The sequence below is a fragment of the Phenylobacterium sp. genome (assembly GCF_030697305.1).
GTDB lineage: Bacteria > Pseudomonadota > Alphaproteobacteria > Caulobacterales > Caulobacteraceae > Phenylobacterium.
Window position 1 is genome coordinate 1 of the sequence record NZ_JAUYQL010000043.1, and the last position, 45,490, is coordinate 45,490.

Annotated in this window: 40 protein-coding genes; 18 read left to right on the forward strand and 22 right to left on the reverse strand. The window is 68.2% G+C overall.

Features of this window, described 5'->3' with window-relative positions; genetic code table 11:
- A partial coding sequence (locus tag Q8R27_RS05045; protein ID WP_305697977.1) for a CHAT domain-containing protein occupies positions 1-3,087 on the forward strand: 3,087 nt, incomplete at its 5' end.
- A 6-nt stretch (positions 3,088-3,093) separates the two neighbouring features.
- On the opposite strand, the gene Q8R27_RS05050 is transcribed toward Q8R27_RS05045, so the two are convergent.
- Both Q8R27_RS05050 and Q8R27_RS05055 read right to left on the reverse strand, forming a co-directional pair.
- Positions 3,094-4,374, reverse strand: a complete 1,281-nt coding sequence (locus tag Q8R27_RS05050) for a DUF445 domain-containing protein (protein WP_305697978.1) — start codon at positions 4,372-4,374, stop codon at positions 3,094-3,096.
- A complete protein-coding gene (locus tag Q8R27_RS05055; protein ID WP_305697979.1) occupies positions 4,371-5,066 on the reverse strand; it encodes an arylesterase in 696 nt (231 codons plus the stop codon). The genes Q8R27_RS05050 and Q8R27_RS05055 overlap by 4 nt, the downstream gene beginning before the upstream one ends.
- Positions 5,067-5,133: 67 nt before the next feature.
- On the opposite strand from Q8R27_RS05055, the gene Q8R27_RS05060 reads away from it, so the two are divergent.
- Positions 5,134-5,826: an ABC transporter ATP-binding protein gene (locus tag Q8R27_RS05060; RefSeq protein ID WP_305697980.1), complete on the forward strand. Its 693-nt coding sequence runs from the start codon at positions 5,134-5,136 to the stop codon at positions 5,824-5,826.
- On the forward strand, positions 5,823-8,330 hold the full coding sequence (locus Q8R27_RS05065; protein ID WP_305697981.1) for an ABC transporter permease: 2,508 nt from the start codon (positions 5,823-5,825) through the stop codon (positions 8,328-8,330). Before Q8R27_RS05060 ends, Q8R27_RS05065 begins: the two co-directional genes overlap by 4 nt.
- 66 nt (positions 8,331-8,396) lie before the next feature.
- On the opposite strand, the gene Q8R27_RS05070 is transcribed toward Q8R27_RS05065, so the two are convergent.
- On the reverse strand, positions 8,397-9,500 hold the full coding sequence (locus tag Q8R27_RS05070) for an alpha/beta fold hydrolase (RefSeq protein ID WP_305697982.1): 1,104 nt from the start codon (positions 9,498-9,500) through the stop codon (positions 8,397-8,399).
- Between the two features lie 174 nt (positions 9,501-9,674).
- Here Q8R27_RS05070 and Q8R27_RS05075 point away from each other — a divergent pair, with 174 nt between their 5' ends.
- The 4 genes from Q8R27_RS05075 (at position 9,675) to Q8R27_RS05090 (ending at position 13,472) form a co-directional block, all read left to right on the forward strand.
- Positions 9,675-10,280 (forward strand): DedA family protein, encoded by a 606-nt coding sequence (locus Q8R27_RS05075; RefSeq protein ID WP_305697983.1) that lies wholly within the window; start codon positions 9,675-9,677, stop codon positions 10,278-10,280.
- A 31-nt stretch (positions 10,281-10,311) separates the two neighbouring features.
- Complete coding sequence (locus Q8R27_RS05080; RefSeq protein WP_305697984.1) at positions 10,312-11,256, forward strand: DUF5996 family protein; 945 nt, start codon at positions 10,312-10,314, stop codon at positions 11,254-11,256.
- Positions 11,257-11,419: 163 nt separating this feature from the next.
- Positions 11,420-12,367: a hypothetical protein gene (locus Q8R27_RS05085; protein ID WP_305697985.1), complete on the forward strand. Its 948-nt coding sequence runs from the start codon at positions 11,420-11,422 to the stop codon at positions 12,365-12,367.
- Positions 12,357-13,472: a GNAT family N-acetyltransferase gene (locus Q8R27_RS05090; protein WP_305697986.1), complete on the forward strand. Its 1,116-nt coding sequence runs from the start codon at positions 12,357-12,359 to the stop codon at positions 13,470-13,472. The genes Q8R27_RS05085 and Q8R27_RS05090 overlap by 11 nt, the downstream gene beginning before the upstream one ends.
- Here the strand turns inward: Q8R27_RS05090 and Q8R27_RS05095 are convergent.
- The gene (locus tag Q8R27_RS05095; protein ID WP_305697987.1) at positions 13,469-14,419 is read right to left on the reverse strand and encodes a glycosyltransferase family 2 protein; all 951 of its coding nucleotides are present in this window, start codon (positions 14,417-14,419) and stop codon (positions 13,469-13,471) included. The genes Q8R27_RS05090 and Q8R27_RS05095 overlap by 4 nt on opposite strands.
- A 79-nt stretch (positions 14,420-14,498) precedes the next feature.
- Here Q8R27_RS05095 and Q8R27_RS05100 point away from each other — a divergent pair, with 79 nt between their 5' ends.
- Positions 14,499-14,732: a hypothetical protein gene (locus Q8R27_RS05100; RefSeq protein ID WP_305697988.1), complete on the forward strand. Its 234-nt coding sequence runs from the start codon at positions 14,499-14,501 to the stop codon at positions 14,730-14,732.
- Here the strand turns inward: Q8R27_RS05100 and Q8R27_RS05105 are convergent.
- Positions 14,729-15,646 (reverse strand): hypothetical protein, encoded by a 918-nt coding sequence (locus Q8R27_RS05105; RefSeq protein ID WP_305697989.1) that lies wholly within the window; start codon positions 15,644-15,646, stop codon positions 14,729-14,731. The genes Q8R27_RS05100 and Q8R27_RS05105 overlap by 4 nt on opposite strands.
- A 248-nt stretch (positions 15,647-15,894) precedes the next feature.
- Here Q8R27_RS05105 and Q8R27_RS05110 point away from each other — a divergent pair, with 248 nt between their 5' ends.
- Positions 15,895-16,119, forward strand: coding sequence for a dodecin family protein (locus Q8R27_RS05110; RefSeq protein WP_305697990.1), 225 nt, complete (start codon positions 15,895-15,897; stop codon positions 16,117-16,119).
- 155 nt (positions 16,120-16,274) lie between these two features.
- Positions 16,275-17,441, forward strand: a complete 1,167-nt coding sequence (locus Q8R27_RS05115) for a patatin-like phospholipase family protein (RefSeq protein ID WP_305697991.1) — start codon at positions 16,275-16,277, stop codon at positions 17,439-17,441.
- Positions 17,442-17,447: 6 nt separating this feature from the next.
- Here the strand turns inward: Q8R27_RS05115 and Q8R27_RS05120 are convergent, their stop codons facing one another.
- The 10 genes from Q8R27_RS05120 to Q8R27_RS05165 form a co-directional block, all read right to left on the reverse strand.
- The gene (locus Q8R27_RS05120) at positions 17,448-18,026 is read right to left on the reverse strand and encodes a hypothetical protein (protein ID WP_305697992.1); all 579 of its coding nucleotides are present in this window, start codon (positions 18,024-18,026) and stop codon (positions 17,448-17,450) included.
- A 38-nt stretch (positions 18,027-18,064) separates the two neighbouring features.
- Positions 18,065-19,291 carry a CoA transferase gene (locus tag Q8R27_RS05125; RefSeq protein WP_305697993.1) on the reverse strand — a complete coding sequence of 409 codons (1,227 nt, stop codon included), beginning with the start codon at positions 19,289-19,291 and terminating at the stop codon, positions 18,065-18,067.
- 55 nt (positions 19,292-19,346) lie between these two features.
- Entirely contained in the window at positions 19,347-21,038 is a 1,692-nt protein-coding gene (locus Q8R27_RS05130; RefSeq protein ID WP_305697994.1) for an FAD-dependent oxidoreductase, read from the reverse strand.
- 446 nt (positions 21,039-21,484) lie between these two features.
- On the reverse strand, positions 21,485-24,469 hold the full coding sequence (locus Q8R27_RS05135) for a TonB-dependent siderophore receptor (protein ID WP_305697995.1): 2,985 nt from the start codon (positions 24,467-24,469) through the stop codon (positions 21,485-21,487).
- 139 nt (positions 24,470-24,608) lie between these two features.
- Positions 24,609-24,908 (reverse strand): hypothetical protein, encoded by a 300-nt coding sequence (locus Q8R27_RS05140; RefSeq protein WP_305697996.1) that lies wholly within the window; start codon positions 24,906-24,908, stop codon positions 24,609-24,611.
- A 53-nt stretch (positions 24,909-24,961) separates the two neighbouring features.
- Positions 24,962-26,638 (reverse strand): pilus assembly protein TadG-related protein, encoded by a 1,677-nt coding sequence (locus tag Q8R27_RS05145; RefSeq protein ID WP_305697997.1) that lies wholly within the window; start codon positions 26,636-26,638, stop codon positions 24,962-24,964.
- On the reverse strand, positions 26,638-26,928 hold the full coding sequence (locus tag Q8R27_RS05150) for a pilus assembly protein (protein ID WP_305697998.1): 291 nt from the start codon (positions 26,926-26,928) through the stop codon (positions 26,638-26,640). Before Q8R27_RS05150 ends, Q8R27_RS05145 begins: the two co-directional genes overlap by 1 nt.
- A gap of 180 nt (positions 26,929-27,108) precedes the next feature.
- A complete protein-coding gene (locus Q8R27_RS05155; RefSeq protein ID WP_305697999.1) occupies positions 27,109-27,489 on the reverse strand; it encodes a PRC-barrel domain-containing protein in 381 nt (126 codons plus the stop codon).
- Positions 27,490-27,571: 82 nt separating this feature from the next.
- Positions 27,572-29,719, reverse strand: a complete 2,148-nt coding sequence (locus Q8R27_RS05160; RefSeq protein ID WP_305698000.1) for an amylo-alpha-1,6-glucosidase — start codon at positions 29,717-29,719, stop codon at positions 27,572-27,574.
- Between the two features lie 9 nt (positions 29,720-29,728).
- Positions 29,729-30,793 (reverse strand): glycosyltransferase family 4 protein, encoded by a 1,065-nt coding sequence (locus tag Q8R27_RS05165; protein ID WP_305698001.1) that lies wholly within the window; start codon positions 30,791-30,793, stop codon positions 29,729-29,731.
- Positions 30,794-31,038: 245 nt separating this feature from the next.
- Here Q8R27_RS05165 and Q8R27_RS05170 point away from each other — a divergent pair, with 245 nt between their 5' ends.
- Complete coding sequence (locus Q8R27_RS05170) at positions 31,039-31,353, forward strand: hypothetical protein (RefSeq protein ID WP_305698002.1); 315 nt, start codon at positions 31,039-31,041, stop codon at positions 31,351-31,353.
- Positions 31,354-31,362: 9 nt separating this feature from the next.
- Here the strand turns inward: Q8R27_RS05170 and Q8R27_RS05175 are convergent, their stop codons facing one another.
- Positions 31,363-32,022 carry a DUF1345 domain-containing protein gene (locus Q8R27_RS05175; RefSeq protein WP_305698003.1) on the reverse strand — a complete coding sequence of 220 codons (660 nt, stop codon included), beginning with the start codon at positions 32,020-32,022 and terminating at the stop codon, positions 31,363-31,365.
- Between the two features lie 120 nt (positions 32,023-32,142).
- Here Q8R27_RS05175 and Q8R27_RS05180 point away from each other — a divergent pair, with 120 nt between their 5' ends.
- Together Q8R27_RS05180 and Q8R27_RS05185 are read left to right on the forward strand one after the other, a co-directional pair.
- Positions 32,143-32,799, forward strand: a complete 657-nt coding sequence (locus tag Q8R27_RS05180) for a GntR family transcriptional regulator (protein ID WP_305698004.1) — start codon at positions 32,143-32,145, stop codon at positions 32,797-32,799.
- A 144-nt stretch (positions 32,800-32,943) separates the two neighbouring features.
- The gene (locus tag Q8R27_RS05185) at positions 32,944-34,218 is read left to right on the forward strand and encodes an acyl-CoA dehydrogenase family protein (RefSeq protein ID WP_305698005.1); all 1,275 of its coding nucleotides are present in this window, start codon (positions 32,944-32,946) and stop codon (positions 34,216-34,218) included.
- Between the two features lie 48 nt (positions 34,219-34,266).
- On the opposite strand, the gene Q8R27_RS05190 is transcribed toward Q8R27_RS05185, so the two are convergent.
- Positions 34,267-35,097 carry a phytanoyl-CoA dioxygenase family protein gene (locus tag Q8R27_RS05190; protein WP_305698006.1) on the reverse strand — a complete coding sequence of 277 codons (831 nt, stop codon included), beginning with the start codon at positions 35,095-35,097 and terminating at the stop codon, positions 34,267-34,269.
- A gap of 94 nt (positions 35,098-35,191) precedes the next feature.
- Between Q8R27_RS05190 and Q8R27_RS05195 the strand changes: the two genes are divergently transcribed.
- The gene (locus Q8R27_RS05195) at positions 35,192-35,956 is read left to right on the forward strand and encodes a phytanoyl-CoA dioxygenase family protein (protein ID WP_305698007.1); all 765 of its coding nucleotides are present in this window, start codon (positions 35,192-35,194) and stop codon (positions 35,954-35,956) included.
- 27 nt (positions 35,957-35,983) lie between these two features.
- The gene (locus Q8R27_RS05200) at positions 35,984-36,358 is read left to right on the forward strand and encodes a nuclear transport factor 2 family protein (RefSeq protein ID WP_305698008.1); all 375 of its coding nucleotides are present in this window, start codon (positions 35,984-35,986) and stop codon (positions 36,356-36,358) included.
- Here the strand turns inward: Q8R27_RS05200 and Q8R27_RS05205 are convergent.
- Positions 36,355-36,984 (reverse strand): TetR/AcrR family transcriptional regulator, encoded by a 630-nt coding sequence (locus tag Q8R27_RS05205; RefSeq protein WP_305698009.1) that lies wholly within the window; start codon positions 36,982-36,984, stop codon positions 36,355-36,357. The two genes, Q8R27_RS05200 and Q8R27_RS05205, sit on opposite strands and share 4 nt — an antisense overlap.
- Before the next feature lie 40 nt (positions 36,985-37,024).
- Positions 37,025-37,774 (reverse strand): IclR family transcriptional regulator, encoded by a 750-nt coding sequence (locus tag Q8R27_RS05210; protein WP_305698010.1) that lies wholly within the window; start codon positions 37,772-37,774, stop codon positions 37,025-37,027.
- A gap of 266 nt (positions 37,775-38,040) precedes the next feature.
- On the opposite strand from Q8R27_RS05210, the gene Q8R27_RS05215 reads away from it, so the two are divergent.
- Both Q8R27_RS05215 and Q8R27_RS05220 read left to right on the forward strand, forming a co-directional pair.
- Entirely contained in the window at positions 38,041-39,129 is a 1,089-nt protein-coding gene (locus Q8R27_RS05215; protein WP_305698011.1) for a hypothetical protein, read from the forward strand.
- A gap of 250 nt (positions 39,130-39,379) precedes the next feature.
- A complete protein-coding gene (locus Q8R27_RS05220) occupies positions 39,380-40,726 on the forward strand; it encodes a CAP domain-containing protein (RefSeq protein ID WP_305698012.1) in 1,347 nt (448 codons plus the stop codon).
- Between the two features lie 12 nt (positions 40,727-40,738).
- Here the strand turns inward: Q8R27_RS05220 and Q8R27_RS05225 are convergent, their stop codons facing one another.
- Complete coding sequence (locus Q8R27_RS05225; protein WP_305698013.1) at positions 40,739-42,322, reverse strand: GNAT family N-acetyltransferase; 1,584 nt, start codon at positions 42,320-42,322, stop codon at positions 40,739-40,741.
- A gap of 403 nt (positions 42,323-42,725) precedes the next feature.
- Between Q8R27_RS05225 and Q8R27_RS05230 the strand changes: the two genes are divergently transcribed.
- Positions 42,726-43,493: an SDR family NAD(P)-dependent oxidoreductase gene (locus tag Q8R27_RS05230; RefSeq protein WP_305698014.1), complete on the forward strand. Its 768-nt coding sequence runs from the start codon at positions 42,726-42,728 to the stop codon at positions 43,491-43,493.
- Between the two features lie 15 nt (positions 43,494-43,508).
- On the opposite strand, the gene Q8R27_RS05235 is transcribed toward Q8R27_RS05230, so the two are convergent.
- Entirely contained in the window at positions 43,509-44,318 is an 810-nt protein-coding gene (locus tag Q8R27_RS05235) for an enoyl-CoA hydratase-related protein (protein WP_305698015.1), read from the reverse strand.
- Between the two features lie 88 nt (positions 44,319-44,406).
- Entirely contained in the window at positions 44,407-45,393 is a 987-nt protein-coding gene (locus tag Q8R27_RS05240) for a zinc-dependent alcohol dehydrogenase family protein (protein ID WP_305698016.1), read from the reverse strand.
- Between the last annotated feature and the right edge of the window lie 97 nt (positions 45,394-45,490).

Here is a 45,490-nt window from a genome sequence, read left to right on the forward strand (position 1 = left end):
GCCCACCCTTCCTCCGCGCTCTACGCGCAATCCGGACGCGTGCCCGCGAGCCCCCAGGAAGTGCTCTATCTCGCCGCCCGGGCTCTGGCCGCGGCGGTCGAAGGCCAGGACGATCCGGTCGCCGCCCAGGCGCTGAACGCGCCCATAGCCTTTGCCGCGGACCTCGACACCCGCCGCCGGATCGAGGTCTATCGCGTCGCCGGCGCCGCCCTCGCCTCGCCCGCCGGACGCGCGCGGCAGGATGGGATGGTTGAGGCCGGACGGCTGATGGTCGAGGTCGCCAGGCAGGCGCCGCCTGCGCCCTTCGGCGCCTGGCGTCATCTCAACGCCATCGACGACCTGTTGATCGGAATGTCCCTGGCCCAGGTCGATCGCCTGGACCCTGAGGTGGCCTTCGCCCTGCTGCAACTGCAGGGACGACGCGGCGCGTCCATCGACGCCGACGCGCTCACCGTCCTGGGCCAGGCGAAGAACGAGCTGCAGAGGCGGTCGATCCACCAGGCGCTGCGCCTGCGCGCTCGGCGCGATCGGCTGGAGCGGGCGGAGTTGCAGCGCGTCGCGAGCCTGGTCGCGCCCGCCGCAGCCACCGGCGCGTGGCTGACCCGCGACATTCCCAAGCGCGCCCTCTTCCGTGACTTCAGCGACCGCATCGACCAGGCGGCCGCCGAGCTGTCCAAGCAGGGGGTCGCCACATCCGGGACCAACCTGGCGCCGCTGAAGCGCTTTCAGGCGACGCTCAGGCCGGATGAGGCGGCGCTGGCGCTGGCGCCGACGCTCGGCGGCGCGGCCTACATGTGCATCCGCCGCGACACGGTCATGCGCCGCACCATGGCGACCGACGCGCAGAAGATCGCCCTCGACGCCCGCCTCGTGCAGGCCGCGTTGACCGCGGACCACGCGCCGTCCGAGGCGTTGGACGTACAATTCCCAGTCGAGGCGTCACGCCGTCTGTACGACGCGCTGATCCGACCCCTCGACGGCTGCCTGCGCGCCGGCGACCGCATCCTGTGGCTGCCGCACGCCTCGCTGACCTCGCTGCCGCTTTCGGTGCTGCTGGAGCACGCGCCGCCGAAGATCGCCGGCGGCTACGACCTCGCCGCCGCGCCGTGGCTGATGCGCGTCTACGCGGTGACCTTCGCCGGTTCAGCCAGCGCGGTCATCGCGGCGCGCAGCCAGACGCTCCGTTCCGGCGCCGGGATGGAGTTCCTCGGCGTCGGCGACCCGCTGCTTACGGGCGTCACGGCCAGCGGCGAGAACCGCGCCGGCGTGGTCGCCCGCGGTGTGCGCAGCGGCGCAGGCCTTGCCGCGCTCGCGCCATTGCCGGAGACCCGCGACGAGCTCGAGCGCTCGGCGAAGGGCTTTCGCGACCCCAGGCTGCTGCTGGGCGACGCCGCGACCGAGGGCGGCGTGCGCGGGCAGCTGATTGGATCCTACCGATACCTATCGTTCGCCACCCACGGCCTGTTGCGCGACAAGCTGCCCGGCCTGCCCGAGCCCGCGCTGGCGCTGACGCCGGTCTCGGCCAGCGACGCGCAGGACGACGGCCTGCTGACCGCCTCGGAAATCGCCGACCTGAACCTGGCCGCGCGCTTCGTGGCGCTGTCAGCCTGCAACACCGCCAACTTCGACCTGTCGCTGATGGCCGCCGAGCTGCCGGCGCTGGCCACGGCCTTCGCCATCGCCGGCGTCCCGTCCACCCTGGCGACCCTGTGGCCGGTCGACTCCGAGACCAGCAAGCAGGTGGTCGCCGCAGTGTTCGCGCGCTTGCAGGCGACGCCCGGCGAGGACCCGGCCGTGGCGCTGGTCATGGCCCAACGCGCGTTCCTCGCCAATCCGCCGGGCAAGGCTTGGCTGCATCCGCGATTCTGGGCGCCGTTCATCGTGCTTGGCGATTCCGGCGCGGAACGTGCGGCCCCGGCCGGCCGCACCTCGGTCGAGGTGCTGTCCCGAGGCGGCGGGGAAGTGACGGCGCTGGCCCGCGCCGGCGACCGGCTGGCCGTGCGCTTCATGACCGCACCGACGGCGAAAGCGCGGGGCTCGGCGACCCGGGTGATCGAGGCTTCGGGAGCCGAGGTCTGGCGGCAGGACGTCGCCGACGTGCAGGCCGCGCGGTTCCTGACGCAGCTCGGATCGACTGTACTGGCGGGCGGCCAGACGCTTGGCGCCGAGGGACGCTACGTCCCCATCGTCGAGCGACTCGACGCGGGTTCGGGCCGGGTGAGGGAACGCTGGAGCGGAGACGCGCCGGCAGGGATGGACACGCACTTGGCGGTGGGAACCCGGCTGAGCCAGGATCGCGCCCTGTTCGCCGTGGTGGACCTGAACCTCCGTGGCGACCCGGCGGCGACGGGCCCGAAACTGCGGGTGTTCGCCATCGCGGGCGAAGGCGCCCCACGCCCCCTGTTCGCTGTCGCACCGCAGGCGGCGAGCCTCGATCAAGCCACCTTGACGCCGGTGAAGGCCGGTTTGCTGGTCACCTACACGGAGCGCTTCCCGCGCGGCGAACCACCACCATCCGCAGGCGAGGACGACTTCGATTCACCAATCTGCCTGACCCCGCCGATCACCTGGGTGGAGTTGCGGGACCTGGCCGACGGCGCCTTGCTGGCCTCGAAGGTCATGCCCGGCTGGGTGGTGGCCGCCGTTACGCCGCGGGCGAGCGGCGCGCTGCTGGGCGGATCGTTCACGGCGTCCTGCACGACCGAGGCCCAGGCCGCCATCGCGACGCTCGACGCGGCCATGACCGTCGGGACAATATTCCAGGACATCTCGATGGGGTCGTCGGAAGTCCGCGCCATGGGAACGATGCCGGGCGGAGCGGTCGTGGTCGCGGCCAACAAGCACAGCGTCGTCGACTTCCAACGCCGCGACGTCAGCAACGGTTGGGACCTGATGAAGGATGCGCAGATGAGCGTCAGCGGCATGGTCTTCACCCTGTCGCCACAGGGTCATGCGTCCGCGCCGGTCATGCTGGATGCGGGATCGCACGTGTTCGTCGAGGCGACGGATACGGCGCGGCCGGGCGAGGCGACCATCGGGGGCGTGCTGGCGGGCGAGGCGGCGATCTTCCGCCTGACGCTGCCCTGATCGGCGTCAGTCGAGACCGAAGGCGCGCGCTGTCGCGTAGATCGCCAGGCCGACAAGGCCGCCGACCAGGGTGCCGTTGACACGGATGTACTGCAGGTCCTTGCCGACCTGCAGTTCCAGCTTGTCGACGATGCTGCGGGCGTCCCAGCTCGCCACCACCTGGGCCACGAACATGCCGATCTCGCGGCGACGGGGCGCGATGCCACGACGCACCAGCAGCCGCGCCCACTCGTTCAGCCGCGCCTGGGCCGCCAGGTCGCCGGCCAGCCAGGCGCCCAGCGCCAGAAGGCCGCGCTCCAGCCGTTCGGCGACGCCGTGCGCATCGGCGGCGAGCTCTTCGGCGAGCTTCCCCTCCAGCCCTGTCCACAGCTCGTCGGCCTGGGCGCGCAGCCCTGGATCGGCGAGCATCCGCATCTTGAACGCCTCGGCGCGGGACTGCAGTTCCGGGTCGGAGGCCAGACGCGCGATGTAGCGCTCGATGATGTCGCGCAGCTCCAGGCGCCAGGGGTGCTCGGGGTCGCGCATCTCCTGCAGCATCTGCAGCAGGCCGTCAGTGACCTTGTCGGCGATCATCCGGTCCACCCACTTGGGCAGCCACCGATACGAGTGCTCGGATACCTTGGCGCGGATCGTCTCCTGATGTTCGGCCAGGTAACCGCCTAGGCGCTCGATGCCGAGGTCCAGCATCACCTGGGCGCGACCATCGTTCCATATCGCCGCCAGCGCCCGCGACGCCAGCGGTCCGGCAGGCGTCGTGCGGGCCGCAGCAAACGCGGCGGAGCTCGCGACCTCTCGCAAAGCCCCCGGCGGCAAGGCCGCGATCACCTGCGGCAGGATTGCCGCCAGCCGGCGGGCCAGGCGTCGGGCGTTGGCGGGTCGAGCCAGCCAGTCGCCGCCCCAGCGGGCGACCTCGAGCTGGCGCAGCTTCTCCTCCAGCACCCGCTCGGTGAGGAAGTTGTCGGCGATGAACCCGCCCAGCGCCTCGCCGATGCGGGCCTTGTTGCGCGGGATGATGCCGGTGTGCGGGATCGGCAGGCCGAAGGGGCGGCGGAACAGGGCGGTGACCGCGAACCAGTCGGCGCAGGCGCCGACCATGCCGGCTTCGGCGAAGGCGCGCACATAGCCCAGCGCCGGGGCCAGGTGCGGCCAGCGCGCGCGCGCCAGGCTGGCGGCGACGAACACCACGGCCATCAAGCCCAGCAGGCCCGTGGCGACGGCGCGCATGCGGGCGAAGTCCCGCGCCCGCTTGGCGTCCGCTTCGGAAACCACGTCGGGCCCGAGGGTCAAGGTCGGGCCTTGCGCAGGGCCTCGGCGACCACGGGAGCGAGCCGCTCGGCGATCAACCGCACGCCCTGCGGGTTTGGATGGATGCCGTCGTCCTGGTTGAAGCGATGGTCCAGCGCCACGCCGTCCAGCAGGAAGGGATACAGGGCGACCTTGCGGGTCTTCGCCACCTGCACGAACACCTTATCGAAGTCGGCCGCATAGCCACCGTACTGCGGGGGCGCCCGCATGCCGGCCAGCACCACCCCGACGCCGCGGGCCTGCAGCTTGCCGACGATGGCGTCGAGATTGGCGCGCACCTGCGACGGCGCGACGCCCTGCAGCATGTCGTTGCCGCCCAGCGCGACGACGCAGACCGCGCTGTCATCCTGGACGCTGAAGTCGACCCGCGCCAAGCCGCCCGCCGTGGTGTCGCCCGAGACGCCGGCTCCACGCACCTGAACGTTGACGCCTTCGCCGGCCAGCGCCGCCTCGAGCTGAGCCGGCAGGGCGTCGGCCGCGGCCAGGCCATAGCCCGCGGTGATAGAATCTCCCAACACGGTCACCACCGGCGCGGCGGACGCGACAGGCGGGGACGGCGCGGCCGCCGCGGCCACTGGATCGCTCTTTCCCGATGGTCCGCAGGCGGCGAGCAAGGCCGCCGCGGCTCCGATCAGGACGGCGCGGCGGGCGAAATGAGGTTCGGATGCGTTCATGGGGTCGGCGACCTATATAGGGCGCACCCCCGCCGTCTCAATCATACGCCGCGACCGGAGCCGTCGAATGGCCGTCGACCCCCTGGTTCTCCAGGACGTGACCCTGACCCTGCCGTCCAGCGCCGGACCGGTGGCGATCCTTCGCGGCGTCGACCTCAACGTGGTCGCGGGCGAGGCCTTGGCGGTGGTCGGGCCGTCGGGCTCGGGCAAGTCCTCGCTGATCTCGGTCGCCGCGGGATTGGAGACGCCTAGCGGCGGGCGCGTCCTACTGTTCGACACGGATCTGGCGCGACTGGACGAGGACGGCCGCGCCCGGCTTCGGCGCGGCCGCGCTGCGCTGGTGTTTCAGAGCTTCCACCTGCTGCCCAACATGACCGCCGAGGAGAATGTCGCGGCTCCGCTGGAGCTGGCCCGACGGCGCGGCGCGAGCGGCGAGGCGCGGCTCTGGATGGAGCGCCTGGGACTGGGCGCTCGCCTCGGCCACTACCCGCACCAGCTTTCCGGCGGGGAGCAGCAGCGCGTGGCGCTGGCCCGGGCGCTGGCTGTCCGTCCTGTCCTGCTGTTCGCCGACGAACCCACCGGCAACCTGGACAGCGAGAACGGCGCCATGGTCGCCGACCTGCTGTTCGACCTGGTGCGCGAGGCGGGCGCCGCGCTGGTGCTGGTGACCCACGACGAGCGGCTGGCGGCGCGCGCCGACCGCACCGTGCGCATGCAGGCCGGCCGTATCGACACGTCGATCGCGCGGGCCGCCGAGTGAGCCTTGCCCTGCGTTTCGCCTGGCGCGAGCTGCGGTCCGGCGTCGCGGGCTTCCGCATCTTCCTCGCGTGCCTGGCCCTCGGCGTGGCGGCGATCGCCGCCGCTGGGTCCACCGCTGAGGCGTTCCGTCAGGGCCTCGCCAGCCAGTCGCGGGAGATCCTCGGCGGCGACGTGGTGTTCAGCGTCCAGCAACGCCGGTTCAGCCCGCGCGAACGCGCCGCCTTCGACCGCCTGGGCCCGACCGCCTACGCCGTGCGCGCCAACGCCATGGCCGAGACCGCCTCGGGCGCACGCCGGCTGATCGACCTGCGCGGCGTCGGCGCGGGTTATCCCTTGCTCGGGCGCGTGGAGCTGCAGGGCGCGCCTGACCTGGCCTCGGCGCTGCGCGTGCAGGACGGCGCGTTCGGGGCGGCCGCGGAGCCGGCGCTGCTGGAGCGCATGGGGCTGAAGATCGGCGACCGGTTCAGCGTCGGCCCGGCGACCTTCGTGATCCGCGCCGTGCTGGTCTCCGAACCGGACAGGCTGGGACGAGGCTTCGCACTCGGTCCCCGCGTCCTCACCCGCGCGGACGCCGTCGAAAAGGCCGGCCAGTTGGCGCCCGGCGGCCTGTTCGGCGAGGCGGTGCGCGTCGCCCTGCCGGCCAGCGCCGATCCCAAGGCTGTCATCGCCGCGGTCCGCAAAGCCCTGCCCAAGGCGACCTTCGAGGCCCGCGACCGTTCGCAGGCGGCGGCCGGCGCCGGGAGGCTGATCGACCGGCTGGAGTACTTCCTGGGCTTCATCGGCCTGGCTTCGCTGGCGGCCGGCGGCCTTGGCGTGGCGGGCGCGGTGTCCGCCTACCTCGAAGGACGCAAACCCGCGATTGCGACGCTCAAGGCGCTGGGCGGCGAGGGCGCGCTGATCCGCAATATCTACCTGATCCAGATCGGCGTGCTGGCCACGCTAGGCATCGCCATCGGGCTGGCGATCGGCGCTGCGGCCCCCTTCGCCATCGGCGGGTTGGCTGGAGACTTGCCCGTGCCGGCCCTGTTCGCGGTCTATCCAGAACCCCTTGCCAAGGCGGCGGTGTTCGGGGTGCTGGCCGCCGCCGCGTTCTCGCTGGCGCCGCTGGCCCGTGCGCGACTGACGCCGCCATCGGCGCTGTTCCGCCGTGAACTGAGCGGCCGACTGAAGCTCGGCCCCGAGACCATCGGCGCGGCGCTCGCAGCACTGGGTCTCGCTGGCCTGGCGGTGATCACCGCGCCGACACGTATGGCCGCTGCTGGACTTATCGGCGGGGCGGCGGCGGCTTTCGCCCTGCTCTGGGCGCTGGGGCTCGGCGCGGCGTGGAGCGCCGGGCGACTGCGCCGGGCTGCGCGGGGGCCCATGCGCCTGGGGCTCGCCAACCTCGCCGGACCAGGCTCGGCGGCGCGCACCGCCTCGCCCGCCATTGGCCTGGGCGTCGCCCTGCTGGCCGCCGTGGTGCTGATCCAATCGAGCCTGCTGACCGAAGTCACCGAGATCGCCCCGCGCACCGCGCCCGCCCTGGTGTTCACCGAGATCCCCGGCGCCCAGGCCGCCGCCTTCGACGCGACGATCGCCGCCAACCTGGATCGCCCCGGCCCCGACCGCTATCTGCGCGCGCCGATGATCACGGGACGCATCGTGCGGCTCAACGGCGCCCCGGTGGACCTGAAGCGCATCGCCCAGGGCGAGCGCTGGGCCTTTGACAACGACCTGACCATGTCGACCTTGGACGGCGCGCCCGAGCAAGGCGGCGTGAGCCATGGCCGCTGGTGGCCGCAGGGCTATGCCGGGCCTCCGCTCGTGGCCCTGGAGCAGGACGCCGCCAAGGGTGCGGGCCTGAAGGTCGGCGACCAGATCACCGTCGCGGTGCTGGGCCGCGAGATCGACGCACGGATCGCCGTGCTGCGCCGCATCGAGTGGGGCGGCTTCGGCTCCAACTTCGCGGTGACCCTGAACACGCGCGCGATCGCCGGCGCCAATCCGCGCAACATCGCCATCGCCAAGGCGACGCCTGCCCAGGAGGCGGCGATCACCGGCGCGCTAGGCCGCGACTTTCCTCAGGTCAATGTGATCAGCGTGCGCGAACAGCTGCAGTCGGCGGCCGAACTGTTCGGCCGCGTCGCCCTGGCGATCCGCGCGGCGGCGGGGGTGGCGATCCTGGCCGGCCTGCTGGTGCTGGCCGGGGCGATCGCCGCGGGCGCACGGGCCCGCGCCCGGGAGGCCGCCACCTTGAAGATCCTCGGCGGTTCCCGCGCCCAGGTGCTCAGCGCCTATCTTGTCGAGTATGGCCTGGTGGGCGCAGTGGCCGGTGCGGCCGGTGTGGCGCTGGGCGCGGCGGCCGCCTGGCCCGTGGTCACCCAGGTGTTCAAGGCGAGCTGGAGCGTCGACTGGACAGGCGTCGTCGCGCTTCTGGCCGGTTCGGCCGGCGTCACGGCGATCGGCGGGCTGCTGGCGGCGGTCCACGCGCTGGCTCAGCGACCAGCTCCCGTGCTCCGTAGCTGAGCCTGCACGAAAAAGCCCGACGCCGATGAGGCGCCGGGCTCTGTCTCGTCTATCGCGACGCCGTGCCTAGGCGGGCACGGACTCCAGCACCTTCAGGCCCTGCTCGAGGGTCTTCAGGTCGGTGTAGGCGCCGGGGTTGGGCTTCGGGAAGCCGCCCTTGGGCTCCTGGACATAGCGCGGGTCGATCGGACGGCGCAGCGACACGCCGGCCTCGACCGCGAGCGGCCAGCTCACCTTGCCGGTCTTGAAGAACTCCACCGCGACCTTGTTGAAGGTCTCGGGGCGGTCGGTCTGGCCCTGGTGTCCCGTCTGTTCCGGATAGAAGAACTGGATGTTGGGCACCGCGTCCTCCTGGGCGAAGCCGTTCTCCACCGGCAGCAGCACGTCCTGCATGCCGTAGAGATAGATCATCGGGATCGTCAGCTTGTCGAGGCGGCCCTTGGTCGAGAAGATCTGGGCCATGTTCGGATCGACTTCGCCGAAGGGATTCCAGGTCCGGCCGGCGGCCTTGAGCGCCGCGCGCTGATTGTTGCCCGCGAGCGTGCGCATCTGCACCAGCTCAGGCCACACCGCGCCCTTGGCGTAGATGATGCCGTCCATCAGGTGCTGCATGCCTTCCGGCGTGCCGTCCCAGGGCTTCATCACATAGCCCGGGTTGGGCGTGAACTTGCCCTGCGCCGGCGGGATGCGCGGCACGTCGCAGATGTCGCCCAGGAAACCGGCGATGAACATCACGCTCAGCACCTTCTCGGGGTGCGTGACCACATAGTCGCAGCTGATCATGCAGCCGGCCGAATTGCCGCTGAGGTGGAACTTGTCGAGGCACAGGGCGTCGACGAACATGTTGAGGAAGTCCACCTGAGCCTTTTGATCGTGCGGCAGGTAGCGCTCGCTGCTGGTGTCCGACAGGCCGTAGCCCGGGCGGTCGGGGCAGTAGACGCGGAAGCCCGCGGCGGCCAGCACCGGGGCCATGAAGCGCCAGCCGGCGGTGCCGGAAGAGCCCTCGATGCCGCCATGCAGCAGCACGACCGCGGGACCGCTGTCGCCGGCGGTGATGTAGTGCGCCCTGCGACCGTCCGCGAGGCGGACCCAGCGGCTCGCCAAGCCCGGGATATTGATGATGTTTTCGTCGGTCAGCCCGCGCGCGGGCGCAGCAGATTGTTCCGCCATGTGAAGTCCTCCTGAAGGGTCGGTCCCGGTACAAGTCCGGGATCTTTGTGGATGTGGCGGCAATCTAGCGCCTCAGCCGCCTTTGGCTACGCCTGATTGAAGGCAAGCGAAGAAAGCGGTTTGTGGAGACGTCGCGATGAGCGTGAGAAGGGCTCGCGCGTTGCCGCATATGCTATGCGACCCCACGAAGTGCAGCCCCCGAGGCCGATGGAACACCTGATCTCACAGTACGGAGCGCTCGGCGTCTTCCTGGGCGCGGCGGTGGAGGGCCAATCGGCGGTGGTGGCCGGCGGATTGCTGGCCCGGCAGCATCTGATGTCGCTGTGGATCGCCCTGGCCTGCGCCACCTCAGGATCCGGCCTCGCCGACCAGATGCTGTTCATCGCCGGCCGGCGTTTCCGCGACACGGCGTGGGTGGCGCGCACCACCGCGCGGCCCGCTTTCGCCAAGGCGCTGGGGTTCATCGAGCGCTATCCCAACACCTATGTGCTGGCGTTCCGGTTCGTCTACGGCCTGCGGCTGGTGAGTCCGCTGGCGATCGGCGTCTCGCGGATGCCGGCGTGGCGGTTCGCTGGCCTCAATCTGCTGGCCGCCGCCCTGTGGGCTGCCGTTTTCACCGGCCTGGGCTACGCGTTCGGCGAGGCCGTCGAGGCGATGCTGGGCAGCCAGGCCGCGCGGCGCGGCGCGATGATCGCCGCTGTGGCGCTGGTGCTGCTGGTGTTGGTGGGCGCCCTCGTGCGGATGGCCATGCGTCGGGCGGGGCCTCGCCAGGCGGGTTGAAATCGCGCCGAACGGCGCATCAGGAGACCGCATGACCGAACGGACCGCGCACGACGCCTGGCCGCCCCTGCCCTACGCCGAATGGCGGGAGACCTGCACCACGCTTCACCTGTGGAGCCAGATCGTAGGCAAGGTCAGGCTCGCCCGCTCGCCGTGGCTGAACCATTCGTGGCAGACGCCGCTCTACGTCACCGCCCGCGGCCTCTCGACGGGGCTGGTCCCGCACGGCGCCCGCGCGCTCGACCTGGAGTTCGATTTCGTCGACGCCGTGCTGCGGATCCGCACCGAGTCCTCGCAGTCGGACGTGGCTCTGCGGCCTCGGTCGGTGGCGGCCTTCTACACGCAGGTGATGGAGGCGCTCGACGCGCTCGGAACGCCGGTCGCCATCCACGGCGCGCCCAACGAGCTCCCTGAAGCGACGCCGTTCGCCCAGGACCATGCGGCCCGCGCCTTCGACGCCGATCAGGCGCGTCGTTTCCACCGCGTGTTGCTGCAGGCCGACCGCGTGCTGAAGCACTTCCGCACCGGCTTCCTCGGCAAGGCCAGCCCCGTGCACTTCTTCTGGGGTAGCTTCGACCTCGCGGCGACGCGGTTCTCCGGACGCAAGGCTCCGCCGCACCCTGGCGGCGTGCCGAACCTGCCGGACGCCGTGGCGCGCGAGGCCTATTCGCACGAGGTCAGCAGCGCCGGGTTCTGGCCCGGCGGGCCAGGCCAGGACGCCGCCTTCTATGCCTACGCCTACCCGGAGCCGAGCGGCTTTCGCACCGCCAAGACGTCGCCGAGCGCGACGCGATACGACACGGGCCTGAGCGAGTTCATCCTGCCCTACGAAGCGGTGCGCACCGCCGCCGACCCAGACGCCGCGCTGATGGCGTTCCTGGAAAGCACCTACGCCGCCGCGGCCGACGCCGGGCAATGGGACCGCGCTGCGCTGGAATGTGGCCTGGGCGAACCCGGGCGGCCTCGACCCGCCTGAATCCCGAGCAACCGCCGATTTCCCAGGCCGGGGATTTCGCCTGTTGGGCGACCTACGCTTGCCTAGGCGGCCTGCTTGGGCGCCACATGTCGGCGGCGCGATATTTGCTCCGATGGAGGCGACGGAGCGCCGTCGAAGCAGTTTGAGACGCGGGGGCGTAGCCATGGACGATGCCGCAATAGGAACCAGGCCCGTCGCGGAAGTTGGCCATGACCAACGCGGTCAATGGGTCGTGGTGCTCAGCGCCGCCGAGATCGCCGCCACCCTCGACGCCGACGGCCGCTTGGACGGTCTGCCGTTCATGCCGGAGATGGCGCGGTTCTGCGGCATGCGCCTGCGCATCCATCGCCACGCCGAAAAGACCTGCGTCGAGGGCCTGGGCCTGCGGCGGATGGGCGGGACGGTACTGCTGGAGGGCGCGCGCTGCGACGGCGCGGCGCACGACGGATGTGCACGCCGCTGCATGATGTTCTGGAAGGAAGCCTGGCTCAGGCCAGTCCAAGCGGACGCGCCGACGCCGGTCGCCGGGCTCGAACAGCCCTGGCCTGGCGCGTTGAAGACCCGCGACGGCGAACTCTATGTCTGCCAGTCCACCGCGCTGGGCGAAGCCACCGCCTCGATGTCCAAGTGGAGCCTGGGCCATTTGGCCACCGACCTGCGCCGGGGCGAGATCACGCCGCCGCGGTTGGCCAACGTGGTGTCACGCACGCTGCTGAACCTGGCGCGCCGCAAGCTGGGCATGGACGAGATCGACGCGCTCAAGGGTCCCGGCACCGAACGGCGCCGCGGCCGACTGAACCTGCAAGCCGGCGAATGGGTGCGGATCAAACCCGTTGAGCAGATCCAGGCGACCCTCGACGCCAACGGCAAAAACCTTGGCCTGGCCTTCGAACCCGAGATGAAGCGCTACGCCGGCGGGGTGTTCCAGGTCGAGTTCCTGGTCGACCGGATCATCCAGGAAGAGACCGGCGTGATGTCGCCGCTGACCCACACCGTCGCGCTGCGCGACCTCGTCTGCCAGGGCATCTGCGTCAAGAACTGCCCGCGCAGCAATCCGCTCTATTGGCGCGAGAGCTGGCTCGAGCGGGTCGAGGCTCCACATGCGGCTTGAGCGCGCGACCGGGGCGGTGACGCGCATCGATATCGTCGCGCCGCAGGAGCTTTCGTCCGCCGACCTCGCGGCGTGGCGCGACCTGCAGAGCGCCTATCCGGAACTCGCGAGCCCGTTCCTGTCGGCCCAATGGGTGCTGACCATGGCCTCGATCGACGGGCCGGACCGGCGCGGCGCCCGCATCGCGGTTCTGCGGCGCGGCGATGAGGCGGTCGGGTTCCTGCCGGTGCGCGTCACACGCTCCACCGCCATGCCGGTGGGCAGCCCGTTCTGCGACTACCAGGGCCTGGTGGCGGCGCCGGACCTGGCGGTGGACGCCCGCCGCATCGTCGCCGCGCTCGGCGTCTCACGGCTGGATCTGCACAATGCGCTCGGCGCGCAGACCGCCTTCGCCCGCCATCATCGCGTGCGGGAGGACTCCTGGGTTATCGATGTGGCGGCGGGCTATCCGGCGTTCGCCGCCGAGCGCCGCGCGGCGGGCACCGACATCCTGCAGGACTGCGCCAAGAAGCGCCGCAAGCTGCAGCGCGAGCATGGCGAGGTGGTGTTTGCAGCCCGCTCCGTCGATCGGGGCGCCTTCGAACAGCTGTTCGACTGGAAACGGGCGCAGCTGGTGGCCACGCACCAGACCGACCTGTTCCAGACCCCATGGGCCCAGGAGCTGATGGAGGCCACCTTCGCCGCCGATGGCGCAGACTTCGGCGGGGCGTTGTTCACCCTGCACGCCGGCGGCCGGCTGGTGGCGGCGCAGTACGCGCTGCATGGGCGGGACGTGCTGCATTCGTGGATGATCAGCCACCACCCGGACTTCGGTCGCTATTCGCCCGGCTTGGTGCTGCTCGACGAGATGCTGCGATGGGCGCCGGAGGCCGGCTACCGCGAGATCGACCTGGGTCCGGGCGCTTACCGGTTCAAGGAGAGCTTCTCCAATGTCCGCCGCTCGATCGCCGAGGGTTATGTCGGCCTGCCGTCCGCCGCCACCCTGTTCCGCGCGGCCGAATATCTGGTCTGCCGGATGGCCGAGGCGCTGCCGCTCGGGCCGATGTCGACCATGCCGACCAGGGCGATGCGCCGGCTCGATCGCATGCGCGGCCTCGTCGGCTAGGCGCGCGCCCGCAACCGACTCAACCGCGCCGCTAGCGGTTCAGCGAATTTCGACATCAACGCCGGTCGGCCCGCCAGCACCGCCAGCGCCGCCCCGACCTCGCGGCGCTTCAGATGCGCGGCGAACCGTTCCCAGGCGAGCAGCGTAGCCAAGGACGCGCGGCGCGCAGTCAGCGCGCGCACCACAGGGGCCGAGAGTTGAGCATGGTCAGCGCGGAACCGGTCGTCGGCGGCCAGCAGCGCGGTCAGCGCCTGCTGCGGCGCGCGATGCGAGATCGAGCCCGCGTGCCGGCGATACCGGTACATCGCCGCCGGGTCGAGGCGCAGCCGTTCGCCTCCGGCCAGCAACCGCGCCAGGAAGTCGTAGTCCTCGCCGATCGGCAGTCGCGGGTCATAACGCAAGCCGATCGCCTCGATCAGCGCACGATTGATCAGCGGCTTGAGGTAACCCAGCGGCGGCAGCTTCACGCCGCCTGCCTCGCAGGCGATGAAGTCGCGCAGGTCGATCCATGCCGGTGCGGGTAAGGCCTCGGCCGTCAGGTAAAGGCTGCGCTTCGGAGGGTCCTCCCAGAACAGTTCCTGGTTGTCGGCGACGATCCGCGCTGCGTCCGCGCCGGCGCGGGCCAACAGGCGCTCCAGCCGATCGGGGCTGATCAGATCGTCGGCGTCCATCACCGCGACCCAGTCGCCGCGCGCCGCATCCAGTGCGCGGTTGCGCGCCGCGCCCGGTCCGCCGCGGGTCGGGTGCCGGAACACTTGGATGCGAGAATCCAACAGCGCGGCATGGTCGGCGAGCGTGGCGCTGTCGTCGCTGGAGGCGTCGTCGACGATCAGCAGCTCCCAGGCCGTGTGGGTCTGCGCCAGCACCGAGTCGATCGCCGCCTGCAGGAAGCGCGCGCCATTGTACGAGGCCATCAGGATCGAGACCGTGGGCGCGTCTGCAGTCATGGTCGTCCCTCCGATCCGCAAGGCCCGGCTGTACTATGCAAGACTGGTGCAGGGAATCGATTGCGCGAGGGCGCGCTCTGTGTCGGACACCCATATCGCCATCGCCGTCGCCAGCATGTCGGATATAGCCGCGCTGCTCCCTCGCCGGCTGGCGCTGCTTTCTGGCGCTAGGCGGCCCGGTGAAGCTGATCGACCCGCCTTCTACACCTCGCCGCCCGCGGAGGTCAGCCTGCCTAACCTGAAGGACCGCCTGTCCGAGCCGCTGATGGCCTGGATGCGCGGGGTGATCCCTGAGGTCGTGGCCAGCCGCTAGGTTTGGTTCGGCGGGGCCGGCTGGACGGCCGGCAGGCACGCGGCCTCGATGGCCGCGATCTCATGCGGCAGGACATGACGCACTAGGCGCCTCTGGTAGATGTAGCCATCCAGGTTCAGGTGGGCGTCCTTGGTCAGGAACACTTCGGCCTCGTCGAAATGACGGATCGCCGAGTGTGCGGAGCCAAGCTCTCCTCTTGCTCCCCACGACGCGTTGGCCGGTTCAAAGAAGCCGGCGCCAAGCTGGAGTTCGCGCTCAAGGTGGGCGAACGCTCCTTGGCGATCGGCGATCCACTCGTAGTGGAAGGGCGCGTAGCGAATGCCGTTGGCGCGCGCGGTCCGTTCGACACGGGCGTTCTGGCGCGAGGCGGTGATGAAGTTCCGCAGGAGCTTGCCGCGTTCGACCACGCCGCCCCAGTTTTTCAGCCAGGAGTCGTAGGACTGCACCGGATCGCGCTCCAATCCGATCACCGAGATGCGATCGGCGGGGTAGCCAGAACGCAGCATCGCCTCCAGCGGATCGAAGGTGCTTTCGATCTCCACATAGGGGCCGAACGTCTCCTTGAAGAACACGATGTCGGAGGCCGCATCGAACTGCAGCGGTTGCTCGAACGGCTTGGCCTGGATGACGTGGCGCATGATCGTCTTGACCGGCTGGTAGAACGACGCCGCCCCCGCCAGGCCGAAGACGTTGGCCAGCGCCGTCGAGCCGACGCGACAGCGGCCGCTGGCGATGATCACCCTAGGCGCACGAGTCCCATGGACGTGGATATCCTTGCGCAGGATCTCCGCAACCCGATCGGTCAGTTCCCCCCTGGTCAACGTCTCGGTCACGTAGACGCCGTCGCGCTCGATCGGTTCGTCATCGGAAAGGCCCGAGGCAGCCACCGCTCGAACGCCACTTTCTTTATTCATATCAACGCATTCTTTTTATGACTCGAACGCTAGGCGCTCCATCCCGCAGTGGAAATGTGCAGGCTCACCCTCAACTGCAAGGGTTACGCCGAGCCTTCCATCAAACCCACGCGCCGCGATCGCCCCGCCGTGCAGCGACGTCATATCGGCGCGTACGCGTACGCACAACCGACACGGCCGCAACGCTTGCACGCGACGAAAATGCGGCGGCTACTGCCGCTCGGGGGCTTTCAGGATCGGGAGCAGCCATGAGCGTCTATCGTGTGACGGAAATCATCGGGACCAGCGAAACAAGCTGGGAAGACGCCGCTAAGGAGGCGCTGGCCACCGCCTCGCGCACCTTGCGCGACCTGAGGATCGCCGAGGTCGTCGAGCAGGACCTCGCCATCGGCGCCGACGGCCAGATCACCGCCTTCAGGATCAAGCTGCGCCTCAGCTTCAAGTACGAGATTCCCTGGGCCGCGCCTGCCTAAGGCACGGTAGGCGCCCGGTTTCGGCGATTTTTTGAGCGCGTTTAGGGCGCCTTGGTGACGGTTGGGTCATTACAACCGCGGCGCTGCAGTGCAGCAATTGCTATGTGCGAGCTTCTCTGCGCATTCGCCGTCGCCCGCCGGAACGGAGTTCATGCATGCCTGCCGACGCCCTTCGCACACCGGCCACCGTGCTTGTCCTGCAAGGCGGGGGCGCGCTGGGCGCCTACCAAGCCGGCGCCTATTCGGTGCTGGCGCGCAAGATCGCCGACTTCGACTGGCTGGCCGGTATCTCGATCGGCTCGATCAACGCGGCGATCATCGCCGGCGCGCCGGCCGCGGACCGGGTGAAGCACCTGGAGGATTTCTGGTCGACGGTGTCCAGCGGGGCCGCGTCCCTCGCGCCGGTGCATCTCGGGACGGAAGAACCTCAACTGGCCCGCGCCGCGGCGGCGATGATGTTCGGCGCGCCGGGGTTCTTCACCCCACGCCTGCCCTGGCCCTGGCCGAACGGCGTGGGCGCGCAGGACGCGCTCAGCCTCTACGACACCGGGCCGCTGGTCGACACGTTGAACCGGCTGGTGGACTTCGACCGCCTGAACCAGGGACGGACACGCCTCAGCGTCGGCGCCGTCAATATCCGCACCGGCAATTTCGCCTATTTCGACACCGCGACCACGCGGATCGGTCCAGAGCACATCCTGGCCAGCGGCGCGCTGCCGCCGGGCCTGCCGCCGATCGACATCGAGGGCGAGGACTACTGGGACGGCGGCCTGGTCTCCAACACCCCGCTCAACTACGTGATCGAGACCGAGGAGGCGCGCGACCTGCTGGTCTTCCAACTCGACCTGTTCAGCGCCACCGGCGAGATGCCCCGCGACCTGCTGCAGGCCGACGCGCGCGCCAAAGCCATCCGCTTCTCCAGCCGCACCCGGTTGAACACCGACGTTGCCAAGCGCGAACAGGAGGTCAAGCTGGCGTTGGCCCGGCTGCTGGCGCGGTTACCGGACGGATTCTGCGACGAGCCCGACCTGCGATTGCTGTCCGCCCACGCGTCGTTGCGCGCCCTGAATATCGTGCACCTGATCTACCGGCAGGCGGGGCATGAGGCGTTCGGCGGCGACTACGAGTTCTCCCGCGCCTCGGTGAACCAGCATTGGCAGGCCGGCGCGCATGATGCGGCCCGCGCTCTGGGCCATCCCCAATGGGAGGAGCTCCAGGCGGGCGTGATCAACATCTTCGACCCGACCAACCTCGATCCGGCGCGCCGCGAGAAGCTGGCGACGCCGCACGTGACACCCGCGTCCCGGCGCGCGGCCGAATAGCCCGACCTACTCGGTCGGCGCCTTGACGATCCGCCACCGGCGCTGCGCCTCACTGGACCCCGGCACGTCGTTGACCCGGCGCAGGGTCGCCGTGCCGCTCAGATGCAGCGGCGCACCATCGAGACGGCGGCCGTAGATCACCACCGGCACGTCGACGAACAGCGACCCGGCCGCGCCCTCGATCTCGCCCGGTGCGCCGACCTGGGCCGCATAGCTGTAGTAGGGCGCGAAGCCCGCGGCGAACGCCGACTCTCCGGCGGCTTCAGGCTCGCGCAGCGCCCAGGCCTCCGCGTACCTCTTCTCGGCCAGCAGCGCGTAGTAGGTCTGCACCACCTGGGCCGCGCCCTGGGCGCTCTGCGGCGTGAACGGCGCCTCGGAGATCGGTGTCCGGTCGTCGGGAAGACCACCGGGGGTTCCCGGCGCGGGCGGCTCCACCGGCGGCATCGACGCGGCCGGCGGCGGCGCGATGGCGGCGGGGGTCGCCGGCGCGGGCGCCGCCGCAGCGGGCGGGGGCGAGGCTGCGGGACGCTCGCAACCCGTCAGAGCGAGCAGCAGTGTGGCGATCAGTACGGGAAGCTTGCGCATCGGCGCATGCGATGGTGCGCCTGTGGCGGCATTGCGGCCTAAGGCGTGCGCGCAGGACCAGCCACCACGCCCGCATCGTGCAGTCGGGCGATCTCCACCGCGGGCAGTCCCAGCACCTGGGACAGCACCTCGTCAGTGTGCTCGCCGAGCCTGGGCGCCGCCCGCGGCGGCGCGCGCACCGCGTCAGGAATGATCGCCGGCGCGCCCGGCGCCGGATAGCTCAGGCCGCTGGGATGGGCGATCGTGGAGAACATCGGGTTGGCGCCGAACAGGCGCGCGTCCTGGGTGACCGCCTGATGCACGCTCTGGTACGGCCCCCAGCATACGCCGTTGGCGTCGAAGCCTGCCGCCAGGTCCGCGTAGTCGCGGCCGCCGATCGCCGCCTCGAACACCGGGAACAGCGCCTCACGGTGTGTGAAGCGCGCCTCCTCGTCTTTCAACGACACGCCCAGGCTTTGCTGGAGCGCCGCAACCGCGTCGCCGATCCCCAGCACCTTGAGCAGGCCGCTCCACTGCCGTGCGGTGAGCGCCACCACCATCACCCGGCGTCCGTCACGCGTAGCGAAGTCGCGGCCGAAGGCGCCGTAAAGGTCGTTGCCCATCCGCGCCCGATCCGCGCCGGCCGACAGCACCTCGCCCACCTGACCGAGATTGGCGAGGGTCGCGGCGGCCATGTCCGACAGCGACACCCGCACCTCGCGCCCCTGGCCGTCAGCGGATCGCGCGCGTTCAGCGGCGGTGATGGCGAAGGCGGCGTAGGCCCCGGTCAGCAGATCCCAGGCCGGCAGGACGTGGTTGACCGGAACGTCGGAGCCGAGCGGGCCGGTCATCAGCGGATAGCCAACCGCGCTGTTCACTGTGTAGTCGACCGCCGTGCCGCCGTCCGGCCAGCCCATCACACGCACGCAGATCAGGTCGCCGCGCGCCGCCTTCAGCCGGTCGTAAGCGAGGAATCCGTCGGCTGGATAGTTGGTGACCAACAGGCCCGCATTCTTTCCCGGCGCCGCGGCGATGGCGACCGCCAGTTCCCGACCGGCGGGGCTGGAGAGATCGATGGCCACCGACTTCTTGCCCTTGTTCAGCCCCTCCCAATAGAAGCTGTCGCCGCCCGGCGAGAGCGGCCAGCGCTTGAAGTCCAGGCCGCCGCCGACGTTGTCCAGTCGGATCACCTCGGCCCCCATCTGGGACAGGTACAGGCAGCTGGACGGCGCCGCGACGAACGATGAAGCCTCGACGATCCTCAAGCCCTTGAGCAGGTCGTACATGGGGGGTGGCCTTTCGCGGGTTCGCCGAGCGCCCGTCCTTGTGGCCCCGCGCCCCTCAGGCCGGCAAGGCCCCGATCTCCGCTTCCGGCCGCGCCGCCTGGGCCAGGTAGGCGTGGATGGAGGCCACGACCTGGGCGCCGTCGCCGACCGCCGCGGCGACGCGCTTGACCGAGCCTGCGCGCACGTCGCCGATGGCGAACACGCCGCGCAGGCTGGTCTCCAGCGGCAGGCGGCCGTCGCCCAGCTCAACGCCGGTCCGCACGAAGCCGCGGGCGTCCATCTCCAGGCCGGAGCCACGCAGCCAGTCGGTGTTGGGATCGGCGCCGATAAACAGGAACAATTGGCGCATCGCCCCGCGCTCCTCGTCCCCACCGTCGCGCGGCCGCCATCGGATCGCCTCCAGCATGCCGTCGGCGCCGTCCAGACCGGCCACCTCGACGCCGGTGCGCACAGTGACATTCTCCAGACCCTCGATGCGCTCGACCAGGTAGCGCGACATGGTGTCGGCCAGCGCGCGGCCGCGCACCAGCATGGTGACGCTCGCTGCACGGCCGGCGAGGAACACCGCGGCCTGGCCGGCGGAGTTGCCCGCGCCGACCAGCGCCACGTCCTGGCCCTCCGACAGCTTGCCCTCCAGCGGCGAGGCCCAGTAGTGCACTGAGGCGCCCTCGAAATCGTCCAGCTCTGCGACCTGCAAGCGCCGGTAGCGCGCACCCGAGGCCAGCACCACGGCGCGGGTGCGGATCCGCTCAGCCTCGCCCAGACGCAGGGTCAGGACCGTCTCGCCATCGCCGGGCGGCTCCAGAGCCAGGACCTCGTCGGGAATGGCCATCTCGACCCCGAACTTCTGCGCCTGGGTGTAGGCGCGCGCCATCAGCGCCATGCCGGAGATGCCGGTGGGAAAGCCGAGGTAGTTCTCGATCCGCGCCGAAGCCCCGGCCTGACCGCCGAACGCACGGCAGTCGAGCACCAGCACCGACAGGCCTTCCGACGCCGCATAAACCGCTGTCGCCAGTCCGGCGGGGCCCGCGCCGACCACCGCCACGTCGAACACGCGGTCCGGGTCGATCGCCCCAACCAGGCCGATGCATCGGGCCAGCGCGCTTTCGGTCGGATTGCGCAACAGCTCCCCGCCTGGGCACAGCACCAGCGGCAGTTCGCCTGGCCCGACCTGAAAGCGGTCGACCAGCGCGCGCGCATCGGCGTCGTGATCGGGGTCCAGGCGCTGATGCGGATGACCGTTACGCGCCAGGAAGCCCTCCAGGCGCAGCACGTCGGCGTCGTCGGCGTGACCGACGATCAGCGGCCCGCCGGCGCCGGTCTCCAGCAGGCCGACGCGGCGCAGGATCAGCGCGCGCATGATCCGTTCGCCCAGCTCAGCCTCGGCCGTCAGCAGGGCGCGCAGCCGCTCCGGCGCGATCGCCAGCACGTCGACGGCGTCGAGCGTGTAGGCGTCGACCAGCGACGGACGACCGGAGAGTTGCGCAAGTTCACCCGAGAATTGCCCGGGGCCGTGGGTGACGATGTGCAGGCGGCGGCCGGACTCGTCGTGCTGCGTCACTTCGATGTGGCCAGCCAGGACGAGCTTCAACCCATGGTCGGGATCGCCGACGCGGGCAACCGCCTCTCCCGTCGCATAGGACCGGGCCTGGCCAAAGCGGCGGACGCGATCGATCTCCGCGGCGCTGAGCGTCGGGAACATCTGGTGCGATCGCGTGGAGGCGATCGATGTGGTGGGTTCGTCCATAGGCCAGTCCCCGGGCGCCGGCGCCGCACCGGCCGCTCGGTTTGGCATTCCCGCGCGCCGCGATCCAGCCGCACCGGCGCGGATCGCCCGCCTGCCGGCTTCGGCGCCCGGAAATGAAAAGAAACCCGATCGGCCGTGGGCCCACTGGGTCAAGTTTGCTGCAAAGTTCATGGATGAGCCCGCAGCAATTTCGCAGAGCGACGCCACAACGGACACCCCCGCAGTGGGCCGAAAAACGACACCCTCGTGTGAATAACCACATCCGGCCTTCGCGCCGCCGGGCACAGGCGCGAATGTGACGGTCGTGATAAAAATTGGAACGTTGCAGGACCGCTACTAGGCGTAGCCGTTCTCCCGCCGCGTATATTCGCCAGTTGGCCACGCTGGTTGAGCGCAGGCGCGTCGCTTTCGGGCCGGGGACGCTGCCGCGCCCCCGGCCTCCGCGATCAGAACTTCTTGGTCAGCGCGATCTTGTAGGTCCGGCCCAGCGCGTTCGCGGTCAGGGCGTCGTAATTGAGCTCCAGTCGCGCCAGCGGCGGGTCGGTGTCGAAGATGTTGGTGACATTGAACACCGCCGTGGTGTCCCAGGGCAGGAACACTCGATAGGTGACGTCCGTGGTGACGAAGGCGTCGATCTTCTTGCCGTCTTGCGGACGGGGCACGACGGTCGCCTGAGCCGCGGTCGCCACGTCGCCGATCACCAGGTTGCCGGTGAACGGCGTCGTGCGTTGGTCGATGTAGCCGTCGATGTAGTTGGTCTGCAGGCGGATGTTGTGCGGGCCGCTGTCCCACTCGGCGTAGAACATCCCGCGCCATTCCGGGATCGGATAGAAGCCGGTGTTGTAGTTGAACTTGCCGACCCCTTCGAAACCAGGCGTGGTGACGCCCTGAAGCTTGACCTCGGCGATGGTGTACTTGTGGTTCCAGGTGACCTGCGAGCCTAGCTTCAGGCCGCCGCCGTAGATGTCGTCGAAGCTGAGTTCACCGGTGACGTCGACGCCATCGGTTTTCACACCCCCCGCGTTGGCCCAGTTCACCGCGATCTGCGTGAAGTTGTTCACCCCGCAAACCCCGGTCGGGAAGGTGAAGCGAGCCTGGATGATCGCGAACGCTGGGTTGTTGCAGTTCACGTCGCTGTTGTTGGGGAACATCTGACCGACGATTCCGGCGGCCGATTCGACGGTGAATGGATCCTGGAAGTCGAAATTCCAGTAGTCGACCGTGCCCTTGAACGGCCCGGCCTCGACGATCGCGCCGACGCTGTATGTGGTGGCCTTCTCCGGCGCCAGGTTGGGGTTGCCGAACTGGGCGATGGCGCGGAAGGCGTTGCTGATGAACACGCCCGTCACCACCGGCGACGGGTCGACCAGCGGCTGCGGCGGCGCGCGGAAGGTGGTGCCGACGGAGCCGCGGAACGCCAACCAGTCCAGCGCCTGCCAGCGTACGTCCAGCTTCGGGTTAAAGGTGTCGCCGCCGGCGTTCTCGCCGTAGTTTTCATAGCGGGCCGCGATGTGGGCGTTGAAGTTGTCGGTGAACGGCAGCGCCACTTCGGCGAACCCGGCGTAGACATTCTGCACAACATTGGCGGGGGTCGACGAGGATAGCAGCCCGAAGGGGCCCGGCGAGTTCGTGCAGGCGCCGCCGATGAGGGTATCGGAGCATGGAGTCACTAGGCGGTTGTTCAGCGGTCCATAGTCGGTCCGATAGAAATTGCGGCGGAACTGGCCGCCGGCCGCCCAACCGACCTTGCCGCCCGAGAACTCGATCGGCAGTTCGCCATTGAGCACGCCGTCGAGCACGAACAGCCGCGCGGTGGAGTCGCTGGTGATCGCCGTGCCCATCCATTTCACCAGCTCCAGAGGGTTGGCGACCGCGGAATTGAACAGCGGATTGGCCGCGCCCGGACGTTCGGCGGAGAACTGCGAGTTCTGGGCGAACGAATTGGTGAACGGGTTGAAGTAGTAGCAACCTAGCGCATTGTTGCCGGCGTTGGTGGTGAAGTTCGCGGTCTCCGCCGCGGTGCAACCATTGGTGTCGCCGGCCAGCGCGCCGAAGCCCCGCAGCGCCAGTTGTTGGCGCGAGACGAAGGTGTCCCAGCCGCCCTTGGTGACTATGTTGACGGTGTGGTAAGTCCCTGCGAGGTCCCATCCGATGCTGTCGAACAGTTTGCCCGAGAAGCCGCCCGAGAGCCGATAGGTCTTCAGGATGGTCGGGACGGCGACGCCGTCGCCCTCAAACACCGGGTTTCCGCCCAGACCAAAGGGCCGGAAGTTGATCGCCGGGAGGACTACGCCCGTCAGGTTCGCCGGGAGGGCGTTGGGGAACTGTTGACGCAGCAAGGTCAGGCCCGGGTTGCTGGCCGGCACGAAGTAGCTGCCGGGGAACGGCGAGGTCAGGGCCGTCGGCCCAGGCGCTGTGGTCGGATAGCCGGGCGAGCTGCGCCCCACCGACTTGGTCTCGGTGTAGAAGGCCTCGGCATGGAACTTGACGGTGTCGGACAGCTCGAAGTTGGTTTCGCCGTACACCTGCCATCGACTCGTGGGATCGATCAGGTTGACGAAGGTGCCGGCGATGCGGGACAGACAGACTTGGTTACCGCCGACGAAGGCCGCCTGCGCGCCCACCGTGGCGCAGCCTGGATCGCGCAATTGAGCGCCCAGCGTCGAGGTTCCGGTGAGCGGTAGGAAAGACACCGGGCTGTTGGTGAAGGAATAGCCGGAGTCCGGGTTCTCCAGATAGCTCGGAAGGTTCCAGTCGCGCTCGTTGCCGCGCAGGCGCCCACGCATCTGCCAGCCGGCGGACAGCAGGACGTCGCCCCGCTCGCCCTGCCAGCCCCAGATGGCGCTGGCGCTGTAGTCGGGCTCGTCGGCGCCGGGGACGTAACGATAGTCACCCGAGACCTGCAGACCGTCGAAGTTCTTGCGGGTGATGAAGTTGACCACGCCGCCGATGGCGTCGGAACCGTACGTGGCCGCCGCGCCGTCCTTTAGGATTTCAATGCGGCCGATGGCGGCCTGTGGCAGCGAGTTCACGTCCACCGGGCCGTTGCTCGTCGGAACGGACACCAAGCGGCGACCGTTCAGCAGCACCAAGGTGCGCGTAGCGCCCAGGTTGCGCAGGTTGACCGTGGCGACGCCGGACGGCGTGGAGCCGATGGTGGCGTACTGGTTGTGGTCGCCGTTCACCCCGCCGCTGACGGTGAGGTTCTTCATCAGCTCGATGGTGGTGGGATTGCCCTGACGTTGCAGTTCGTCGGCGCCGATCACATCGACCGGCAAGGCCGCGTCCTCGGGCGTACCGGCGATGAACGAGCCGGTGACGATGACTTCGCTGACTTCGCTGCCGGACTGTGCAGCAGCCGAGCCGGCCCACAGTCCCGCCGCAAGGCAGACGGCCAGGGCCGAGCCCTGGTTGAACAGGTTCGACTTCATGATGCGCTTCCCCGCTACGCCACTGCGGCGCTTGTTGTTTGGGAGGAGGCGCCCGCTCGCGCCCGCTCGTCAACAGGATGTTGATATCCAAGACCAAAAATTGGAGAGCGTTGCAATTAGGCAACAATTGCCGAAGGCGTCAAATAGTCCCGCGAGCGCGAGATGTCTCTGCGAAGACGCGGGCGAGCTCGATCGTTAGCTGTTCCAGGGCGTCCACCGCCTCCATGCGCTGCTCCACATTGGGCGCGAAGGCATAGATGACGCAGATCGCATGCAGCCGACCGCGCAAACGCGGCTCGCTCACCTGCGGCCTGTCGCGCGGCTCCCTGGAATCAGCGGGCACGACAGAAAACAGATCCTGCGTGGGGTCGATGAACGTATCGCTGGCATCCCACTGCACGGGACTGCCCAGCACCGCCACCTTGCGTTCGAAATCCATCGTCCTCCCCTCCTCGTCGCGCCGCGCCCACGCGCTCTGGCCATGCCGCGTGTTCAGGCGACCAGCGCCGCGTCCCGGCAACGCAGGCCGTTTAGCCGCACGTCCGCTTCTCCAAGCCGCACGCCAAGGATCGCGGTCAGGCTGTTGACTAGCGCGTCAACCGGAGCCGCGACCCCGTTGAGCACTGAGGCCAGGCTTTGCTTGATCAAGTTCAGGTTCAACCCGAGCGGCAGGCCGAGCAGGGTGACATTCAGATCAAGGTCGCCGAGCAACGTGCTGGCGGCGGTCTGCACGATGTCGTCTGTGGCGACAGTCTTGATACGGCGCGCGGTGATGTCGGCGCGGTCGAACGAGACCTGATTCCAACTGGTCCCGCCCAGCTTCACGTGCGCCGAGCCGGTCGCCTTCACTAGAGGTAGGCTGAGGATCGCGGCGGGCTTGCGCGTCAGGGGGGCCTTGAAGTCGTCCAGCTTGCTGACGTCGATGTCGGCGATCGCCACCTCGCCCAGGCTGGGCCGCACGGCCAGCGTTGCTGACTGGCTGGCAGGGTCGCTAGGGCATTGCACCGCGGACAGCTTGGCCTCCGCGCTCGCGGCCTCGAGCAGCAACGGAAGGCGCACGGGCTGCGCTCCCAGGCCGCTCAGGGCACCCAGCGCCTTGGCCTCGACATAGAGCCGCGCCTGGGCGGTGCGAATGACCACGCCGCCGTCGCGGTCGACGGTAAGCCATGGCGAATGGTTCGGCCGCTCGCCGATCGCCAGCCACACGTCGAGGTCCGCCACGCCTGGGACGCTGGCTCCGAGGTCCAACTTCACCTGCCGCCCCTCCTGCGCCAGCGCGAGGATCCCCTGGGCCATGGCCAGCGATCCGACGGCGACGTCTGTGCTGGAGGCGCCTGCCACATGATCCTGGTCGCCGTAGGGGCCGAGCGACAGCAGCCCGTCGAGCTTGACGGGCTTGCCGGGCCCTGCGGCCGCCGAAAGCTTCAGCGCCGCCTTGGCGGCGGGGATCTGGCCGGTCTCGTTCAACAGGTCGCCCAGCACCTTGAGGGCGTCGGCGGTGTTGGTTTCGGTAGCCAGCACCTCATTGAAGCTGGCGCCAGTGAGATGCATCGAGGTGCGCAGGGCTTCGGAATAGCGCAGCAGGTCGACGTCGGCGTCAGCCAGCGCGTCGTAGTCCATCACCGACAGCGACACCGTGCTGCCGGTCAGGGCGCTCAGGACCTGGTTGGCGACGCCGCCATGCAGCGAAGCCAGCCGCGTGCCGATGGAAAAGCTGGCCAACTCGGCTCGTGCGGCGGTCGCGCGCCGGGTGATCTTCACCTTGTGCGACCCGATCAGCACAGGCGCGAAGAACAAGTCGGCGTTGGAGCTGGCGGTCACCGAAACAGCGTTGGGCTCTATCCGCGTGGCCACGAAACGCTCGCCGGGCTTCAGGGCGGGGTTCGGCGTGTAGACCCCGAGCGCCACCTTGACGGTCAGCGGAGTTTTCCAGCCGGAGGCGGCGGCCGTCGCGCGGGCCGCCTTGCGCGCGTTCGGCAAGTCCCGCGCCGCGGCGACGGCCGCCAGGTCGGCGACACCCTGAAGCTGGCGCGCCTGCAGGTAGATGGAGCCCACGTCGACCGCCAGAGCCGCGCAACCGAGCATCATCACCGCGCCTGCGGCGGTGAGGATCGCCACCCCGCCACGCTGATCGGCCGCGAACGAAGCCGCCCGCCCCCGCGCCCGCATCAATAACCTCCGACGCTGACGACAGCCTGCCGACGGATGGTCGAGCTCGGCATCGGCACCAGCTTGCGCAGCGCGAAGATCGGCGATTGTGACGCATCAAAAGTGACGGCGACGACGATTCTGTTGGGGTTGTTGTCGAGGGTCCAGCTGGCTTTCGATGGTGACAGGTCGTAACGCGGCAGCGCGTCGTCGACCGATGCGCGCACAAGTTGCTGACGCTCGGCGAGATCGAGCCCGCCGACGGCTTCGCGGGTGCCGTCGTTGGCGATCTGCTGGACCGCGTGCGCCATCCAGAAATAGCCGCCGTAAGCCGACCAGTTTCGCGCACGTCATAACCGTTGAGCGCCGCTGGCCGATTGGCGTCTTGTCCCATGCGGTCTCGCAACCATCGCTGGAAGACGGCGCTGCTAAGATCGACGCAGCGCTACAACGCGTCACGCAGCGCGCGGTGGCGCGGCGGAACGCTTCGCCTAAGGCCAGTAAGGCACCGCGCCGTACGGTTGGTAGTAGGCGTAAAGCAAGTCGCGGTAGCTTTGATCGCCGCCGCCGAAGCCTTCGAGTTCGTCCTTGCCGTAGGACGGCGCCTTCTCGAGCTGGTCCTTGGTCAACGGCAGGACGTAGCCGTCCTGGGTCGTGTCGTAGTCGAGCACCGCCCAGGGCAGCGGATGGTAGCGTTCGCCAATGCCGAGGAATCCGCCGAACGACAACAGTGCGTAGCGCACCTGCCCTGAGAGCTTGTCGATCGACAGATCCTCGATCCGGCCGATCCGGTCGCCTTCTTGGTTGAACACGGGGGTGTCTGTCACCCGGCTGGACGTGATGAGGCTGTGGTCCGGTGTGATTTCCGGCATGGGGGCGTCTCCCGTTGAAGCGCCGCAAACATCCTTACGGCTCCGCTTGACGCAAACGGGTGCGGGGATCGGCGGTTCCGATCTATTTGATCGCCACCTGGACACCATCGGCGCCGGTCGCGCGCACCAGCACGGTCTCACCGACCAGTTCGAACAGCAGGTCCACCTTGGCGTCGCCTACAGCCAGGCCTTCGATGTTCAACCGACTGATGCCGACCGGCAGGTGCGGGTCGACGATCTCGATGCGGCGCTCCAAGGCGTGGACCTGCAGGCCAAGGCAAGCCTGCAGCATCATGAACACCGAGCCCGCAGCCCAGGCCTGCGGCAGGCAGGCCACCGGGTAGGCGACCGGCGGCTCGCCGGGAAACCGTGGAAAGCCGCAGAACAGTTCCGGCAGCCGCATCTCGAAATGCGCCGCGGTTTCAAACATCGCCGCGGTGAGGCGGACCACGTCCTCGCGCTCGCCATAGCGCGACATGCCCATGGCGCAGACCGCGGTGTCGTGCGGCCACACCGAGCCGTTGTGATAGGACATCGGATTGAAGCGCGCCTCGCCGATCGCCAGCGTGCGCACGCCCCAACCCGAAGCGAAGGCGTTCGAGCTCAGCCGCTTGACCACCCGCCGCGCACGCTCGGGGGCGGGCAGACCGGAGAACAGCAGGTGGCCGGGGTTCGAGCCCAGCACCTCGCAAAGCGCGCCGTCTCCATCGATGGCCATGCCGTAGAAGCCCTGCGCCTCCATCCAGAAGCGGTCCTCCACGGTCCGGCGAAGGCGCTCGGCGCGAGCCTCCCAATCCTCCGCGCCCTCGGCGCCGCGAAGGCGCGCGAACCTGGCCAGGGCGCGATAGGCGGCGAATGCATAGCCTTGCACCTCGACGAGCGCGATCGGACCGTCGGGAAAGCGGCCGTTGACGTGGAAGACGGAGTCCTCGCTGTCCTTCCAGCCCTGGTTGGCGAGACCGGAATCCGATCCTCGCTTGTAGTCGATGAGCCCGTCGCCGTCGGTGTCGCCGAACACCTCCATCCAGTCGGCCGCGCGTTTCAGCGCGGGCCAGATCTCGTCGATCAGGGCCATGTCGCCGGTGCGCTCCGCGTAGGCCCCGGCCAGGGCCACGAACAGCGGCGTGGTGTCGACGCCGCCGTAGTAGCGGCCGAACGGCACCTCCCCCAGCGCCGGCATCTCGCCCTTGCGGGTCTCGTGCATGATCTTGCCCGGCGCGGAATCCCGGAACGCCGAGATCTCGTGGGCCTGGTGGGCGGCGAGATACGCCAGCACGCCTCTGGCCAGTGACGGGTCGATCCACAGGATCTGCCAGGCGGTGATGATCGCGTCGCGCCCGAAGGCCGTCGAGAACCAGGGGATGCCCGCGTAGGGGTACGGTCCGGTCTCCATGGGCGTGGTCAGCAGGGCGATGTCAGCGCGGGACTTGTTCAGCCACTCGTTGAAAAGTCGTCCCGAGCTGTGCACCCGCGCGCCGAGGCGGTTGCGGGCCCGCATTTCCCAGCGCGCGCGCGCTGCGGCGCCTCGGAACCGCTCGCGGGTGGGCGTCAGCTCGCCCTCGGCGCCGATCTCCAGGTAAAGCTGGTGGCGGCCCTCCGGATTGATCGACACCATGAACTCCGCGCGCCGTGCGCTCAGGCGTCCTGGCGCATCGGAGAAGGCGATGACACTGGTGCGGCGCACCCCGTCCAACCCCTCGTAGGCCAGCCGCACCTGGCGGCCGTCGATCTCCGGCGGCGCCAGCGTCCCACGCCGCGTGCGCTTCATCCCGCGCACCTCGAACATGTCATGGAAATCCGCGTCGAACTCGATGGTCAACGGCATGATCACGGGATCACGGCTGTAGTTGACGATGGCGATGCGCTCGTAGAGCCGCTCCTCCCACAGGAAGCGCTTGCGCTCCACGTGCAGCACGCCCGGCGGACCCATCGAGGCGCCAGGGACCGGCAGGGCGCTGTTTGTGCAGTTGGACGTGAAAAACACATTGTCCTGCGCCAAAGCCGAACTGAGCAGCGACGGCGAATGGCCGCCCAGCAGCAGCCGGAACCGCGACAGGATGCGGGTGTCGTCCCGGAACAGGCCGTCGCCCGCGCCTAGGATGTCCCCAAACGCGTCCGACACCACGAAGGTGTCCTTGTCCTTCAGCGCGAAGAGTCGATGCGGGACCCGCGGTTCGCCGGTCTCGCCATGCTCTACCGCCGAGTTTGGGGCGGGTGCGAGATCGTCCACGCGTTCAACTCACATCACGAGCGCCCTGGGGGCTTCCAGTCGAGGGGAGGCGGCAAGTTCCTCATACAGAGCCGTATAGCGGCGCGCCATCGCCATGGACGAGAACCGCAGTTCGAATCGCCGGCGGATTTCGCGCCGGTTCAGCGTCGGCAGCCGACGCACGGCGTCAAGCGCCGCCTGCAGCGAGTCCACGACGAAGCCGGTCACGCCGTCCTCGACAATCTCCGGCACCGAACCGCACTTAAAGGCGATCACCGGCGTGCCGCAGGCCATGGACTCGATCATCACCAGCCCGAACGGTTCGGGCCAGTCGATCGGGAACAACAGCGCGTCAGCGCCGCCCAGGAAGGCGGACTTCTGCTGGTCGGAGATCTCGCCCACGAACTCGACAAGCGGGTTGCCGCGGATCAGCGGCTCGATCTCGTCGCGATAGTAGGCGGCGTCGGCGGCGTCGATCTTGGCGGCCATCTTCAGCCGTCGCCCGAGCTGGGTGGCGATGGCGATGGCGCGGTCGGGGCGCTTCTCCGGCGAGATCCGGCCGAGGAACGCCAGGTAGCCGTCGCTGTCGGGGTGCAGGTCGTACCCCTGCCCCGGCACGCCGTGATGCACAGTGCCCATCCAGCTTGCGTGCGGCAGCGGTCGGCGCTGGTCGTCGCTGATCGAGACCAGCGGATACTGGCCCCATCGCGCGTAAACGGGCGGCAGGTCCTTGAGGTCAAGGCGGCCGTGCAGGGTGGTCAGGGTCTTGCCCGCCAGCGCCTCGAAGAACGGGAAATGAAGGATGTCGGTGTGGAAGTGGATGATGTCGAACTCATCCGCCCGGCGACGCACCTCGTCCAGCATCGACATGTGCGCGGCGAGATCGGATTTCAGCGGCGCGGGGTCCAGGCGGATCGCTTGATCACGCACGGCGGCAAGCTTCGCTGAGGTCTCCGCGTCTGCACTGGCGAACAGGGTCACATCGTGACCGAGATCGACCAGCGCGTCGGTGAGATAGGCGACGACGCGCTCGGTGCCGCCGTAGAGCTTCGGAGGGACCGCCTCGTACAGCGGTGACACCTGGGCGATTCTCATGGCGGCGCTCCTTCAATGCACGGTCATCCGGAAGGCGGGTGGAGCCGCGCCCGCGCCACCCCCACCAATCCGAATTCCGAACGCGCGAGCGGGTTCCCTGCACTGCAGCATTCATTTGTGCTGCGCCGCCACAGTCCGATTCAACGGCGCGGACGATCAATTAGAAGCGCCGAAAGTCCACACCGATGGAACTCTTGGTTGCGCCTTGCGGTTGGTCTGGCCCTGAGGTTGCGAAGGACTGGCGCATGACAGGCCGCGAGGAGATCATCTATGCAGAGCTTGCTGAATTATGGCGGCGCGTCTGCTCCGATCCACCGCCAGAGCCAGGCGTGGACGTAAGTCATATGCTCGACATCTTGATGACGCAGGTCGAACCCAAGACTTATGACCGCTTCTACTCGCCGCATTTGCGTGAGTCGCAGATCTCGTCCCCGAAGATCGATCAGGACGACGGCCTGGCCGGACAGCGACAGGCTGCCGTTGAAGAGCGTCTGCGCGAAATGCTGCGCACCTGCCCTGTGTCCGCGGAACTGAAGGCGCTGATCGCCCGGCTCGACTAGGCCGGTCGTTCAGAACAACCCGGCCACCATGTTGATCGTCAGGGCGACGACCACGGTGTTGAAGGTGAAGGTCAGCAGGCTGTGCAGCGTCCCCAACCGGCGCAACGACTTGCTGGTGATGTCGATGTCGGCGGTCTGCGATGCTACGCCGATGATGATCGAGAAGTGCAGGAAGTCCCAGTAGTCGGGATCTTCGCCGCCGGGAAACTCAAGACCGCCCGCGTCGCCCTCATCCACCTTGTCGTAGTAGCCATGCGCGTAGTGGATCGCGAAGATCATCTGCACCATGAACCACGAAGCGGCGACGGTGGCGAAGGCCAGCCAGACTCGCGCACCCCTGGCGAAGCCCGGGTCGTGTTTGGCCAGCGACAGCTCGAACGCCGTGGCCGCCAGACTGCCGACCGAGGCGACGATCACCAGGCCCAGGATGGTTGCTCGCGCCTGATCGTCGGCCGCGGCGCGTTGGCGGATCTGGTCAGGGGTGCGCCCGATCATCGAGTGAAGGGCGGCTGCGATGAAGCTGAGGCAGGCGACGTCCCAGCCAATGATCAGGCAGGTGCCGGCGCTCGCCGGCGTCCACGCCAGACAGGCGAAGCCGGTGAGGATGCCGATGGCGACGGCTGCCGCCAACCTGGGCCGCGGCGCGTTGCGGCCAAACACCATCCACATCGACGCCGTCCCTGAACCCGCGCCCCCGAACTCTGGCGCCGCGCGCCAACCTGCACCCGCATGACGCGGACGTCGATCAGCGCTATTGCCCGCGAGGTGCTTGGAACCGCAGATTACCGCATGAGCGTCAGTCCCCACGACATCCTCGCCCGTCACATCATGGACGGGCTGTACGAAGGTCGCTTCTCCCCCGGCCAGCGCCTGGTCGAGGCCGATCTGATGGAGCGCTACCAAACCAGCCGCGGCGCGGTGCGCGAGGCGCTGAGCCGGCTGGAAGCCGCCGGCGTCGTGCAGATCACCCGCAACAAGGGCGCCTCCATCCGGATGCTGTCTCGCAAGGCCGCGCGCAACATCATCGTCGTGTCGGAGGTGCTGAACGGGCTGATGGCGCGCCTGGCGGCGGAGAACATCGATCAGCCGGGCGCCCGGACGACGCTGCGCGACGCCTATGAGCTTCTGCAGGCCTCTCGCGACCTGGCCGGCCTGCGCGACCGGGTGCAGGCGCGCAACGCCTATTACCGGGCGCTGATCGACATCGGCGGAAATCGCGAACTCGCCCGCGTGCTGCCCAACACCGATCTGCACCTGACGCGCACCCAGTTTCGGCAGTACGACTTTGAATACGAGCGCGAGCGCTTCGACCTCTATCGCGACCTGCACGACGCCGTGCTGGGCGGCGACGCCCAGGCCGCCGAAGCGATCGGACGGGCCCGGACGCGGCGTCTGTTGGGCGACCTCGATGGGCTGCCCGACGAAGCGTTCGCGCCGGAGGACTGACCCGATCGCGAAAGCCTGGCCGCCGGCGCAGGTTGGATCATCGTGGGTGCGTCAGATTGTCGGACAATATCATTCACAATCTTGACTTCCTTACGACGCGGGTCTTCAACGCCGCATCATTCCTCAGCCGCCCGGAGCCAGACCATGTGGAGTTTCTCGAACGATCCCGAGTTCCAGCCCGAGCTCGACTGGATCGACACCTTCGTGCGCGAGGAAGTCGAACCGCTCGACGTGCTTCTGGGCAGCCAGTGGGACATCCATGCGCCTGAGTTCAAGCGCCTGGTCAGGCCGCTGCAGCAGAAGGTCAAGGACCGCGGCCTGTGGGCCTGCCACCTCGGCCCGGAGCTGGGCGGCAAAGGCTATGGCCAGCTCAAGCTCGCCTTGATGAACGAGAAGTTCGGCCGCTCGCGCTTCGGACCGATCGTCTTCGGTTCGCAGGCGCCCGACACCGGCAACTCCGAGATTCTCGCCCACTACGGCACGCCCGAGCAGAAGAAGAAGTACCTCGAGCCCCTACTCAATAATGATATCGTTTCGTGCTTCTCGATGACCGAGCCGCAGGGCGGCGCCGACCCGCTGGTGCTTGCCGCGAGCGCCGTGCGCGACGGCGACGATTGGGTGATCAACGGCGACAAGTGGTTCGCCTCCAACGCCCGCTACGCCAGCTTCTACATCGTCATGGTTGTCACCGACCCTGACGCGGCTCCCTACCGGCGGATGTCGATGTTCATCGTCCCGGCCGACACCCCCGGCATCGAGATCGTCCGCAACTACGGCTTCTACGGCGAACCGGAAAACACGCACGGCCACGTCCGCTGGACCAATGTGCGCGTGCCGGCCGAGAATATGCTGGGCGGCCAAGGCGACGCCTTCGTCGTCGCCCAGGTGCGGTTGAGCGGCGGGCGCATGCACCACGCCATGCGGACCCTGGCGCAGGCCACACGCGCTTTCGAGATGATGTGCGAACGCGCCGTATCCCGCTTCACCAAGGGCGAGCAGCTCTCCAAGAAGCAGATGGTGCAGGAGAAGATCGCCGACTCCTGGACCGAGCTTCGTCAGTTCCGCCTGTTGATCCTGGAGACGGCCTGGCTGGCCGACCAGGGGAACGACTGGAAGGCGATCCGCAAGAACGTCGCGGCGGTCAAGGCCACCATGCCGAAGTTGCTGCACGATATCGCCGCGCGCGCCCTGCAAGTCCACGGCTCGCTGGGCATCAGCCACGAGATGCCGTTCGCCGAGCTGGTCATCAACTCGTTCCACATCGGCCTCGCCGACGGCCCGACCGAAGTCCACAAGGTCACCGTCGCGCGTGAGGTGCTGAAGGACTACGCGCCGATCAACGACATATTCCCGAGCTACATCCGTCACGAGCTCGTGGCCGAGGCTCACGAGCTCTATGACGCGTTACAGGAAACCTGAGGCCGCCGACGGGACAGGGCGGCGTAGCGACGCCGCCCGCATCCCCCTTTAGTTCGGCGTGGCGTGCTCTTCCCGCCAGAGCGGCGGCAGGCCGTTGACCAGGCCGAACCCCTTGGTCTGGTAGCCCAGCAGCTCCAGCAGGGTCGGCGAGGCGAACTGCAGCACCGTCGGGTTCAGCGACAGGTACCAGTTCTCCTGCTGGCGATAGATCGGCAGGGTGTACCAGGCGAAGATGCCGGCGCGGCGCTCGTCGGCGGTGACGTTGACGCCGGTCTTGTGCCAAACCCGCCCCTCGAACGCGCAGAGAGAACCAGCGGGCGCGACCAGCGGCGCGTGCGCGGCGGCGGCGTCGCCAGGGCGTGGAGCGCGGTTTTCCAGATGGCTGCCGGGCGCCATCATGGTCGCGCCGTTGTCCGGCGTGAAATCGTCCAGGCACCAGACGAAGTTGATCCCCTGCGGCCGACTCCAGGGTTCCGGCATGTACTGCTGGTCGCAGTGCACGTAACTGTCGCCACCGCCGGGCCCAGTGATGTTGGCCGAGATGTTCGATAGCAGCGCCGGCCAGCCGATCACCGAGCGCAGCAGGCGCATGGCCAGCGGATGTTCGGCGAGCTCGCTGAACACCCGGTCGCGGTTCAGCAGGTTCCAGACACGCTGGTTGCTCTCGGGGCCATAGTCGAGCCGGATGCGGGGCCCCTTGCCTCGGCCGGGGTCGGTCTCGGCCGCATGGTACAACGCGTCGCGAGCACGCTGCAGATCGGCGCCTTGCAGCACGCCTTCAACGATGCAGACGCCGTGCTGCGCCAGGTCGCGTTCAGCTTGTTCGGGATCACGGGTCGCGGCAGGCAGTCGCGCCGGCGCGGCTTCGACCAGGGTCATCGGATTCCTCCCGCATGCCGTTCACGACGGCTTTACGCAGAACGATAACATAACTTATCCTATGCTCAAGTGAACCAGCAGGGAGGATCGCCCGATGCCGACGGGAAAACTCGCGGCGATGCTGGCCGAGTTGGACGAGCATGGCGTAGTCGTCGCGCCTGACGTTCTGTCGGCCGCAGAGCTGGCCGCGGCGCGCGGCGCTGTGGATGAGCTGATCGCCGCTGACCGCGCCGCGGGCGCCCAGCTCGCCGGGTTCCACTACGATCCGGACGACCGCAATATCCGCATCGTCGACCTGGCGCCGCGCAGCGAGGTGATGCGCAGCTTGGTGGAGCATCCACTGGCCCTGGCGTTGGTGGAGCACGCGTTGGGCGCGGACTTCCGCCTGTCCAACTTCAGCGGCAACCGCACCGCTCCGGGCTCGGGACGGATGGGGATGCACGCTGATCAGGGCTTCCTGCCCAGCCCCTGGCCGCCCTACGCCATGGCGTTCAACATCGGCTGGGCCCTGGACGACTTCACGCCGCAGAACGGGGGCACGCGCTACATCCCGGGCAGCCACAAGCGTGATCACGGCCCGAAGTGGAACGGCGACTACGCCGAGGCCCGGCCCATCGTCTGCCGTGCCGGCTCGCTGTTCGCCATGGATGGCCGCGTCTGGCACCAGACCGGGGCCAACGTTACCGACGCCGAGACCCGCACCGGCCTGTTCGCCTACTACGTCCGCCCGTTCATCGTCACCCAGCGACCCTGGCCGGCCTTGATCCCGCGCGCGAAACGGGACGAACTGACGCCGAGGGTCGCCGAACTGCTGGGCTTCGAACGCCCTCGCGCCACCACCGACCTGCGCTCGCGCTGAGACGCTCCGCCTTCTGGGAAACCGCCGATGACCGAAATCGCCGAGCGCCTGACGCGCGCCTTCGACACCCTCGACGCGGGCGCGTTCGACACGCTCTACGCGCCGGACGCCACGGTCTGGCACAGCTTCGACCAGCTTGAGACCGACCGCGCCGGGGCGATGAAGGGCGTGCGCCAGTTCTTCGGGTCGCTGAGCGCGCTCAAGTGCGGCGACGTGCGACGCCTGCAGACCGCCGACGGGTTCGTGCAGCAGCACCTGCTGTCAGGCAGCTTCGCCGCAGGCGGCGGCTTCGAGCGTCTCCCGGTCTGCCTGATCGTCACCACCCGGGGCGAGCACATCGTGCGCATCGAGGAATACATCGACCCCAAGGCGATGTTCCCGCGACCTCCCAAGCCCGCCTAACGCTTGGCGGGTTGCGCCGTCAGCAGGACGAACGCCTCGCGGCGCATCTGCCACGACTCGGCGTCCGACAGGGACAGGAGGTGGGCGACCTGGAGGGACGTGAACAGCCGCGCGCGCATCGTCGCCTCGGCTTCATCGAACCCAGCGACCCGAAACGCTTCACTCATGAACGCCAGCACCACGCTCTCCGAGCGCTTGAGCGCCTGAGCCGCACGCAGATCAGAGGCTGCCCAGACCCGCATGGCCCCATCCAGCCGCATGAGCTCGCTGCGCCAGGTCCGGCGGGCGAGCAACCGCAGGCGATCCAGTGGGTCCTGCGTCTCACGACTGATCTCATCGATCAGCCGCTCGATCTGCTCGGAGCTGTAGTCATCTGCGAGCGCGCCCAGGAACTCGTCCATGTCACGGAAATGATGGTAGAAGCTGCCCGACGAAACCTTCAGCCGCGCGGTCAGCGCCGCCAGCCTAAGCGCCCTGACGCCGCCTTCGATCAGCAGCGCCTGGCCGGCCGCCATCCAGTCTGCGCGGCCCAGTCGCCGGTCGCGACCGCGCGCGCCCGGTTTCGATCCTCCGGCTCTGATGTCGGCGTCGTCCATCTCGACAGAACTGCCCCGGTCAGACGACAAATGCAAAACTCCGTGCGCAGCCGGCGCAAGATCATGATCTTCAGGGCGCAGCCTGGGCGCCCAGGCTGGCGATTTCCATGCGCAACATGCCCAGCGCAGGCTCGAGCTGCTCGTGCACGCTGCTGGTCGCCAACGGCATGCCGATCGCGAGTCGGCGATGATTCCAGACCCCCGGCACCGCCACCGACAACAGACTTCCCCCTGGCAGCGGGGTATCGATGGTCAGGGCGTAGCCGTTGCGGCGAACGTCCTCGATGGTCTTCAGCACGGTCTCGTATTCGACCCGTTCCTCGCTGTTGAAATAGTTGATCTGCCTGCAGATCTTCTCGATCTCGACGTCCGTGTAGCCGCTCAACAACATCAGGCCTACGCCCGAGGACGTCAGCGGCCGCAAGGTCCCGGGCGGCGCGATGAAGTTCAGCGATGACTGACCCGCCACCACATGCACCCATTGTGCGTATAGGCCGCTTTGAGTGCCGAGTATGATGATCCGGCCAGTCGAGGAATGAAGCCGCTCCATCATCCGGATAAGCTGCCCATCGCCAAAAAGAACATCTTCAACCCAACGGCCAAGATAAGATATTCTCATAGTGGGTAAATAGGTATGGGTTTTGGAGTCGAAATCCAAATATCCAAGTGTAACGAGGCTCTTCAGGATACTCAGTCCACTGGATGGCGCATAACCCAGTTCAGCGCAGATATCCCTCAGCGAAAGCGGGCGACGTTCACGGTCGAACATCTCCAGGATGGCGAAGCCGCGTTCCGTCGATTTGACTGTCGCAGCGGTCACGCTTTCTCCCTCCCCGGCCCCACTTGCCGCATTCAAGCATGTGAATGTGGGCGCTCGGAGACTGATTCTATGATCGAAACACGTGAGACCTGATACAAAAAGCTCAATCGCGCTGATGAGGCGCCCGCCGAAGCCGCCCAGGAAATCCTGGCCGCGCTGCAATGCGGAGACCCCCTCAGGCGCAAACCGCGCTCGCAAGCCGGCCCAGTCGCCGCGTCTCAAGTGGCCCAAGGTCCGATGCGAGCCAACACGTGGAGGAATTTCACATGGGCGATATCCTGGCCCTCGGACTTACTCACTACCCGCCGCTCAGCGGCCGAGACGAGCAGATGGCGGGTCTGCTTCGACGCATGCTCACCATGCCGCGCCTGCCGGAACATCTGAAGGATCCGAAGAACTGGCCGGAAGAGATGCGCCAGCAATGGGCCAACGATGAAGGCCTTGCCTCCGCCGCCCGTCACCGCGCCGACCTGGTGGGCTGGATGGACAGAAGCCGCGAAGCGCTCGACGAGTTCAAGCCTGACTTCGTGCTGATGTGGGGCGACGATCAGTACGAGAACTTCCGCGAAGACATCATCCCGCCGTTCGCGATCAGCGCCCATGACGAGTTCAACTTCTCGCCGCCAGCGGACAACGTCTGGGGCGAGGATCCGACGAAGAAGATCCGTATCGCCGGCGCGCCGAAGATCGCCAAGGAGCTCACCACGTCGCTGATCGAGGAAGGTTTCGACGTCGCCTACTCGTACAAGCCCCTTCACCATCCGCTGGGGCACGCGTTCTACAATGCGGTCAACTACCTCGACTACGGCCGGGAAAAGGGCTTCCCCTATCCGCTGATCCCGTTCGCGATCAATTGCTACGGTCGTCGGGTCATTGCGCAGCGCGGCGGCAGCCCGAACTTCGACCACGAACTCAGCGACGACGAACTGGATCCGCCGGCGCCCACGCCCAAGCGCCTGTTCGATCTCGGCGCCGCCACGGCGCGCATCCTGAAGAAGTCGCCCTACCGCGTGGCTCTGATCGCCTCGTCGGGCTGGTCGCACGCCTTCCTGACGATGAAGAACCACTACCTCTATCCGGACGTCCCTGCAGACCGGAAGATGTACGACGCTCTCGTCAAAGGTGACTGGGACACCTGGCGCAACCTGACCGGCAAAGAGGTCGAAGATGCTGGCCAGCAGGAGATCCTCAACTGGAGCTGCCTGGTCGGCGCGATGAGCGAGCTGAACCAGCCGCCGGTTGAGCACGGCTTCGTCGGCACCTGGATCTTCAATTCGTCCAAGGTGTTCGCGATCGCTCCGCCGAAGACCGGCGACGGCGCGAACGCCGCCCAGAAGGATCTGGCCACGGCCTGATCGAACGTCAGCTTCGCCATGGCGAAGCGTGTCTGAAGACTACTGGGGCGTCGTCGGGCAACCGGCGACGCCCTTGGCGTTTTCAAGGTCCAACGCCGCCGCGTTTGGCGAAAAACTAACCCAATTCAATCCGCTACCGACACTCCAGTGCGCCAACGGGTCGCAGCCTCGCGTCGCATGGCAGACTCATTTGCTCGCCCATTTCGCCCCGCACGCGAACTTTTAACCGCGAGGGCGGAGCATCCCCACCATGTCCGAACCCAATGTCTTCGAGCAGTACGACCTTGAGCTGATCAACGCCGAGCGGGCGCTGGCGGGCGTCCAGCCGCTGGTTTTCAACTTCCAGCTCGATGACGCGGCCGAACTGCACAGCCAGTGGATGATCGCCACCGACACCTTCTCCCACACCGGTTCGGGGGGCTCGAGCGCCACGCAGCGGATGACCGCCTCCGGCTATGCGCTGTCGGGGTCGTGGGCGACCGGCGAGAACATAGCCTGGGCGAGCCTGCGCGCGCCGGCCGGTTACCAGGACGAGGTGTTGCTGCTGCACGCCAACCTGATGACCTCCACCGGCCACCGGGAGAACATCCTCAACGCCAATTTCCGCGAAGTCGGGATCGGCTTCGAGGTCGGCGAGTACCAGGGCTGGCAGGGCGCCTTCGTCACCCAGGATTTCGGCAAGACCGGAACGGCCACCTACCTTACCGGCGTCGCGATCGACGACCTGGATGGCGATCGCTTCTATGACACCGGCGAAGGCCTTGGCGGGCTGACGGTGACCGCGGTGGGAGCTGGCGGCGCAACCTATTCTACGACCACCTACGGCTCCGGCGGCTACGCGCTGGCGCTGCCCAACGGGACCTACACGGTCACCTTCTCTGGGGGCGGCTTCGCCGCCAGCTCGCAACAGGCGACGGTTTCTGGCCGAAACGTGAAACTCGACCTCGTCGATCCTCAAGCCGGCCAGGCGCCTGTCGCGGGCGTCATGCGCGGCGGTTCCGGGCCGGACACGATCACCGGCGGCGGCGGCGACGACACCATCGAGGGTGGAGACGGCGTCAGCTACCTGCGCGGCGGCGACGGCGCGGACCGCATGACGGGCGGTCGCGACTTCGACGACATCAACGGCAACATGGGCAATGACACCGAGTTCGGCGGCGACGGCGACGATTGGGTGGCCGGCGGCAAGGACAACGACGCGCTCTACGGCGAGAACGGCTCGGACGTCGTGTACGGCAACATGGGCGCAGACACGTGCGACGGCGGCGCCGGCGCCGACATCGTGCGCGGCGGCCAGGGCGATGACATCTTACGGGGCGGAGCGGGCGACGACTGGCTGTCCGGCGACCGAGACTCCGACACCATCAGCGGCGGCGGCGGCGGCGACACATTCCACATCTCGCCCGGCGCCGGTCTCGACCGCATCCTGGACTTCAGCCGTGCCGAAGGCGATCGGGTGATGCTCGATCTCGGGACCACCTACGCCGTCGCCCAGTCCGGCGCAGACGTGGTGATCACTATCGCCGGCGCCGACCAGATGATCCTGGTGGGCGTCTCGATGTCCTCGCTCACCGGCGACTGGATCTTCGGGGCCTAGACGCCGGCAGGATCAGGACTTGCGGACGGCGGTCAGCGTCGCGCCGGCAGGGTCCCATCTGCGCCCCTGCACCGCGAGCTGCTGCAGGATCTGGCCAGGCTGGACGGCGCTGTTCGGCGTCTGCGGCCGGGGCGGGATCTTCGGCAGACCGGGAAGTACTTTCGCCGGCGCCGCCAGGCTCAACTTCATCAGCAGGTCCTTGGCGCGTAGACTGTCCGGCGTGATCGCCAACACCTTGCGACAAGCGGCCAGGGCGGCGTCGCGCTCGCCGAGCGCGGCCAGACTTTGCGCCAGCCAGAACCACGGATTGTCGGCTTCGGGCTGCACCTCGACGCAACGGGTCAGCATGACCTTGGCCTCGGCGTGGTTGCCTTTGCGCGCCAGCAGACGGCCGAAGCGATAGAGGCCCAGCGCCTCGGTCGGCGCGAGTTCGACGATCTGGCGATAGGCGAACTCCGCGTCGTCCAGCTTGCTCTCTTCCTCGAGTTTCAGCGCGCGCGAGAGCATCGACGGCATCGACCGCTCGTCCAGCCGGTCGCGGAGGTTGCGGCCGTTCTTGGTCTCCACGTAGCAGCCTCGCAACCACCTGTCGGTGGGGCCGAACAGGTACTTGTAGGGCTCGTCGCCACGCAGGAAGTCGTAGGTCTTGAACCCCTCGGCGATGGCGTGACGGATGCTGTAGGCGTGTAGCAGATAACCGGCCGGATTTTCTGTGTAGGTCTCGTCACGGCCGGTGATCGCGAACAGCATGTGCTTCTTCACGACGTCGACGTAGGTGCCCAGCACAGCGATCGGCCGGTCGCCGTGCCAGAAGACCGGCATGTATAGCAGCCCGGCGTCTGCGCATCGGCGCAGCATTGCGCGATTGCGCGAGACGATGCCTTCCAACCGCTCGCCCTTATGCTTCGCCCACTTGACGGTCCACAGGCGCAGCAACGTCTCGATGTCGGCTTTGATGTCGTCTGGCCCGGAGACTGTGATCCGGTAGTCGTCGGTCTCTTCCAGGCGGCGCAGCAGGCGGCGGATCTTCTGGCGATTGTTGGCGCTGAGCGTCGCCAGATAGGCCTCCCAGTCATCCGGCAGATCGATCGCCGGGGCGACGGTGTTGTCCGGGCCGTTCTTGTCCGCGTAGCTGATCTCGTGGTGAACGAACCGATGAGTGTCGAACCCCCTCAGGAACAGCGCCCGCCGTCGCTCCGACATCAGCAGATTGTCGAGTGTCAGCCGCGCCCAGTGAAGCTCTTCGCGGATATGGGCGGCGAAGGCCGCCATGGTCGGCGCCTCGTCCTGCGGCAGACAAAGGATGCCCGCGTAATCCGAGAAGGCGTCAGAGGCCAGGTACACCTCGTTCTTGAACCCATGGGCCGTATGGAAGTGCGCGCGTAGTCGCAGGCCCAGAAAGCCCACACACTCCTGGTCGCCGGCCTCGCGCTTGGCGCAAAGGATCAGCCAGGGCCCGGGAAGCGCCTCCAGCCATTCGGACATCCACATCCAGGACGAATAGAAGTGCGCTTCCGGGTCGGCCTCATACAGCCGATCCCAGTTCTCGCGCAGGCCCTTCAGACCGTCGAACGTGTCGACAACATCGATATGCATCTCGCCCCGCCCCTCGGACTTCGCACCCCCAAGGTATTCGCGAAGTCACGCCAAAGACCCCCGTCGCTCCATGATGATACATGAAATGGGTTAGATTTCCAGTCTGCAACTTTCGCGCCAGTGACTTGGTGTGGTAAGAAATCGCAGGGCCGATGTGGTGGCTCCCGGCTTCGATCATTTGCGTTTGAGTCGCAAACGACGCGCTTCAGCCTCGATTGGCGGCGTCTTGGAGTCTATCGATTCCGAATTGCTGAAGTTCTACCTGACGAAGATTTTCTTCTGTCGAATACCCGCCAGACGCGAATATTCGATCTGGGTGCGTCACCGCCGCCTTGCTTTCACCCCCCGCCGCACACAGGGTTGCGGCCACAAGAACAAGCAGCACATTCGGGCGGGGAAATTCATGAGCATGTTCGATCTGACGGGGAAGGTCGCCGTCATCACAGGGTCATCGCGCGGCATCGGCCGCGCAGCGGCGGTGTCGATGGCCGAGCAGGGCGCGCGCGTCGTGGTTTCGTCACGCAATCAGGCCGATTGCGACGCGGCGGCAGAGGCGATCAACGCGGTCCATCCTGGCCACGCGATCGCGGTGGCCTGCGACATCACCCAGCCCGCGGACCAGCAACACCTGATGGACCGGGCGCGCGAGGCATTCGGGCCGATCGACATCCTGGTCTGCAACGCCGCGGCGGGCGGGACCAGCGTCCTGCTGACACAGATCACCGCAGAGCAGCTTCACACCGATCTCGACGTCAATCTGGTCGCCAATGTCGGGCTGATTCAGAAGGCCGTCCCCGACATGATCGCGCGTGAGGACGGCGCTGTGATCATCGTCTCGTCGATCGGCGGCCACAGCGGCGGCAGCGCGCTTGCCGGCGGCTATTCGATGGCGAAGGCCGCCGAGACCCAGCTCGCCCGTACCCTCGCGGTGGAGCTGGGGCCGAAGAACATCCGCGTCAACTGCGTCGCCCCGGGCCTCACACGTACCGAGCTCGCGCGCGGCGCCTGGGAGGATCCGGCCCGTCAGGCGCAGATGTTGTCACGCACGCCGATCAAGCGCGTCGCCGAGCCGGAAGACGTGGCCGGCGCGATCGTATTCCTGGCCACCCGCGCAGGCGCCTTCATGACTGGCGAGACGCTGATCGTCGACGGCGGCAAGACCATGGCCTGAGCCGTTGTGCAGGCCTCAGCGGCCGGTGAACGTTGGTGGCCGGCGCTCGACGAAATGCGCCACGCCTTCGCGGAAGTCCTCGCTGGCGAACGAGGCGATCTCCTCGGTCTCGGTGACCACCAGGGATTCGCCCAGGTGCTGCATCAATGCGTCATAGACCTGCCGCTTGATGATCGCGGTGGAGCGCGGCGAGGTGTTGTCGGCAAGGTCGGCGGCGAACGCCTGCACGGCCGGCATGAGCTCGTCGGCCGGCAGGGCGCGGACCAGGCCCAGGCGTTCCGCCTCCAGACCGGAGAGCTTGCGCCCGGTCATCAGCAGGTCGAGGGCGTTCATGGCGCCCACCAGCCTGGGCAGCATCCACGACATGCCGTGCTCGGCCACCAGCCCGCGGCGCGCGAACGAGGTCGAGAGGTTGGCGGTGTCGAGCATGAACCGCAGATCACAAAAGACCGCCAGGCTGACGCCGACGCCGGCGATCGGGCCGTTGATCGCCGCGATAATCGGCTTGGAGATCCGCAGCATGTAGCTCAGCCGGCGCTGGTAGTTGGCCTCCATCCCCTCGCCCGCCGGCGCCACGACCCGCACCTCACGCGTGGGTTCTGCGCCCACGCCCTGCAGCGCCGCCATGTGGGCGCCGACGCAGAAGGCGCGGCCTGCGCCGGTGAGGATGATGGCGCGCACCAACGGATCCGCGTCCGCCCGCTCCAGCGCATGGCGCAGTTCAAGTTCCGTCTGCTTGCTGAAGGCGTTCAACCGCTCGGGCCGGTTGAAGGTGATCGTCAGGACGTGGCCCGACATCTCATAAAGCAGGTCCTCGTAGTCCATCCGTCACCTCCGGTCGCTTGGCGCTCGCCAGCCGGTTGAGCCGGCTCGACGCGCAATCAAGACACGGGTCCGGAGGCGACGGCAAGGGCTAGGGTTGCATGACGATCTTGCCGATGTGGGTGTTGGATTCGAGGAAGCGATGCGCCTCCGCCACCTGGTCCAGCGGGAAGATCTTCGCCACAGGCATCTTGAAGCGCCCGTCGCGGATTCGCGCGGCGATCTCGCCCATCGCCGCGTCCAGCCTCGGCCGGTCGCGCAGCAGCTCGAAGAAGTTGTATCCGCGCATGTTTAGGTTCTTGCGGATGGAAAGCTGCCTCGGGAAGGTGTGTGGCTGATTGGCCATGCCGCCGTAAATCATCAGCGTTCCGTCGTCGGCCAAGCATTCGAACAGCGTCTCGGCGAACGGTCCGGCGACCGGATCGAAGATCAGCTCAACACCCTTGCCGCCGGTGATCCGGGCGACCTCGGCTTTGATGTCCTGTTCTTCGGTGGCGACCACGTGGTCGGCGCCGGCGGCGAGGATGGCGTCGGACTTGCCGCCGCGGCGCGTGGTGGCGATCACCGTCGCGCCGATGTCATGGGCGATCTGCACGGCGGCCAAGCCCACGGCGCTGGAAGCGGCGGGTATGATCACCGTCTGGCCCTTGGCCAGACCGGCCTTGGCCAAGCCGCCCCAGGCGGTCAGGAAGGCCACCCAGATCGACCCATTCTGGATCGCGTCCAGGCCCTCGGGCGCCTTGACCAGCGACAGCGCCGGCACCACCGCCTGCTCGCCATAGATGCTGCGTTCGCCAGGAGGCGAGATCGGCATGAACACCACCGCGTCGCCGACCTTGAGGCCTTGCACATTGGAGCCCAACTGCGCCACCCGCCCCGTCGCTTCGCCGCCGATGTACGACGGCAGGGTGGGCTTGAAGATGTAGTGACCGCCGCGGAACGCCGCCTCGCCGCGATTGAGACCGATCGCCTCGATGTTCAGCAGCACCTCGTCCGCGCCCGGGGCGCCGGGATCGACCTCTTCGACCCGCAACACATCGGGTCCGCCCAGCTCGGGAAACCTGACGATCCTGGCCATTGGTCTTCTCCCGCGTTTATCGTTGCGCCGGCCACGGTCATGCGCGGCCGGGGGTCTGGCGTCCGTAGGATCGGCGCATCGGCGGAAGGACGAACGC

What these genes read in the sequence shown, in the direction of transcription:
- Q8R27_RS05055 (WP_305697979.1), bottom strand. Translation starts at nt 5,066, where the DNA reads ATGAACGCATCCGAACCTCATTTCGCCCGCCGCGCCGTCCTGATCGGA.
- Q8R27_RS05060 (WP_305697980.1), top strand. Translation starts at nt 5,134, where the DNA reads ATGGCCGTCGACCCCCTGGTTCTCCAGGACGTGACCCTGACCCTGCCG.
- Q8R27_RS05070 (WP_305697982.1), bottom strand. Translation starts at nt 9,500, where the DNA reads ATGGCGGAACAATCTGCTGCGCCCGCGCGCGGGCTGACCGACGAAAAC.
- Q8R27_RS05075 (WP_305697983.1), top strand. Translation starts at nt 9,675, where the DNA reads ATGCGACCCCACGAAGTGCAGCCCCCGAGGCCGATGGAACACCTGATC.
- Q8R27_RS05080 (WP_305697984.1), top strand. Translation starts at nt 10,312, where the DNA reads ATGACCGAACGGACCGCGCACGACGCCTGGCCGCCCCTGCCCTACGCC.
- Q8R27_RS05085 (WP_305697985.1), top strand. Translation starts at nt 11,420, where the DNA reads ATGGACGATGCCGCAATAGGAACCAGGCCCGTCGCGGAAGTTGGCCAT.
- Q8R27_RS05090 (WP_305697986.1), top strand. Translation starts at nt 12,357, where the DNA reads ATGCGGCTTGAGCGCGCGACCGGGGCGGTGACGCGCATCGATATCGTC.
- Q8R27_RS05095 (WP_305697987.1), bottom strand. Translation starts at nt 14,419, where the DNA reads ATGACTGCAGACGCGCCCACGGTCTCGATCCTGATGGCCTCGTACAAT.
- Q8R27_RS05105 (WP_305697989.1), bottom strand. Translation starts at nt 15,646, where the DNA reads ATGAATAAAGAAAGTGGCGTTCGAGCGGTGGCTGCCTCGGGCCTTTCC.
- Q8R27_RS05110 (WP_305697990.1), top strand. Translation starts at nt 15,895, where the DNA reads ATGAGCGTCTATCGTGTGACGGAAATCATCGGGACCAGCGAAACAAGC.
- Q8R27_RS05115 (WP_305697991.1), top strand. Translation starts at nt 16,275, where the DNA reads ATGCCTGCCGACGCCCTTCGCACACCGGCCACCGTGCTTGTCCTGCAA.
- Q8R27_RS05120 (WP_305697992.1), bottom strand. Translation starts at nt 18,026, where the DNA reads ATGCGCAAGCTTCCCGTACTGATCGCCACACTGCTGCTCGCTCTGACG.
- Q8R27_RS05125 (WP_305697993.1), bottom strand. Translation starts at nt 19,291, where the DNA reads ATGTACGACCTGCTCAAGGGCTTGAGGATCGTCGAGGCTTCATCGTTC.
- Q8R27_RS05130 (WP_305697994.1), bottom strand. Translation starts at nt 21,038, where the DNA reads ATGGACGAACCCACCACATCGATCGCCTCCACGCGATCGCACCAGATG.
- Q8R27_RS05135 (WP_305697995.1), bottom strand. Translation starts at nt 24,469, where the DNA reads ATGAAGTCGAACCTGTTCAACCAGGGCTCGGCCCTGGCCGTCTGCCTT.
- Q8R27_RS05140 (WP_305697996.1), bottom strand. Translation starts at nt 24,908, where the DNA reads ATGGATTTCGAACGCAAGGTGGCGGTGCTGGGCAGTCCCGTGCAGTGG.
- Q8R27_RS05145 (WP_305697997.1), bottom strand. Translation starts at nt 26,638, where the DNA reads ATGCGGGCGCGGGGGCGGGCGGCTTCGTTCGCGGCCGATCAGCGTGGC.
- Q8R27_RS05150 (WP_305697998.1), bottom strand. Translation starts at nt 26,928, where the DNA reads ATGGCGCACGCGGTCCAGCAGATCGCCAACGACGGCACCCGCGAAGCC.
- Q8R27_RS05155 (WP_305697999.1), bottom strand. Translation starts at nt 27,489, where the DNA reads ATGCCGGAAATCACACCGGACCACAGCCTCATCACGTCCAGCCGGGTG.
- Q8R27_RS05165 (WP_305698001.1), bottom strand. Translation starts at nt 30,793, where the DNA reads ATGAGAATCGCCCAGGTGTCACCGCTGTACGAGGCGGTCCCTCCGAAG.
- Q8R27_RS05170 (WP_305698002.1), top strand. Translation starts at nt 31,039, where the DNA reads ATGACAGGCCGCGAGGAGATCATCTATGCAGAGCTTGCTGAATTATGG.
- Q8R27_RS05175 (WP_305698003.1), bottom strand. Translation starts at nt 32,022, where the DNA reads ATGTGGATGGTGTTTGGCCGCAACGCGCCGCGGCCCAGGTTGGCGGCA.
- Q8R27_RS05180 (WP_305698004.1), top strand. Translation starts at nt 32,143, where the DNA reads ATGAGCGTCAGTCCCCACGACATCCTCGCCCGTCACATCATGGACGGG.
- Q8R27_RS05185 (WP_305698005.1), top strand. Translation starts at nt 32,944, where the DNA reads ATGTGGAGTTTCTCGAACGATCCCGAGTTCCAGCCCGAGCTCGACTGG.
- Q8R27_RS05190 (WP_305698006.1), bottom strand. Translation starts at nt 35,097, where the DNA reads ATGACCCTGGTCGAAGCCGCGCCGGCGCGACTGCCTGCCGCGACCCGT.
- Q8R27_RS05195 (WP_305698007.1), top strand. Translation starts at nt 35,192, where the DNA reads ATGCCGACGGGAAAACTCGCGGCGATGCTGGCCGAGTTGGACGAGCAT.
- Q8R27_RS05200 (WP_305698008.1), top strand. Translation starts at nt 35,984, where the DNA reads ATGACCGAAATCGCCGAGCGCCTGACGCGCGCCTTCGACACCCTCGAC.
- Q8R27_RS05215 (WP_305698011.1), top strand. Translation starts at nt 38,041, where the DNA reads ATGGGCGATATCCTGGCCCTCGGACTTACTCACTACCCGCCGCTCAGC.
- Q8R27_RS05220 (WP_305698012.1), top strand. Translation starts at nt 39,380, where the DNA reads ATGTCCGAACCCAATGTCTTCGAGCAGTACGACCTTGAGCTGATCAAC.
- Q8R27_RS05225 (WP_305698013.1), bottom strand. Translation starts at nt 42,322, where the DNA reads ATGCATATCGATGTTGTCGACACGTTCGACGGTCTGAAGGGCCTGCGC.
- Q8R27_RS05230 (WP_305698014.1), top strand. Translation starts at nt 42,726, where the DNA reads ATGAGCATGTTCGATCTGACGGGGAAGGTCGCCGTCATCACAGGGTCA.
- Q8R27_RS05235 (WP_305698015.1), bottom strand. Translation starts at nt 44,318, where the DNA reads ATGGACTACGAGGACCTGCTTTATGAGATGTCGGGCCACGTCCTGACG.
- Q8R27_RS05240 (WP_305698016.1), bottom strand. Translation starts at nt 45,393, where the DNA reads ATGGCCAGGATCGTCAGGTTTCCCGAGCTGGGCGGACCCGATGTGTTG.